Origin of the sequence: Bacillus sp. UNC69MF (genome assembly GCF_000746035.1) — a bacterium.
GTDB lineage: Bacteria > Bacillota > Bacilli > Bacillales > Bacillaceae > Bacillus > Bacillus velezensis.
The window spans coordinates 114352-158722 of record NZ_JQKM01000009.1; the positions used below are offsets into that span (position 1 = coordinate 114352).

45 protein-coding genes, 1 other RNA gene, 2 pseudogenes and 1 other annotated feature (1 of these 49 cut by a window edge) are annotated in these 44371 nt (G+C 48.0%); of the genes and pseudogenes, 10 read left to right on the forward strand and 38 right to left on the reverse strand.

Going from position 1 to position 44371, the window contains the following annotated elements; all coding sequences use genetic code 11:
• A protein-coding gene (locus BR62_RS0108775) for an AI-2E family transporter (RefSeq protein ID WP_007408210.1) crosses the window boundary here: on the reverse strand, positions 1–316 show its start. It extends 746 nt beyond the left edge of the window; the window shows 316 of its 1062 coding nt (coding positions 1–316); it begins with the start codon at positions 314–316; its stop codon lies beyond the left edge, outside the window.
• 219 nt (positions 317–535) lie between these two features.
• Here BR62_RS0108775 and BR62_RS0108780 point away from each other — a divergent pair, with 219 nt between their 5' ends.
• Genes BR62_RS0108780 through BR62_RS0108795 form a run of 4 tightly spaced genes read left to right on the forward strand, consistent with a single transcriptional unit; the run spans position 536 to position 3494 of the window.
• Positions 536–1264, forward strand: a complete 729-nt coding sequence (locus BR62_RS0108780; RefSeq protein ID WP_007408209.1) for an amino acid ABC transporter ATP-binding protein — start codon at positions 536–538, stop codon at positions 1262–1264.
• Between the two features lie 20 nt (positions 1265–1284).
• Positions 1285–2112: a transporter substrate-binding domain-containing protein gene (locus BR62_RS0108785; RefSeq protein WP_032870531.1), complete on the forward strand. Its 828-nt coding sequence runs from the start codon at positions 1285–1287 to the stop codon at positions 2110–2112.
• Between the two features lie 56 nt (positions 2113–2168).
• Positions 2169–2819 (forward strand): amino acid ABC transporter permease, encoded by a 651-nt coding sequence (locus BR62_RS0108790; RefSeq protein WP_032870534.1) that lies wholly within the window; start codon positions 2169–2171, stop codon positions 2817–2819.
• Positions 2820–2837: 18 nt separating this feature from the next.
• On the forward strand, positions 2838–3494 hold the full coding sequence (locus tag BR62_RS0108795) for an amino acid ABC transporter permease (RefSeq protein WP_012118075.1): 657 nt from the start codon (positions 2838–2840) through the stop codon (positions 3492–3494).
• Between the two features lie 35 nt (positions 3495–3529).
• On the opposite strand, the gene BR62_RS19150 is transcribed toward BR62_RS0108795, so the two are convergent.
• The 8 genes from BR62_RS19150 to cymR form a co-directional block, all read right to left on the reverse strand.
• Positions 3530–3661: a YrzQ family protein gene (locus tag BR62_RS19150; RefSeq protein ID WP_003152741.1), complete on the reverse strand. Its 132-nt coding sequence runs from the start codon at positions 3659–3661 to the stop codon at positions 3530–3532.
• A 21-nt stretch (positions 3662–3682) separates the two neighbouring features.
• Positions 3683–3874, reverse strand: coding sequence for a hypothetical protein (locus BR62_RS0108800; RefSeq protein ID WP_003152738.1), 192 nt, complete (start codon positions 3872–3874; stop codon positions 3683–3685).
• 12 nt (positions 3875–3886) lie between these two features.
• Positions 3887–4345, reverse strand: coding sequence for a PRC-barrel domain-containing protein (locus BR62_RS0108805; RefSeq protein WP_007408205.1), 459 nt, complete (start codon positions 4343–4345; stop codon positions 3887–3889).
• Between the two features lie 118 nt (positions 4346–4463).
• A complete protein-coding gene (gene recD2 / locus BR62_RS0108810; protein ID WP_007408204.1) occupies positions 4464–6842 on the reverse strand; it encodes an SF1B family DNA helicase RecD2 in 2379 nt (792 codons plus the stop codon).
• A gap of 18 nt (positions 6843–6860) precedes the next feature.
• Positions 6861–7481: a tetratricopeptide repeat protein gene (locus BR62_RS0108815; RefSeq protein ID WP_156097778.1), complete on the reverse strand. Its 621-nt coding sequence runs from the start codon at positions 7479–7481 to the stop codon at positions 6861–6863.
• An 87-nt stretch (positions 7482–7568) separates the two neighbouring features.
• Positions 7569–8684: a tRNA 2-thiouridine(34) synthase MnmA gene (gene mnmA / locus BR62_RS0108820; RefSeq protein WP_012118077.1), complete on the reverse strand. Its 1116-nt coding sequence runs from the start codon at positions 8682–8684 to the stop codon at positions 7569–7571.
• Positions 8685–8720: 36 nt separating this feature from the next.
• Positions 8721–9860 (reverse strand): cysteine desulfurase family protein, encoded by a 1140-nt coding sequence (locus BR62_RS0108825; protein WP_012118078.1) that lies wholly within the window; start codon positions 9858–9860, stop codon positions 8721–8723.
• An 18-nt stretch (positions 9861–9878) separates the two neighbouring features.
• Positions 9879–10295 carry a cysteine metabolism transcriptional regulator CymR gene (gene cymR / locus BR62_RS0108830; protein WP_003152730.1) on the reverse strand — a complete coding sequence of 139 codons (417 nt, stop codon included), beginning with the start codon at positions 10293–10295 and terminating at the stop codon, positions 9879–9881.
• Positions 10296–10489: 194 nt separating this feature from the next.
• On the opposite strand from cymR, the gene BR62_RS0108835 reads away from it, so the two are divergent.
• Entirely contained in the window at positions 10490–11758 is a 1269-nt protein-coding gene (locus tag BR62_RS0108835; RefSeq protein ID WP_032870540.1) for a replication-associated recombination protein A, read from the forward strand.
• A 116-nt stretch (positions 11759–11874) separates the two neighbouring features.
• On the opposite strand, the gene BR62_RS0108840 is transcribed toward BR62_RS0108835, so the two are convergent.
• From BR62_RS0108840 to BR62_RS19705, 5 genes are all read right to left on the reverse strand, one after another.
• The gene (locus tag BR62_RS0108840) at positions 11875–12639 is read right to left on the reverse strand and encodes a tRNA threonylcarbamoyladenosine dehydratase (RefSeq protein ID WP_015240289.1); all 765 of its coding nucleotides are present in this window, start codon (positions 12637–12639) and stop codon (positions 11875–11877) included.
• A 71-nt stretch (positions 12640–12710) separates the two neighbouring features.
• A non-coding RNA gene (gene ssrS, locus BR62_RS19155) (6S RNA) lies at positions 12711–12902 on the reverse strand.
• A gap of 62 nt (positions 12903–12964) precedes the next feature.
• The gene (gene aspS / locus BR62_RS0108845) at positions 12965–14743 is read right to left on the reverse strand and encodes an aspartate--tRNA ligase (protein WP_020956140.1); all 1779 of its coding nucleotides are present in this window, start codon (positions 14741–14743) and stop codon (positions 12965–12967) included.
• Positions 14744–14757: 14 nt separating this feature from the next.
• Positions 14758–16032: a histidine--tRNA ligase gene (gene hisS, locus BR62_RS0108850; protein ID WP_032870543.1), complete on the reverse strand. Its 1275-nt coding sequence runs from the start codon at positions 16030–16032 to the stop codon at positions 14758–14760.
• Positions 16033–16095: 63 nt separating this feature from the next.
• Positions 16096–16328, reverse strand: a binding site (T-box leader).
• A 60-nt stretch (positions 16329–16388) separates the two neighbouring features.
• The gene (locus BR62_RS19705) at positions 16389–16559 is read right to left on the reverse strand and encodes a YrzK family protein (RefSeq protein WP_020956141.1); all 171 of its coding nucleotides are present in this window, start codon (positions 16557–16559) and stop codon (positions 16389–16391) included.
• Positions 16560–16689: 130 nt separating this feature from the next.
• Between BR62_RS19705 and BR62_RS0108855 the strand changes: the two genes are divergently transcribed.
• Positions 16690–18252: an N-acetylmuramoyl-L-alanine amidase family protein gene (locus tag BR62_RS0108855; RefSeq protein ID WP_015240291.1), complete on the forward strand. Its 1563-nt coding sequence runs from the start codon at positions 16690–16692 to the stop codon at positions 18250–18252.
• 26 nt (positions 18253–18278) lie between these two features.
• Here the strand turns inward: BR62_RS0108855 and dtd are convergent, their stop codons facing one another.
• From dtd to BR62_RS0108895, 8 genes are all read right to left on the reverse strand, one after another.
• Complete coding sequence (gene dtd / locus BR62_RS0108860; protein ID WP_007408194.1) at positions 18279–18722, reverse strand: D-aminoacyl-tRNA deacylase; 444 nt, start codon at positions 18720–18722, stop codon at positions 18279–18281.
• 12 nt (positions 18723–18734) lie between these two features.
• Positions 18735–20939: a GTP diphosphokinase gene (gene relA / locus BR62_RS0108865; RefSeq protein ID WP_003152716.1), complete on the reverse strand. Its 2205-nt coding sequence runs from the start codon at positions 20937–20939 to the stop codon at positions 18735–18737.
• A 157-nt stretch (positions 20940–21096) separates the two neighbouring features.
• A complete protein-coding gene (locus BR62_RS0108870; protein WP_032870545.1) occupies positions 21097–21609 on the reverse strand; it encodes an adenine phosphoribosyltransferase in 513 nt (170 codons plus the stop codon).
• A gap of 5 nt (positions 21610–21614) precedes the next feature.
• Positions 21615–23975, reverse strand: coding sequence for a single-stranded-DNA-specific exonuclease RecJ (gene recJ, locus BR62_RS0108875; protein ID WP_015240292.1), 2361 nt, complete (start codon positions 23973–23975; stop codon positions 21615–21617).
• A 55-nt stretch (positions 23976–24030) separates the two neighbouring features.
• Complete coding sequence (locus BR62_RS0108880; protein WP_014418528.1) at positions 24031–24357, reverse strand: LapA family protein; 327 nt, start codon at positions 24355–24357, stop codon at positions 24031–24033.
• Positions 24358–24420: 63 nt separating this feature from the next.
• Positions 24421–24918, reverse strand: a complete 498-nt coding sequence (locus BR62_RS0108885) for a cation:proton antiporter regulatory subunit (protein ID WP_012118088.1) — start codon at positions 24916–24918, stop codon at positions 24421–24423.
• A gap of 131 nt (positions 24919–25049) precedes the next feature.
• Positions 25050–27269, reverse strand: a complete 2220-nt coding sequence (secDF, locus tag BR62_RS0108890; protein WP_032870547.1) for a protein translocase subunit SecDF — start codon at positions 27267–27269, stop codon at positions 25050–25052.
• Between the two features lie 36 nt (positions 27270–27305).
• Positions 27306–27602: a post-transcriptional regulator gene (locus BR62_RS0108895; RefSeq protein WP_007408189.1), complete on the reverse strand. Its 297-nt coding sequence runs from the start codon at positions 27600–27602 to the stop codon at positions 27306–27308.
• Positions 27603–27717: 115 nt separating this feature from the next.
• On the opposite strand from BR62_RS0108895, the gene spoVB reads away from it, so the two are divergent.
• Positions 27718–29274: a stage V sporulation protein B gene (gene spoVB / locus BR62_RS0108900; RefSeq protein WP_032870549.1), complete on the forward strand. Its 1557-nt coding sequence runs from the start codon at positions 27718–27720 to the stop codon at positions 29272–29274.
• 7 nt (positions 29275–29281) lie between these two features.
• On the opposite strand, the gene BR62_RS0108905 is transcribed toward spoVB, so the two are convergent.
• On the reverse strand, positions 29282–29938 hold the full coding sequence (locus tag BR62_RS0108905) for a DUF421 domain-containing protein (protein ID WP_003152699.1): 657 nt from the start codon (positions 29936–29938) through the stop codon (positions 29282–29284).
• Between the two features lie 166 nt (positions 29939–30104).
• Here BR62_RS0108905 and BR62_RS0108910 point away from each other — a divergent pair, with 166 nt between their 5' ends.
• On the forward strand, positions 30105–30491 hold the full coding sequence (locus BR62_RS0108910; protein WP_003152697.1) for a TIGR04086 family membrane protein: 387 nt from the start codon (positions 30105–30107) through the stop codon (positions 30489–30491).
• Between the two features lie 51 nt (positions 30492–30542).
• Here the strand turns inward: BR62_RS0108910 and yajC are convergent, their stop codons facing one another.
• The 13 genes from yajC to nadB form a co-directional block, all read right to left on the reverse strand.
• Positions 30543–30803, reverse strand: a complete 261-nt coding sequence (yajC, locus tag BR62_RS0108915; RefSeq protein ID WP_012118091.1) for a preprotein translocase subunit YajC — start codon at positions 30801–30803, stop codon at positions 30543–30545.
• Between the two features lie 30 nt (positions 30804–30833).
• Positions 30834–31979: a tRNA guanosine(34) transglycosylase Tgt gene (gene tgt / locus BR62_RS0108920; RefSeq protein WP_025285051.1), complete on the reverse strand. Its 1146-nt coding sequence runs from the start codon at positions 31977–31979 to the stop codon at positions 30834–30836.
• A gap of 27 nt (positions 31980–32006) precedes the next feature.
• Positions 32007–33035 (reverse strand): tRNA preQ1(34) S-adenosylmethionine ribosyltransferase-isomerase QueA, encoded by a 1029-nt coding sequence (queA, locus tag BR62_RS0108925; RefSeq protein WP_032870552.1) that lies wholly within the window; start codon positions 33033–33035, stop codon positions 32007–32009.
• A 25-nt stretch (positions 33036–33060) separates the two neighbouring features.
• Positions 33061–33261: a DUF2905 domain-containing protein gene (locus BR62_RS0108930; RefSeq protein WP_003152687.1), complete on the reverse strand. Its 201-nt coding sequence runs from the start codon at positions 33259–33261 to the stop codon at positions 33061–33063.
• A complete protein-coding gene (gene ruvB, locus BR62_RS0108935; RefSeq protein WP_007408185.1) occupies positions 33254–34258 on the reverse strand; it encodes a Holliday junction branch migration DNA helicase RuvB in 1005 nt (334 codons plus the stop codon). Before ruvB ends, BR62_RS0108930 begins: the two co-directional genes overlap by 8 nt.
• A 10-nt stretch (positions 34259–34268) precedes the next feature.
• Complete coding sequence (gene ruvA / locus BR62_RS0108940; RefSeq protein WP_032870554.1) at positions 34269–34874, reverse strand: Holliday junction branch migration protein RuvA; 606 nt, start codon at positions 34872–34874, stop codon at positions 34269–34271.
• A gap of 134 nt (positions 34875–35008) precedes the next feature.
• Entirely contained in the window at positions 35009–35518 is a 510-nt protein-coding gene (locus tag BR62_RS0108945; protein ID WP_007408184.1) for an intercompartmental signaling factor BofC, read from the reverse strand.
• A 132-nt stretch (positions 35519–35650) separates the two neighbouring features.
• The gene (locus BR62_RS20055; protein WP_007612850.1) at positions 35651–35770 is read right to left on the reverse strand and encodes a hypothetical protein; all 120 of its coding nucleotides are present in this window, start codon (positions 35768–35770) and stop codon (positions 35651–35653) included.
• Positions 35771–35903: 133 nt separating this feature from the next.
• Positions 35904–36497: a YhcN/YlaJ family sporulation lipoprotein gene (locus BR62_RS0108955; protein ID WP_020954253.1), complete on the reverse strand. Its 594-nt coding sequence runs from the start codon at positions 36495–36497 to the stop codon at positions 35904–35906.
• Positions 36498–36644: 147 nt separating this feature from the next.
• Entirely contained in the window at positions 36645–37835 is a 1191-nt protein-coding gene (gene safA / locus BR62_RS0108960; protein ID WP_032866612.1) for a SafA/ExsA family spore coat assembly protein, read from the reverse strand.
• A gap of 126 nt (positions 37836–37961) precedes the next feature.
• A complete protein-coding gene (gene nadA, locus BR62_RS0108965) occupies positions 37962–39065 on the reverse strand; it encodes a quinolinate synthase NadA (protein WP_032870555.1) in 1104 nt (367 codons plus the stop codon).
• A gap of 1 nt (position 39066) precedes the next feature.
• Positions 39067–39915, reverse strand: coding sequence for a carboxylating nicotinate-nucleotide diphosphorylase (gene nadC, locus BR62_RS0108970; protein ID WP_032870558.1), 849 nt, complete (start codon positions 39913–39915; stop codon positions 39067–39069).
• Positions 39897–41462, reverse strand: coding sequence for an L-aspartate oxidase (nadB, locus tag BR62_RS0108975; RefSeq protein WP_032870561.1), 1566 nt, complete (start codon positions 41460–41462; stop codon positions 39897–39899). Before nadB ends, nadC begins: the two co-directional genes overlap by 19 nt.
• 103 nt (positions 41463–41565) lie before the next feature.
• On the opposite strand from nadB, the gene BR62_RS0108980 reads away from it, so the two are divergent.
• Both BR62_RS0108980 and BR62_RS0108985 read left to right on the forward strand, forming a co-directional pair.
• A complete protein-coding gene (locus BR62_RS0108980) occupies positions 41566–42717 on the forward strand; it encodes an IscS subfamily cysteine desulfurase (RefSeq protein ID WP_032870563.1) in 1152 nt (383 codons plus the stop codon).
• Positions 42714–43256, forward strand: a complete 543-nt coding sequence (locus tag BR62_RS0108985; RefSeq protein ID WP_012118101.1) for a transcription repressor NadR — start codon at positions 42714–42716, stop codon at positions 43254–43256. Before BR62_RS0108980 ends, BR62_RS0108985 begins: the two co-directional genes overlap by 4 nt.
• Before the next feature lie 25 nt (positions 43257–43281).
• Here BR62_RS0108985 and pheA read toward each other — a convergent pair.
• Together pheA and thrR are read right to left on the reverse strand one after the other, a co-directional pair.
• A pseudogene (pheA, locus tag BR62_RS0108990) lies at positions 43282–44137 on the reverse strand (prephenate dehydratase).
• A 13-nt stretch (positions 44138–44150) separates the two neighbouring features.
• A pseudogene (thrR, locus tag BR62_RS0108995) lies at positions 44151–44371 on the reverse strand (transcriptional regulator ThrR); the annotation flags it as partial.

A 44371-nucleotide genomic window follows, 5' to 3' on the forward strand; every position in this document is an offset into this window, starting at 1 on the left:
TCTCAGACAGATCCTGCAGCTGTTCAATTAAAACAGGAACCCCTTTATAAACCCCCCAGCCGATTCCGCCGAAAAACAGGCAATAAATCAGAAGCAGGCTTAAAGTTCTAGGCATCCCTTTTCTATGAAGCCATTCAGTAATCGGAAGTAAAAGATAAGCAATAAATACTGCGATAAATATAGGAATAAAGAGAGATTTTATAACAAGCCAAATGGGAGACCATAACATATCGAGCATGCAAAAGACATACACTGTTAACAAAACGAGCAGACATACAGCCGTCCACATTAAGAGCTGCAGCGGTTTTTGAAGCATGACGTTTCACCTCTTGCTTTATCTTTTGACAGAAAGCCGGAATTATTCCCGTTTCATAAACTCCGCCTTATGACGCAGACCTCTTGACGGAAATAATTATCAGAAATTACGAAATAATCTAAATAATATTCATAAAAATCTGTATAACCATCGTAATGTGTTAAAGGATTTCAAAAACTGTCCAGTCAATATGACTCATGTTTTTTAAGGAGGATGGCCATGATTTCATTTCAGGATGTAAATAAGCACTACGGACATTTCCACGTGCTGAAAAACATTAATCTGCACATTAAAAAAGGGGAAGTCGTCGTTATCATCGGACCTTCAGGATCGGGAAAAAGCACGCTTCTCCGCTGCATTAATCAGCTGGAAACAGTTGATGGAGGCGCCTTAACGGTAAACGGCGTCTCCATCCATGACAAGAAAACGGATATAAATAAAGTCCGCCGCAATATCGGCATGGTGTTCCAGCATTTTCATCTGTACCCGCACAAAACCGTTCTGCAAAACATCATGCTCGCACCGATCAAAGTGCTTAAGCAATCAAAAGAAGAAGCAAAAGAAACGGCCTTATACTATTTGAAAAAAGTCGGTATACCGGAAAAAGCGGACGCTTATCCTTCACAGCTTTCCGGCGGCCAGCAGCAGCGTGTCGCCATCGCCAGGGGGCTTGCGATGAAGCCCGAAATTATGCTGTTTGATGAACCCACATCCGCGCTTGATCCGGAAATGATCGGGGAAGTGCTGGATGTCATGAAAACACTCGCAAAGGAAGGCATGACCATGGCAGTCGTCACACATGAAATGGGATTCGCAAAAGAAGTGGCGGACCGCATCGTGTTTATCGACGGCGGAGCCATCTTAGAAGAAGCTGCACCGGCTGAATTTTACGAAAGCCCCCGTGAAGAGAGGGCGCGTTTATTCTTAAGCCGTATTTTAAATCACTGAAAAGAAACGGAGGAGCGCTTATGTCACGCGTAACAAAATGGTTGTCATTCGGATTGATATCACTGCTGGCCGTCTTTATGCTGGCCGCCTGCGGAGGGAAAGAAACGTCCGGAGATTCAAAAGGAACGAGAAAAGACACGTTAGCCTCTATTAAAGACAGAGACAAAATCATCTTCGGCGTCAAAACCGACACGAGGTTATTCGGGCTGAAAAACCCAAGCTCCGGTGATATTGAAGGCTTCGATATTGATATCTCAAAACAGCTCGCAAAAGATATTCTGGGGGATGAGAAGAAAGCGGAATTTAAAGAAGTGACGTCAAAAACGAGAATTCCGATGCTGCAAAACGGCGATATCGATGCCATCACCGCCACGATGACGATAACGGATGAGCGGAAAAAAGAAGTTGATTTCTCAGATGTTTATTTTGAAGCCGGGCAATCCCTGCTCGTCAAAAAAGGAAGCAGCATCAAAAGCACCGAAGACCTGGGAAAAGGCTCAAAAGTATTGGCGGTAAAAGGCTCTACTTCCTCACAAAACATCAGAGAAAAAGCGCCTGACGCCTCAGTGCTGGAATTTGAAAATTACGCCGAAGCGTTCACTGCGCTTAAAGCGGGACAGGGAGATGCGCTCACAACCGATAATGCAATTTTATACGGCATGGCAGATGAAAATAAACAATATCAGCTGACAGGCGAAACCTTCACCGATGAACCTTACGGAATCGCCGTCAAAAAAGGCCAATCCGGACTCATCAAGGAAATCAACGCCTCTTTGAAAAAAATGAAAGCCGACGGCAGGTACGAAAAAATCTATAAAAAATGGATTAAAGAAGAACCGGCAAAATAGAAAGGACCGCGGGATGAGCAGGCATGCTCATCCCCGTTTTATAAGGAGTGACATAGATGAACTTTTCAATTTTAACGGAAAACTTCGATATGTATATGGACGGTTTCCTGCACACATTGCTTGCGAGCTTCATCGCGCTGGCAGGTAGCTTTGCGCTGGGCATTCTGATCGCAGTCATGAGAATCACGGCTTTCAAACCCCTTCAATGGATCGGCACTGCGTATGTGGAATTTATCCGCAACATCCCGCTTCTCCTCATCACATTCGTTTTTTATTTCGGACTTCCGAACGCTGGGCTGAGACTGGACGGCTTTCAGGCGGGAACGATTGCGCTGACGATTTACACGTCTGCCTTTATCGCAGAAGCCATCAGAGCCGGAATTCAGACTGTCTCAAAAGGGCAGATGGAAGCGGCCAGATCGTCAGGCTTCACCTACAGTCAGGCGATGAGATACGTCATTCTTCCTCAGGCCGTAAAAATCGTGATTCCCCCGCTCGGAAACCAATTTCTCAACCTTGTCAAAAACTCATCAATACTCGGAGTGGTGGCGGGACTCGATTTGATGTATCAGGCGGATCTCGTTTCCTCAAGCACTCTTGTCGTGTTTGATGTCTATATTTTCGTCGCGCTTTTTTATTTGATAGTAACGATCCCGCTCAGCATCGGGGTTCACTATTTGGAAAGACGTCTCGGAAAGAGTTATTAGAGAAGGAGAGTGAAAAACATGGATTTTAGCGGCGCCTATACACCTGACCATCTGCTGTTTTTATGGGACGGCTTTTTGGTCACACTTTATGTTGCGCTGATCTCCATTGTCCTGAGTTTTATTTTCGGGCTTGCCGCCGGCACTTTGCGCTATGCGAAAATTCCTATCGTCTCGGGCATTATAGCGGCCATTGTGGAAACCATCCGCAACCTGCCGCTGTTATTAATCATTTTCTTTACGTTTTTTGCCCTTCCGGAAATCGGGATCAAACTGGAAATTACCGCGGCTGCCATCACGGCGCTTACGATTTTTGAATCGGCCATGCTGTCAGAAATCATCAGAAGCGGTTTGCAATCCGTTGACAAAGGACAGATTGAAGCGGCACGTTCTTCAGGACTGACGTACACGCAGACTCTTTTTCTCGTCGTCATGCCGCAGGCGCTCAGGCGTATGGTTCCTCCGATTGTGAGCCAGTTTATCTCCTTATTAAAGGATACGTCACTTGCGGTCGTCATCGCTCTGCCCGAACTGATTCATAACGCGCAGATTTTAAACGGACAAAGCGCTGACGGGGGATATTTTTTCCCGATCTTTCTGCTGGCGGCCCTGATGTATTTCGCGGTTAATTACTGCCTGTCTCTCGCAGCCAGACGGCTGGAAGCGAGACAAACGTAAAAAGGATACTTCCGGAGAAGTATCCTTTTTTCTGCTTAAAACATTTTCATGACTCGTCTTCTCATCCGTTTCATACCTTTTTTATTCAGCATATCGGACTGAGAAGCCATACGATACATAACGGCTCCAGCTCCTAAAGCCAACAGAGAGGTCATTGTTCTGCCCATCGCGCGTATCTCCTTTCAACTTTAAAAATTGATACTGCGTTCGTCTTCAGAAAACAAATCATCAAGACTGCTTAACGTGCCGTCTTCCTCTACTTGATGTGTCGCAATTTTGCCTTTGGCCACCGTCAGCTCAATGAAGCAGCCCCAGCAATAGTATTGGTTTACGCCGATTTTGCCGATATCTTTACTTTTGCAGTTCGGACATACAAGCACAGACTACACCTCTTATCCGTTCAGGACGATGCCTTCTTTCCCCGCTTCAATAAGCGTATCGGCGGCGCGGCGCACTTGGCGTCTGCCAGCCAGATCTGAAAAGAAGCCGTCCGAGAGTTCATATGCTACGATTATGCCCCTGTCCAAACAAAAGTATACATCTTCCAGCAAACCGAACATTTCACCATCAGGCGATTTCACCGGCTGCATCTTAATCTGTTCAAAGGTGAAACAGCTCTTCGGCAAAGGCTGCAAATGAGCATGACCGGCAGCTACGGCTTCTTGATCCATCTCTTTTATATCACTTGCCTCTAAAAAAAGATGGCGGTTATGAAACAGGCGTTTCTGCTCCAGCACGAAACCGAGAAACCGGCCGTCCAGAGAGAAACATACATCCGATATCATCCCGAGACTGCGCCCGGTGTTTTCGTCATATACTGTTCGTCCTTCAGCTGCATGGCATGTTCTCAAAGTGTGATCAACCACCTTTTGTTGAACACGTATAGGTTTTGCCAAGAAGCCGGGCAGCATACTTTGAAATGACTTCCACAGGCGAAAACCCGGCGCATGTTTATGCTCCGGGTTTTATTTACGCTTTTTCTTCCATAAAGTCAAACGGCGTGATGCCTTCCATTCCGATGTTCGCATCATATACACTGAACGGCAGCTCTTTTTGCAGGGCGGCCAGTTCTGCATCCATCTCTTCAGTCTGCTCTGTGAGCCTGTTTTTAAGCGACGTCTGTCTGACGGTGGCATCATTGTTTTTGACGCCCCATTCAAGCGCTTCTTCTTCTCCGCAAAGAATCAGAAATTTTTTCGCTCTTGTTATGGCGGTATAAAGCAGATTTCTCCTGAGCATTCGATAGTAGCCTTTGACGACAGGCAGGACGACAATAGGGAATTCACTTCCCTGCGACTTATGAATGGAACAGCAGTAAGCGTGGGTAAACTGGCTGAAATCCTTTTTCGTAAAGGTGATTTCGTTGCCGTCAAACGAGACGACGACCATGTCTTCTTTTTCCGTATTTTCTTTGGCATAAAAAATGGACACGATTTCGCCAATATCGCCGTTAAACACATTGTTTTCCGGCTGGTTGACAAGCTGCAATATTTTATCGCCCGTCCTGTAGACGACATCGCCGAATTTCAGCTCCCGCCTTTTTTCTTTCGGCGGATTCATGATGTCTTGAAGAAGCATATTCAGCTCGTTAATTCCCGCTTTTCCCCTGTACATCGGGGCCAGCACTTGAATATCCCTGGAGGTATACCCCTTTTTTAACGCGTTCGAGACGACCTGATCCACGACTTCTTTAATCTGTGAAGAATTACAGCGGATAAATGAGCGGTCCTTTGTCGGCGCGGTCAGCCCCTTTGGAAGCAGTCCTTTTTTCATATCATGCGCAAGTTCCACAATGGATGATCCTTCAGCCTGACGGTAAATATCTGTCAGGCGCACGGTCGGCAGCACCTCAGAAGCCAAAAGGTCTCTGAGCACCTGCCCCGGTCCTACTGAAGGAAGCTGGTCTTCATCACCGACGACAATGAGCTGAATGTGCTTAGGAAGCGCCTTAAACAAATGGCTGGCGAGCCAGATATCGAGCATACTCGCTTCGTCTATAATGATCAGTTTCCCTTCTATCGGCTGATCTTCATTGTAGGTAAAGCCTTCAGCGCCATTCCAGCCGAGCAGCCTGTGTATCGTAACAGCCGGCAGACCCGTAGATTCGCTCATCCGTTTTGCGGCTCTTCCCGTCGGCGCGGCAAGCAGCACCGGGAACGCCTCGTCTTTTTTATAATCACCGGGGTCAAGCGATACTCCGTGCAGTTCACTGTATAATTCCACGATTCCTTTAATAACGGTCGTTTTCCCCGTCCCAGGTCCTCCGGTCAGTAAAAGCATCGGTGAAGACAGCGCTTTTTGAATGGCATCCTTTTGGCTTGGTGCGTATTGAACATTCATCCGTTCTTCCAGTTCACCGAGTGCAAGCAGAAATTCCGATTCAGGAAATTGATCGGCATACTCCGTCTGAGCCGCAATGTCGAGCACGCGTTTTGCGACATTTTGTTCGGCGTAAAACAAGGACGGAAAATAGCAGCGTTCTCCTTCTATGACGATATCCTTACTCTCCCCGAGGGCGATGATGCCGTCAGCCGCATCCATTTCCGTGACCCGGCCGCCTTCAGCTGACTGATTCAGGAGCGTTTGCGTATTGATTATCAGCTGCTTTGTTTCTATGTACGTGTGGCCCTCTGAAAGACAGGTCGATTCAATCGTATATAAGATTGCCGCTTTGATCCGCTCCGGGTGGTTTCCTGACAGACCCATTTTTCCGCCCAGCTCGTCAGCTTTCACAAAGCCGATGCCTTCAACGTCTTTTACAAGCTGATAAGGATTTTCCTGAATTTTCTCCAGTGTTTCCGTTTCGTAGGCCTGATATATTTTCATGGATAGCTGAGGCCCGAAACCGTATTGGTTCAGAGAGATCATAATCTGCTCAAGCCCCTGATGCCGCTGCAGCTCTCCGGCAAGCTTATCCGCTTTCTTTTTCGACATTTTCGGCACATCGTAAAGCACCGACGCATCCGTCAGAATTTTATTGAGCGCGCCATCTCCGAGCTTTTTGACGATTTCTTCCGCCGTTTTTTTTCCGATTCCTTCAAACAGATCACTTGATAAATAGTGAATGATCCCTTCTTTTGTGGTCGGAATTTCTTTTTTAAAGTGTTCAGCCTGAAATTGCAGGCCGAACTTAGGATGCGTGGCGGTTTTTCCGTAAAATGTGTAGGTCTCATCTTCTTGCAGCAGAGGGAAGTAGCCCGTTACGGATACGACCTTGTCTTCGATCGCCTCAGACGTTTCTGCAACCTTGACTTTCAGCACTGTATACAGGTTGGTGTCATTGTGATAAATGACCGTATGAATGACGCCTTTTACATACGGCTGTTCCTCGATGTTCAGCTGATCCACGAGCCTTCCCTCCTTTTGTTATGACTGGGTGATAAGCTGTTTCGCATGAAGCGCAAGCATATGATCAGGCTGTATGCCGATTGCGCCTTCCAGCATCTCAAGCGCCTTTTCACGATTTTCTTTGTACGCGTAAGCGACCCCGGCATTATAAAATGCGTCCGCGTGGCTTGGGTCCTGCTCGATCACCGTCTCAAACTGCGCCAGAGCTTCATCCAGCATTTCTTCGTTTGCGAGGCACATTCCGAACTGGAAGCGTGCTTCCGTGTCATTTTCATTTAATTCAACGGCACGCTGCAAATATGGCAGTGCAAGCTTCGGCCGCTCTAATTTAACGAGAACGGTCCCCAGCATATAAAACAAATCTCCGTTTTCCATTCCGTAGCGAAGCGCTTTTTCAAACATATCCTTCGCTTCGGAAAACGATTCTTTCATCACATATACGTTTCCCGCACCGTAATAAGCGGCTGCCGCCGAATTGTCCAATTCGAGCGCTCTGTTATAGAATGCAAGCGCCCGTTCGAGTTCGTTCACAGAAGAAAGCAGATTTGCGAAGTTGATATACGGCACCGGATCTTGCCCGTTTTCCTCAATCGCTTTCGTAAATGCCTCCGCCGCTTTTTCAAAATCGCCCTCCTGCATGGCGTCAATCCCGATTTTATTATAATCCATTTTTAACTTCCTTTCGCTAAAAAACCCCAACATGCGAGTTGAGGTTTTTTACATGTGTTATACGTACCACAGTTTTGTTCCGTCTTTATAAACGTCATCTATCGTTCCGCCGCCGAGGCACTCTTCTCCGTCATAAAAAACGACGGCTTGTCCCGGCGTAACGGCGCGTACCTGCCCGTCAAAAATGACTTCCGCTTCATCATCACCCGTCATTTTCACCGTTACTTTGTGATCTTCCTGACGGTAGCGGAATTTCGCCGTGCATGTCATTTCGCCGCCGTCCATCAGACCGGGACGCGTCCAGCTGACATTTGTCGCCGTGATCTTATCAGAATACAGAAGCGGATTATGGAATCCTTGATCAACATACAGAATGTTTTTTTCAAGATCTTTACCGACGGCGAACCACGGCTCGCCGCTTCCGCCGATTCCAAGACCGTGGCGCTGTCCGATTGTATAATACATCAGACCGTCATGACGCCCTTTTACTTCTCCGTCCATTGTCATCATATCGCCCGGCTGAGCGGGGAGATATTGGCTGAGAAACGTTTTGAAGTTGCGTTCGCCGATAAAGCAGATTCCCGTGCTGTCTTTTTTCGCAGCTGTCGCAAGTTCCGCTTCTTTGGCGATTTCCCGCACGCGGCTTTTTTGCAGATCACCGATCGGGAACATGACTTTGCTGAGCTGTTCCTGATTGAGCTGATTCAGAAAATAAGTCTGGTCCTTGTTTTCATCCAGACCGCGGAGCATGCGCACTGTACCTGCGCTTCTGTCCACGCGGGCGTAATGGCCCGTCGCAAGATAATCCGCGCCGAGTGACAGAGCATGATCCAAGAAAGCCTTAAACTTAATTTCTTTATTGCACATGACATCCGGATTGGGGGTTCTTCCGGCTTTATATTCATCAAGGAAATATTGAAATACCTTTTCCCAATATTGCTTCTCAAAATTGACGGCATAATACGGAATTCCGATCTGGTTGCAGACCCGGATGACGTCTTCATAATCTTCCGTCGCCGTGCAAAAACCATTTTCGTCCGTATCATCCCAGTTTTTCATAAAGATTCCGATTACATCGTAGCCCTGCTCCTTCAGCAGAAGGGCCGCCACGGAAGAGTCCACGCCGCCGGACATGCCGACTACGACTCTTGTATCCTCCGGCCGTTTTTCCATTTGCATTCACTCCATTAAAAACGTAAGTCCGCCGTTTTAAGCAAGCCGTTTAACGACGGCGGCAAGCTTTTCGGCGGCTGTTTCGATTTGTTCCGCCGTATTGCCGAGGCCGAAGCTGAGGCGGATTGACGAAGTCAGCCTGCCGCTCTCACTTCCGAACATGGCCGTAAGCACATGGGACGGAAGAACGGATCCTGCCGTACAAGCAGATCCGCTGGAGACGGCAACGCCTTCCATGTCAAGATTGACCAGCAGCGCTTCCACCGGCACACCGGGAAAGTAAAGGTTTAAAATATGAGGCAGGCATTTCTCGGCATCTCCGTTCACCTCCGCTGTGACGCCGGATTTTTCCAGCGTGCTCATGATAATGTTCTTAAACTCCTTATACTTCGCTGTTTTCTCTTCCCTCTCACGGTTTGAAAGGACGACCGCTTCTTTTAAGCCGGCGATGCCCGGTACATTTTCCGTCCCCGCGCGGCGCTTTCGTTCCTGCTCTCCCCCGAGAAGAATCGGTGACAGCTTCACCTCTTGATTTACATATAAAAAGCCTGTCCCTTTAGGCCCGTTAAGCTTGTGACCGGAAACAGACAGCATGTCAATTCTGCTTTTTTTCACGTCAATCGGCATATAACCGAATGCCTGGACGGCATCTGTGTGAAAATAGGCCTGATGCCCGCTTAACAGCTCTCCGATTTCGTCAATCGGCTGAATGGTACCGACTTCGTTATTGCCATACATGACGGTAACAAGGATTGTATCATCACGGAGCGCTTCTTTCACCTGATTTGCACTGATCCGTCCTGAAGGGCCGGGGATGAGGTATGTCACCTCAAAGCCGTCTTCTTCCAGCTTTTCGCAGGCGTGCAATACAGCATGATGCTCAATAGCGGTCGTAATGATATGCTTACCTTCATTCTTCCGGGCGGCAGCCGTTCCGAAAATCGCTAAATTATCAGCCTCCGTGCCGCCGCTTGTGAAAATAATTTCCTGTTCTTTCGCACTGATTTCGCGCGCGATGTCCGCTCTCGCTTCATCGACCCATTTCCGGGATTCTCTCCCGAATGAATGAATGCTTGACGGGTTGCCGAAACTGCCGAAGAAATGGGGCTTCATCTCTTCGAGCACACGCTCATCCATCGGGGAAGTCGCGGCATGATCTAAATAAATCCGTTCCATTGTCTGTACACCTCTGGTTTAAATATAGAACATATAAGCTTCCTGCTCGCCGTCCGTGTAGCTCGCAAGGTCTTCTAACGTCGTGCTGTCCAGCACGTCTTTTACAGCGTCGCGGATGCGGATCCATAACTCCCGCTTGGCAGGCTCTTCATCCTCAAGCACTTCTACCGGGCTGATCGGCCCTTCCAGCACTCTGATAATATCTCCGGCCGTTATCTCTTCAGGCTGGCCCCCGAGCACGTAACCCCCGTAAGCGCCTCTGATGCTTTTTACGAGTCCGGCGTTTCTGAGCGGTGATACAAGCTGTTCCAAGTAATGCTCAGAAAGGCTGTTTGTTTGGGCGATGCTTTTGAGCGACGTCGGACCGTCTCCGTGCTTTTTCGCCAATTCAATCATAATGGTGAGCCCGTATCTTCCCTTTGTCGATATTTTCAATATGAACACCCCAGTCAATTCTAATTGTTAATTTATACAAGTAAATGGATATGAATAATCTGTTTAGTATCTTATAGACCAACTGTTATTATAACATAACTTATCCTAATTTTCATTGAAACACGGGGCCCGCCGCAATTCGCTTTTCTAATCGTCCGTTTTCCGTTACCCTGTATATGTAAGGAGAGATGTTCATGAAACCATTGGCGTATCGGATGCGGCCTGCCAATATCGAAGACATTATCGGCCAGGAACATTTGGTCAAAGAGGATAAAATCATCGGCAGAATGGTGCGTGCAAAGCACTTATCATCCATGATCCTGTACGGACCGCCGGGCATCGGAAAAACGTCCATCGCCACAGCGATCGCAGGATCGACAAGCATCGCATTCAGGAAATTGAATGCCGTCATTCATAATAAAAAAGACATGGAGATTGTCGTACAGGAAGCGAAAATGTCAGGCCAGGTCATTTTAATCCTTGACGAAGTGCACAGGCTTGATAAGGGAAAGCAGGATTTTCTGCTGCCCTATTTAGAAAACGGCATGATTATTTTAATCGGCGCGACGACCGCCAACCCTTATCATGCCATTAACCCGGCCATCAGAAGCCGGACCCAGATATTTGAGCTTGAACCGTTAACACCCGATCTGATCAAGCAGGCATTGGAAAGAGCGCTCACAGATGAACACCGGGGGCTCGGTTCCTACAGCGTTTCGGTGGACGACGACGCGATGGATCATTTCGCACAAGGGTGCGGAGGAGACGTCCGCTCCGCTTTGAACGCACTTGAGCTTGCCGTGCTCTCCACAAAGGAATCAAGCGACGGCACGATCCGGATTACACGGGAGACGGCGGAAGAATGTCTGCAGAAAAAAAGCTATACTCATGATAAAAACGGCGATGCGCATTATGACGTCTTATCCGCCTTCCAAAAATCGATCCGAGGCTCGGACGCAAACGCCGCCCTTCATTATCTGGCCCGTCTGATCGAAGCCGGCGACCTTGAAAGCATATCAAGAAGACTTCTCGTGATCGCCTATGAAGATATCGGCCTCGCAAGCCCGCAGGCAGGCCCCCGGGTGCTGAGCGCGATTCAGACCGCAGAACGGATCGGCTTTCCGGAAGCGAGAATTCCGCTGGCCAATGCGGTAATCGAATTATGCCTCTCGCCAAAATCAAACTCCGCCATCTCAGCCGTTGATGAGGCGCTCAAAGACATCAGGACGGGTAAAATCGGCAATGTGCCGAAACATTTAAAAGACGCCCACTATAAAGGGGCCCAAGAGCTCGGACGCGGGATCGGCTATCAATATCCTCACGATTTCGAGAACGGATGGGTCGAACAGCAATATTTGCCTGATCCGTTAAAAAACAAGCAATACTATAAACCGAAACAAACGGGGAAATTTGAAGCCGCCATAAAGCAAGTGTATGAAAAACTGATGAAGCAGAAAAAATAACCGGACAAGGACACCCTATGTGTTCTTGTCTTTTTTGATACCGGCCAAAATCTTTCGTGTAAACGGCGGATTCAAATAAAAAAAACAGCCTTTCCTGAAGAAGGCTGTTTTTCTTTTTATTTATCTTTAACCCGTTTAATGTCGATGTCCTTTAAGAGCTCCATGACAACATGTCCGCCCATAATCAGACCGGCCACTGACGGAACCCAGGCGTTGGAAGACGGCGGCATTTGCGCTTTGCGGATTTTCGCTTCATCATTCCCGACTTCTTTTCTGACGTCCTCACGGATGACGATCGGGCTTTCATCAGAAAAAATGACCTGTACGCCTTTTTTAATGCCCTCTTTGCGAAGCCTTGTGCGGACGACTTTGGCAATCGGATCGGTATGGGTTTTTGAAATATCAGCAATCTGAAAGCGTGTCGGGTCTGTTTTATTCGCCGCTCCCATGCTTGAAATCAGCGGAACATTCCGTTTCAGACATTCTTTCATCAGATGAATTTTATAATGAATCGTATCCGACGCGTCAATGACGTAATCAAGCGGATGCTCAAAGAACTGCTCATATGTCTCTTCCGTATAAAACATTTTTAAGGCGACGACATCGCAATCCGGATTAATATCCGCGATCCGCGCTTTCATCAAGTCTGTTTTCGGCTGTCCCACCGTCGACAAGAGCGCATGCAGCTGGCGGTTTACGTTTGTAATGTCAACATCATCTTTATCGACAAGCACGATCCGCCCCACTCCGGACCTCGCCAATGCTTCGGCTGCGAATGAACCGACTCCGCCGACGCCGAGAACGGCCACCGTGCTGTTTTTTAACGTGTCCAGCCCTTCTTTTCCAATCGCTAGCTCATTTCTGGAAAACTGATGTAACAAGAACCTCACTCCACATTCTGGTTTTATAAACTCGGCTTGTCAAAAAGCCGCTGGTTTTAGCGCACAAAAAATAAAGTCCCAATTGTGCCGTTGCAGCTTTCCTTCGTTTTGAACCCGCTCTCAGCAGGTGGGTGCCCTTTTTTAAATCTTGTAAGTCCTCTTAACGAATGAAAAGAGGCATGTACGCCATTTAAAAATGCGGGCTCCCAAATCAAAAAAATGTTCGGTCAAAACTAGGTGTACAACTAACACATCAGGACTTTATTTAACTTGTCAAAATCATATCACAGCAGATTTTGATTTTCAAGAAACAAACTGCTGATCTTTACTGTTTCACTTTTCTTTTGACAGAAAGGTGAAGTTCTTCAAGCTGGGCGTCGCTCACTTCGCCGGGCGCTTCCGTAAGAAGGCAGCTTGCGCTTGCCGTTTTCGGGAAAGCGATCGTATCTCTTAAGTTTGTGCGGCCTGCAAGAAGCATAACCAAACGGTCTAAGCCGAGCGCGATTCCGCCGTGCGGAGGGGCGCCGTATTCAAAGGCTTCAAGAAGGTATCCGAACTCCTCCTCCGCTTCTTCTTTTGTAAAGCCGAGAAGCCCGAACATTTTTTCCTGAACGTCTTTTTCAAAAATACGGATTGAGCCTCCGCCGAGTTCATAGCCGTTTAAGACAAGGTCGTAAGCCTGCGCTTTCATATCTTCAGGCGCCGTTTCAATCAGGTCAAGATCTTCACGGACAGGCATTGTAAACGGATGGTGAGCCGCATAGAAACGGCCTTCCTCCTCGTCATGCTCCAGTAACGGCCAGTCCACAACCCACAGGAAGTTGAAGAGGCTTTCGTCAATCAGGCCGCGTTCTTTGCCGAGCTTTAAGCGAAGCGCGCCGAGGGATTGGGCCACAACCTCAAACTTATCAGCGCCGAACAGGAGCAGATCGCCTTCAGAAGCATCAAGCGCTTCAGCCAGTTTTGCCTGCTTCTCTTCATCAAAGAATTTCGCAATCGGGCCTTTTACGCCGTCGGCTTCAACTTTCACCCAGGCGAGACCTTTCGCGCCGTAATTTCCGGCAAAAACGCCGAGCGCATCGATATCTTTTCTGGAATAGTCGCCGGCAGCGCCTTTGACATTGATCGCTTTTACAACGCCGCCGTTTGCCACGGCTGATGAGAACACCTTAAATTCAGTATCTTTCACTATGTCTGACACGTCCGTCAGCAGCATGCCGAAGCGGGTGTCAGGCTTGTCGGAACCGTAGCTGTTCATCGCTTCTTCATATGTCATTCGCGGAAGCGGAAGCGGTACTTCAACACCTTTTGTTTCAAGCATGACTTTCGCCATCATCTCTTCCGCCAGAGCCATGATGTCCTCTTGACTCATAAAGGACATTTCGATATCAATCTGCGTAAATTCCGGCTGGCGGTCGGCACGCAAGTCTTCATCGCGGAAGCAGCGGGCCACTTGATAATACCGTTCAAAGCCCGACACCATCAGAAGCTGTTTAAAAATCTGCGGCGATTGCGGAAGGGCGTAAAATTCTCCTTCATGCACCCGGCTCGGCACTAAGTAATCACGGGCGCCTTCGGGAGAGCTTTTTGTTAAAATCGGTGTTTCAATATCAAGAAATCCGTTTTCATCCAAGAAATGGCGGATGGATTTTGTGACTTGGTGGCGCATTTGCAATGTTTGAAACATCGCCGGGCGGCGCAAATCCAAATAGCGGTGTTTTAACCGGACGTCTTCAGAAACCTCAGCCGCCTGGTCACTGATCGGAAACGGAGGCGTTTTCGCCGTACTGAGCACCGTCACCGCTTCAGCTTTGATTTCAATTTTACCGGTTTTCAGGTTGGGATTCACCGTGCCTTCTTCACGGGCAGAAACCGTGCCTTCGATATCAAGCACATATTCGTTTCTGATTGCTTCCGCTGCGGCAAGGGCTTCCTTCGATACGTCAGGGTTGAACACAACTTGCACAATACCCGAGCGGTCGCGCAAATCAATGAAAATCAAGCCGCCGAGATCGCGCCGCTTCTGCACCCACCCTTTCAGTTTGACGGTTTCGCCAATCGCTTTTTCAGTTATCTCGCCACAATAATATGTTCTTCCAAACATAGCGTTCCTCTCCTTCACTGCTTTTGATCTGCCTTTAACACTTGTATCAGCTCGTCTAACACCACTTCACGCTGCTCTCCTGTTTCCGCATCTTTTACATTGATTTTATTTTGGGCAAGCTCATCTTCCCCTAAAATCGCAATAAAACGTGCGCCGAGACGGTCAGCTGTTTTAAATTGGCCCTTCATCTTTTTATTTTCATAATCGATTTCACTTGAGATGCCCGCTTCTCTCAGTTTGTACACGAGGGAAACGGAATAATCCTTCGCTTTTTCTCCGAGCGTCACGATGTAGCAGTCAATCCCCTGATTGACGGGAAGCTCTGTTTTCTCAGCGTCAATGGCTGCCAGCAGACGTTCGATGCTCATCGCAAATCCGATACCCGGCGCTTCAGGTCCGCCGATCTGTTCAACAAGCCCGTCATAGCGGCCCCCGCCGGCAAGGGTTGTAATCGCTCCGAATCCTTCGGCATTGCTCATAATTTCAAAAGCGGTATGGTTATAATAATCAAGCCCTCTGACAAGGTTCGGATCTATTTCGAACGGGATGCCGAGATCGTTTAAGTATTGTTTTACTTTCTCAAAATAAGCGGCTGATTCTTCATTTAAGTAATCAAGAATGGACGGAGCCGTTTTCATCAGTTCATGCTCTCTGTCTTTCTTGCAGTCAAGAATTCTGAGCGGGTTTGTGTGCAGGCGCGACTGGCAGTCTGAGCAAAACTCTCCGATGCGCGATTCAAAATGTTTGACGAGCGCTTCCCGGTAGGATTTGCGGCTCTCCTGGTCACCAAGGCTGTTCAGCACAAGCTTGACATGTTTCAAACCGGCTTTACGGTAAATACTCATCGCAAGCGCAATGACTTCTGCATCCACGGCCGGATCTTTGGAGCCGATCGCTTCAATTCCGAATTGATAGAATTGGCGGAAACGCCCCGTCTGCGGACGTTCGTAACGGAACATCGGTCCGACATAATAAAGCTTCGTCGGCTGCACCGGGTTCGCAAATAATTTATTTTCATTGAACGCGCGGACTGCGGCGGCCGTTCCTTCCGGCCGAAGCGTCAGGCTTCTCCCTTTACGGTCTTCAAACGTGTACATTTCTTTCTGCACGATATCTGTAGACTCACCGACGCCTCTTGCGAACAATTCCGTATGCTCGAAAATCGGCGTGCGGATTTCTTTATATTGATAAGTGCGGCACGTCTCCCTCATAATTTGTTCGACGAACTGCCATCTGTCTGATTCACCCGGCAGTATGTCCTGTGTGCCTCTTGGAATGTGATATGCCATGTTACAGGCCTCCTTAATGTCTTTCTTCAAATAAAAAAACTCCCGCTCCTACTATACATGTATAGTAGGGACGAGAGTTATACCCGTGGTGCCACCCTAGTTGGAATGCCGAAGCATCCCCGCTCTGACCTTTAACGCAGGTTCACGTCCGCTGCCTAATGACTTGCAAAAGCGTTCAGCAGGGAACCTCCGGAGTGTTGTTTCGAGAAAGATGCAGTGCGGATCCGCTTTCAGCCCGGGACGGTTCCTCTCTTCTCCATGCATTCTGACCTACTCTTCTCCATTATCGGTTCAAAATCGTTATCATGACTTATGTACATCAATTTCTATTATAATAATGGGATTGCACTCCCCTGTCAAGTTTTATTCCGTCTGTTTTTCCTTGCGACCGCATCTTTCGATAAAAGACCGAACTCCGTCGCCGTCTCTTCAAGAAAACCCGCCTTTTCTCTATCGCTCTGATCACTGAAGTGCAGATTTCCTTCCGCATCGTGCAGCGCGCGTCCCATTTTTGGTTGATATTTCATGATTTGCACACCTTTTCGCTGTATTTATGACTAGTATAAACAAACCATTTTATTTTTATTTAACATTCAGCAAGGAAAATACGATATTATACAAGAATGTATTTTAGTTAGTTCAGAAAGGAGGACAGCCATGAAGAAGAGAACTCTTGCTCTTATTTTATGCGGCGTCATCATCACAGCGCTTCTTCCGTCATTCCACACCGCAATCGCCGCCGAGGGAGAAGCGGTCATCGCGACAGACAAGATCAATGTCAGAGGCGGTCCCGGCCTGAGCTATGGAATTAAGGCTGAAGTAAAAAAAGGGGAAAGATACCCGATCGCTAAAGAAGAGGGAGACTGGGTGCAGCTTCAGCTGAGCCCCGGTAAAACCGGATGGGTCGTTTCCTGGCTGATATCAAAAACAGCCGGAGGAGCAGACCATTCATCCGCAACAAGCGGAACGGTCACTTCCACCGATCCTGACCTCCGCATCAGAAAAGGCCCGGGGACATCATATGAAGTCATCGGCAAACTTCCGCAAGGCGCACATGCATCCGTGCTGGACAAGAACAGCGGATGGGTGAACATTTCTTATCAAGGCACAACCGGATGGGTTTCTTCCGAATACGTCACCGCGGACAGCGGCGGATCGGATACGAAAGCAACTTCGGCCCGAAGCGGGTCAAAAAACGGGACGGTCGGCGTTTCTTCATTGAATGTCAGAAGTGCAGCGTCACATGATTCAGCGATTATGACTAAATTATCACGCGGAACAAAGGTTTCCATCTTAAGTGAAGACCACGGCTGGCTGAAAATTGAAGCAAACGGGCAAAAAGGCTGGGCAGCAAGCCACTACATCATAAAGGATTCTGACTCATCGGACAGCGCATCCGGCTCGGGAGACGGTTCTGCGGGCTCAGGCTCCTCGAAAAAAGCGTATATTGTTTACGGCGGCACCAACTTAAGGAGCTCGGCCTCAACTTCCGCTTCTATCGTAAAAAGAGCAGATAAAGGCGCAGCCTACCCGATTGTCGGCTCAAGCGGCAAATGGTATGAAGTCCGGCTTGAAAACGGACAAACCGCATATGTGGCAAACTGGGTCGTACAAACGTCAAAAAGCGGTGAGGAAACAGGTGAAGCACCTTCTCCCGACACGTCAGGCGGCAGCGGCTCACTTAAAAACAAAACGATCGTCGTTGATCCCGGACACGGAGGAAAAGACAGCGGAACGATCGGCTACTCCGGAAAGTTTGAGAAAAACGTAACCATTAAAACCGCTAAGCTGCTGGCCCAAAAATTGCGGGCGGCCGGTGCAAACGTGTATATCACCAGACAGGATGATACTTTTATCAGCCTGCAGGCTAGGGTTTCAACCTCTCATTACCGGAATGCGGATGCCTTTATCAGCATTCACTATGACAGCTATGCCGATACGTCAACACGGGGAAGCACGGCTTATTATTACAGTCCGTCTAAGGATCGCCAGCTTGCCTCAGACGTCCATTCTGAAGTAGTGAAGCGTTCCCCTATCCCGGATCGCGGCGTTCTGTTTGGCGATTATTACGTCCTGAGGGAAAATAAACGGCCTGCCATGCTGTATGAGCTCGGCTATCTCAGTCAACCGCAAGAAGAAACAATCATACATAGCGGCTCTTATCAGGAAAAAGTGACAGACGGAATTGAAAGCGGATTGGAACATTATTTTCAATCATAAAAAAAAGCTGCCGAACGGCAGCTTTTTTATTGTTTAGAATCCATAATCAATGTAATCGGCCCGGAATTCGTCAGCTGAACATCCATCATGGCTCCGAATATTCCGGTTTCCACTTTGACTCCTTTTTCCCGAAGGAGTTCGTTCCACTTTTCATAAAGGAGCACAGCCTGATCCGGTTTAGCCGCATTCATAAAATTCGGGCGTCTCCCTTTCTTCGTTTCGCCGTAAAGCGTAAACTGTGAAACGGATAAAATCTCCCCGCCCGTATCCAAAAGCGATAAATTCATCTTGCCGCTTTCATCATCAAAAATCCGAAGATTCACGATTTTATCCGCCAAGTAAGCGGCATCTTCTTCTGTATCTTCATGAGTGATGCCGACAAGCGCCATAATGCCGGGTCCGATCCGGCCGGCAACAGCGCCGTCAACCGTCACACTCGCTTCTGTTACACGCTGAACAACTAATTTCATAGCAAGCTCCTTTTAGTTCATTACCCGGCGGACTGAATAGATGTCTCTGATCTGCTTAATCCGCTCGACCACTTTATGCAGATGATTGATGTTTTGAATAAAAATCGCCATATGAATCGTAGCGACTTTATTGCGGTCGGATTTGCCGGAGACAGAGGAGATGTTGGTTTTCGTTTCATTTACGGCTTGGAGCACCTCATTTAAAAGCCCGAGACGGTCATACCCCAAAATCTCAATCTCAACGTTATATTCTTTGCGTCTTTGAACCTGTGATTCATGCTCCCATTCAACGGGGATCAGACGTTCCTGCGCTTCATTCGTTTTGACGTTCGGACAGTCATCCCGGTGAACGGATACACCGCGCCCTTTTGTAATAAAACCGACGATATGGTCGCCCGGCACCGGGTTGCAGCATTTCGACAAGCGGACGAGAAGGTTGTCAATGCCTTTTACGCGCACACCCGCTTCCCGTTTTCTCCCTTGCGGATAATGTTTCGGCTCGGAAGTGACTTCCTGAACGATTTTTTCCTGCTCTTCCTGGTCACGGAGCTTCCGTTCTTTTTCGGTGAGCCTGTTGGCCACCTGAAGAGCGGTAATGCCGTTATATCCGACCGCCGCGTACATATCCTCTTCATTTGAGAAATTGAACTTGTCGGCAACTTTTTGAAGATTTTCGAGTGTTAAAACATCTTTCACTTCAAAATCAAGATTTTTAATTTCTTTCTCGACAAGCTCACGGCCTTTTTCGACGTTTTCTTCACGGCGCTGTTTCTTAAAGAATTGGCGGATTTTGTGTTTCGCCTGGGACGTCTGCGCCAGTTTGACCCAGTCTTGACTCGGACCGTATGAATGCTTGGACGTCAGAATCTCGACGATGTCGCCCGTCCGGAGCTTATGGTCAAGCGTCACCATTTTTCCGTTCACTTTCGCCCCGATTGTTTTGTTGCCGATCTCCGAGTGGATCCTGTAGGAAAAATCAATCGGCACAGAGCCTGACGGCAGTTCAATGACATCGCCTTTTGGCGTAAATACGTATACCATGTCAGAAAACAGATCGATTTTCAGCGATTCCATAAATTCTTCCGCATCGGTAGACTCGTTTTGGAATTCCAGAATTTCACGGAACCAGGACAGTTTTTTCTCAAATGTCGCTTCTTCGTTTGCAGCCTTGCCTTCTTTATATGCCCAGTGTGCGGCCACCCCGTATTCAGCGATCTCATGCATCTCAAACGTTCTGATCTGCACTTCCAGCGGATCGCCTTTAGGCCCGATTACGGTCGTATGCAGCGACTGATACATATTCGGCTTAGGCATCGCAATATAATCTTTGAATCTGCCCGGCATCGGCTTCCAGCACGTATGAATAATGCCGAGGACGGCGTAGCAGTCTTTAATGCTTCCGACAAGAATACGGACGGCGAGCAGATCATATATTTCATTGAACTGTTTATTTTGCAGCGCCATCTTGCGGTAAATGCTGTAGATGTGCTTCGGACGTCCTGAAAAGTCCGCTTTGATATTTACTTCTTCGACCCGTTTTTTTACTTCATTGACAACCTCTTCGACATAAAGTTCGCGTTCCGCGCGCTTTTTCTTCATGAGGTTGACGATTCTGTAATATTGCTGAGGATTCAAATAACGGAGAGCGGTGTCTTCCAGCTCCCATTTGATTTTAGAAATCCCGAGCCGATGGGCCAGCGGAGCGAAAATTTCCAGCGTCTCATTTGAAATTCTCCGCTGCTTTTCCTGCGGAAGATGCTTTAACGTCCGCATATTGTGAAGGCGATCCGCCAGCTTGATCAATATGACTCTGATATCCTGAGCCATAGCGACAAACATTTTTCGATGGTTTTCCGCCTGCTGCTCCTCTTGAGATTTATACTTAATTTTACCGAGCTTCGTCACGCCGTCGACAAGCATCGCCACTTCTTCAGAAAATGCTTCCTTCAGGTCGTCGAGGGTGACATCCGTGTCCTCTACCACGTCATGGAGAAATCCGCCCGCAATTGTGGAAGGGTCCATTTCCAGATCGACGAGGATCCCCGCCACCTGAATCGGATGAATGATGTACGGCTCACCTGATTTGCGGTACTGTTCGCGATGCGCGTTTTGCGCATACAGGTAAGCTTTCTCAACAAACGCAATCTGCTCCTCCGGCAGATAAGTGCGCGCTTTATCTATTACTTGCTCGGCAGTCAATACTTGTTCGTTCGCCATGGAATCACCTTTTTTAAATGTAAACTGTATTAGTTTATTATCAAGAAAAAAACGAGAGATGTAAAGGGCAGAAGTTCAAAACACCTAAAGAATCTGTCAGGATGATGAAATAATAGGAAAAAAGCACCCTGACACGAGTGCTTTTTTCCATATGCGGTTAATATTTCATTAATGTTAAAATATCGTAATCGTCAAGCTTGTCTCTGCCGTCAAGGTAAGAAAGCTCGATTAAGAACGCAATACCGGCTACAACGCCGCCCAGTTCTTCGACCAGCTTAATTGTTGCTTCGATCGTGCCGCCTGTTGCAAGCAAGTCATCAGTAATCAGCACGCGCTGTCCCTGCAGAATTGCATCTTTATGAATCGTCAGTACGTCTTTTCCGTACTCCAAACCGTAATCGACTTTAATGACCTCACGCGGAAGTTTTCCTTCTTTCCGAACCGGCGCAAAGCCCACTCCGAGAGCGTATGCAACCGGACAGCCGATAATAAAGCCGCGCGCTTCAGGCCCGACAACTAAATCAATTTCTTTTTCTTTTGCATATTCAACAATTTGGTCAGTGGCGTAACGGTATACGTCGCCTTTGTCCATCAATGTCGTAATATCTTTAAATTGTACGCCTTCTTTCGGGTAATCGGGCACAATTGTTACGTATTTTTTAAGATCCATCTGTTCTATGTCCTCCTCGTACTTTCATAAGCTTCTGAACCTTGGTTCATCAGCTTATTCAGCCATTCCTTCAGCTCATGGGCTGCGGAATAATTGAGCTTCTGGTCTAATTCCATCAGCTGCTGTTTTACCTGATAGGTTTGCGAATCTGCCAGGTCGCGTTTTTTCGCGCCGCTCACGACAGACAGCACACCATCTTCTATTTTAACAAAACCGAGATCAAAAAACACCTTTGTCATGAAATTGATTGTGTCAATTGACCATCCTCTGTGTCTCGCAAGCTCTGAACCATGCTTGCCGAAGTCAAAAGCGCCCCTTTTCAAGAGAAATGCGTAAAACCACTTGAAATCATTCCGCGATGGAAATGAGGACAGGAAATGTTCTTCATGATTGATAAAAACAAAATAAATCCGTTCCGGCTTCTTTCCGTCAAGCAAATGCTGCAGGCGATCCGCTGACGGCGGCACATCCAGAAAAACGGCATATTTTCCGTCAAGCTGGAGAGCTTCCGCCTCGGATTCCGATGTGATCCCGGCCAGCTCGCCTGACAGCTCTTTTGCACGGAGCTTCTGAGCGGTTTTTTCGTTAAAGCTGATGAGCACCCGTTTTTCCTTCGGCAGCGCGGTGACCGTGTCTTCCCACGTCCGCTTGCCCCTGATATCAAAAAGCTGCCATTCCGGCACCGCAGCGTCTTTAATCATCAGCTGGGGCTTCTTTCTGTTGTTCCATTCATTAATGGACATCTCGCCGACAATCGAAATCGTTGATCCGGGGACAATTCCGGCTTCAAGCTCTCCTTTGTTAAAGCCGACGCAGTCAAGGACGGCGGAATCACTTTTCACCGTCATTTTCACGTGGTTTTTATTCGCTCCGATCAGGCGCACATCATCAAGTACCGCATTTTTCACCATCACATGCGGTTTAGGGTTAAGCATGCCGAACGGCGACAGCATATTCAATTCTGTAATGCTTTCAACGGTTATGTCTTCAACGCCGCAGACAAGATCAACCTCCTGAACGGGAATAAAATCCTCTTCCGTAAGGGTTTCTTCAGCCATTTGATTCAGCCTGTCCCTTAATTCCGCCACATCTTCAGCCTTCAACGTCATTCCTGCCGCCATCGGATGCCCGCCGAAATGAGGAAGAATGTCTCTGCACTGTGAAAGGCTCGTAAACAGGTTGAAGCCTCTGATGCTTCGCGCCGACCCTTTAGCGATTCCCTGCTCCTCATCTATCCCAAGCACAACAGCGGGCCGGTAAAAACGTTCAGCCAGCTTCGATGCGACAATACCGACGACTCCCGGGTTCCAGCCGGCTTTTGCCACTACAATGGCAGACGGGTTTCCGCCTTGCTGCTGAACCATTTCAACAGCCTCTTCGGTCATGGTTTTCACCATTTTCTGCCGCTCTTTATTCAGCCGGTCAATATCCGAAGCCAGTTCCTCCGCTTCAAACTGATCTTCGGTCATCAGCAGATGGACGGCGGGATCGGCCTGTTCTATTCTTCCGACGGCATTGAGCCTTGGCGCGACCTGAAATCCGATCGTTTCCTCATCAGCTTGTCCGATATCTCCGCCGGAAAGCTTAATCAGGGCTTTGAGGCCCGGCCGATTTGTCGTCCGAAGCCTTTCGATTCCGAGTGACGCAATTAATCTGTTTTCATCATGAAGAGGCACCAGATCTGCAACCGTACCGATTGCCGCCAAGTCCAGCATAGCTTCCGGCAAAGAACCCGTAAGCGCGTGGGCAAGCTTAAACGCCACACCGACGCCGGCCAATTCTTTAAACGGATAGCCGCAGCCCGGCTGCTTCGGGTGGATGATCGCAAATACGTCAGGAAGCTCGGGTCCCGGCTCATGGTGGTCGGTAATAATGACGTCTAAGCCCAGCTCTTTTGCGACTTCAGCTTCATGGACGGCGGCGATTCCCGTATCCACTGTAATGATCAGCGAAAATCCCCGCTCTTTTATGGAGCGGAAAGCTTGTTCATTCGGGCCGTAGCCTTCTGTGAAACGGTCGGGAATATAAAAGTCAACGTCCGCAGACAGCTGTCTGAGTGCCGTCAGCATCACCGACGTGCTTGTAACGCCGTCTGCATCGTAATCTCCGTAAATCATAATCGGTTCCCCTTGAGAAACCGCCAGTTTTATCCGATCAACTGCTTCCCGCATTCCCTTTAATTCATACGGGTCATAAAAGTCTGCATCCTTTGTATGTAAAAACAGCCTTGCGCTTTCGGCAGTATCAAAACCTCTTTTTACAAGCAGTGATGCCACAAGAGGTGTTATGTCCAATTGTTCTGTGAGTGATTTGACTTTTTCCTGATCCGGCTGCTGGATTTCCCAGCGCATTTTTGACGCTAACATAAATTCACCCCTCAACCACCCTATTATACTAGAGCGGACTGAGGGGTTTCAAATGTTATTCTGATCCTTTTTTCTCTTCAAGCATTTCTTCCGGCGGCGCGGCTGTTTTTTGGCCGTCCGAATCAGCCGTCAATTCACCTGCGGATCTGTTTTCTTTCCGCAGCATTTTAATTTCGCGCTTCAGCTTCATCACTTGAAAGATACCGGCCGAAAACACGATCAGCGCTCCCATTAACACAGAGCCTAAAATGACTAAAATCAGCGGCCATTCAGCGGTTCCGAACAGATAATCAACCTCAACCGCCCGCACGTTAATGACAGCAAAGATGGCGACAATCAAAGTAAATAGTAAAGCGAATATAATAGTCCATTGTTTATTCATGCGTCTGCCCCCAATTGTTCATTCTTATCTTTTCCCCCATTTTCCCGGGAGTAAACCCCGGTCTCAGGAAATCCGGGCCGTTAACTGCTCGCGGACCAGCTTTTTCAGTCCGCTCCTTTCTCCCGATATGACGAGGGTGTCCCCTTCTTCAATTACGGTATCAATGCCGGGGCTCAGCTGTTTTTGCCGGTTTTTCTTTACGATCGCAATAATCTGGACGTTGTAATGTTTCTTGATCTCCAAATCTCCGATTGTACGGCTGACAGCCGGTGCATGAGATTCGGCTTTAAACCACTCAATGACGAGGTCATCAAGCGCGACTTCCACAGATTCCAGCGCTTTCGGCTTATACGTCATACCGCCTAAAATAGCGGAAATCTGCCTCGCCTCTTCGTCGTTAAATTCAACGGATGCCAAGCATTCGTCATGATCATTCTCATCGAAGTAATAGAGCTCTTTTCTGCCGTCATCATGAAGAATAATACTGATTTTATCGTGATTTTTCGTAATGACTTCTACTTTCTGGCCGATGCCCGGAAGCTCCGACTCACGAACGTTCATAAGAACCCTCCTACATGTTTTTACAATGATGATTGATTATGTAAGCGTATGTCATTATAGCAAATGCAGGTTTTAAGTTCAATGCGGCCTGAAAAAACAGGCTGCCTTCCGGAAGACAGCCTGTTCCCATTTTACTCTTCGATTGATTTTTTCCCTTTAAATTCTTTACCTTTCCATACAAGCCACAGCTGCGCGGCGATGTAAAGAGAGGAATAAACGCCCGTCAATAAACCGACCAATAAAGCGACGGAGAAGTTTGTAATTGACGATGAGCCCAAAATGAGCAGCACGACGACAACAATCACAACGGTCAAGACCGTATTGATCGAACGTGTAAAGGTTTGCTGCAAGCTCAGATTCACGATATGTTCCAGATCGGCAAATGACTTCGGCTTACGTTTTTTCATCTGCTCGCGTATCCGGTCAAATGTAACGATCGTATCATTTATCGAGTAACCGATTATGGTGAGAATAGCGGCGATAAAGGTGACATCGACCTCCAGCCTTGTAATGCTGAAAAACGCGACGATAAAGAAAGCGTCATACAGCAGGGATACAATCGCGGCGATAGCCATTCTGTACTCGAAACGTATTGATACGTAAATAATGATGCCGATTGATGCAATGGCGACAGCATATAAAGCATTACGGGCCAGTTCTTTTCCGACTGTCGGCGATACCGTGCTGACGTTCGGTTCAGATCCGTATTTGTCCTTAAAGTACGTTTTGATTTCAGCGATTTTTTCTTTAGATGGCTCTCCGACAAACCGGGCCGCGGCAACATGGTTCTCTTTACCAGAAAGCACGATGTTTTCCGGCTCCATGCCGAGAGAATCAAAATCTTTTTCAACCTGATGCGCCGTCAAAGAATGATTGCTCTGCACGTCAATCCGCGCGCCGCTTGCAAAATCGATTCCCAGGTTGAGTTTAAAGACCATTAAGATGATAATTCCCGCAATGGTTACAGCGCTTGAGAAAATAAAGAAGTATTTTCGCTTGCTCGTGAAATCCCATTTTTGGAATGCCGTATGCGGTTCAGTATTTTCATCCGTTTTTTGAATGTCCATAATATGTTTTTTCTTGACGCCGAACCAGCCTTTTTTCCGGTCAAGCCATCTGCTTTCCACGAGAAGGGAGAGCAGGAATCTTGAAAGGAAGACAGCTGTAATAAAGCTTGTCAGAATTGACAAAATCAGCATCGTCGCAAACCCTTTTACAGAGCTTGTCCCGAAAATAAAGAGCACGACCGCTGCGATGATCGTTGTAATGTTCGCATCAAAGATCGTCGCGAATGACCGTCTGTTCCCTGAACGGAAAGCTGAGCGGACGGATTTGCCGAGTTTCAGTTCTTCTTTTATCCGTTCATAGGTGATGATGTTGGCGTCAACCGCCATCCCGACACCCAAAATGAGCGCCGCAATACCCGGAAGCGTCAGCACCGCCTGCATCCAGTCAAACACTTGAAGCGTAATATACACGTATACAGAAAGCGTAATTACCGCTATGAGTCCAGGCAGTCTGTAATAAAGCAGCATAAATAAGAAAACAATTGCAATACCGATAATGCCGGCCTCTACCGTATCATGCAAAGCCTGCTGTCCGAATTGCGCCCCTACTGAAGTAGAGTATTTTTCGGTCAGTTTCACAGGCAGCGCGCCCGCGTTTAAAATATTGGCCAAATCCTTCGCTTTTTGAACGGTAAACTGGCCTTCAATTGTGACATCCTTCGTGTTTAATTCCTGGCTCACATTCGGAGCGGATACATATTTCGGATGTTTTTTGCCGACTTCTTTTTTAAATGAATCGCCTTTTTGGTAATCAAGCCAGATCACAAGCTGATTATTAGGCGCCATTTTCTTGACTTTTTTCGTCACTTCGCCGAACTTATCCGCATCCTTCAGCTTAACGCTGACAATCGGTTCGTTCGTCGTCGGATCAAAGGTTTGCTTCGCGCCGTTTTCCACGAGATCAGAGCCGTTTAACAGCTCTTTATCATTCGTATCCCTGAACGAGAGCTGCGCTTCCGTTGACAGAATTTCGCGCGCCCTGTTCTGATTCGTGACGCCCGCCAGCTGTACGCGGATGCGGTTATTTCCTTCAATCTGAATGTTCGGCTCGCTTACGCCGAGAACGTTAGCCCGGCGGTTCAGCGCCTGCACCGTGCTGACGAGCACGTCTTTTGTGATTTTATCGCCTTTTTTGACGGGCTGCACATCGTACAGAACTTCAAACCCGCCGCGTAAATCCAATCCTAACGTAATATTATTGGCAGCCGGGATTGTAAAATACCCCAGCCCTGTGCCGATCAATAATACGATCAGGAAAAACGCAATCAAGCGTCCTTTTTTCATTATGTATTTCCTCCTTAAACCTATGCCGTCAAATCATTATCTCAGCAGTTCATCTAAAGCTTCCTGACCCTCATCGCTTTCCAGCCAATTAGACGACTTAAAAGCTTCAACGGTTGCATAGTTCATAAAATCGCCAATTTTAACTGATAAAATATGACCGGCCAATTCATGCAGCGGCAGTTCCTTTTTCTGTTTCCACTTTTTATGTATTAAGTATGACCATAAACTCTCGTGCTCAACATCATCGTATCCGAGGATTTTGAACTCTTCAAGTTTACTGTACAAGAAAGGCCGCAAATGATCTTTGTACATTTCGGCGGGATGTTTCTCCACTGGGCGCTCGCTCCTTTTTCCATTTTTCTCGAAGACTTGTCATGCTCGGACGACATCGGCGCATATCTTTATTGTATATGATTCCAGGTAGTTTGAGAAGGCAGGGGTTTATAAAATGGCAAAACAGACTTTTTTAAGGGGCACTCTTATTCTCATCGCAGCCGGGATGATTACGAGAATGCTCGGCTTTGTCAACCGGGTGGTTATCGCCCGGTTTATCGGTGAAGAAGGGGTCGGTTTATACATGATGGCTGCCCCGACATTTTTCTTGGCCACCACTTTGACTCAATTCGGCCTCCCCGTTGCCATCAGCAAACTTGTCGCTGAAGCGAGCGCGCGGGGGGACCGGCAGAAAATGAAACATATTTTAGTGATGTCGCTTACCGTCACCGGGATATTAAGTCTCATCTTCACGCCGCTGTTTTTATGCTTTGCGCCGATTATGTCCGAAACGATGCTGACGGATCAGCGCACGGTTTACCCGCTTCTGGCGATTACGCCCGTCGTGCCGATTATCGCGATCTCCAGCGTGCTGCGCGGTTACTTTCAGGGCAGGCAGAATATGAACCCGCTGGCGTTTTCCCAAGTACTTGAGCAGATCGTGCGGATTTCACTTGTCGCGGTCTGCACGACGGTGTTTCTGCCGTACGGGATTGAATATGCCGCAGCCGGAGCCATGATTTCGTCTGTCATCGGGGAGCTTGCCTCTCTTATTTATTTATTCATTTGTTTTAAAGCAAATAAAACAATCAGAATCAGAAAACAATTTTTCAAGTCGATCACAAATGGAAAAGAAACATTCCGCCAGCTGATGAGCGTGTCGCTCCCGACAACCGGAAGCCGCTTCATCGGAAATTTATCTTGGTTTTTTGAACCTATTGTCGTCGCGCAAAGCCTTGCGATTGCAGGAGTGGCCACCGCTGCCGCCACCAGCCAGTACGGGGAGCTGACCGGATTTGCCATGACGGTTTTGACGCTGCCCAGCTTTATAACCTATTCTCTGTCAACGGCGCTTGTTCCTGCGATCAGTGAAGGAATGGAGCAAAAAAAGCTGCAAGTTGTCGAATACCGTCTGGAACAGGCGATGAGGCTGTGTCTTTTAAGCGGAGGCATTTCGGTGGTTATTTTATTCTCTTTCGCTGATGAACTGATGTCCGTCATGTACGGATCAACTAATGCGGCGGTATTTGTTAAAGTGATGGCGCCGTTTTTTCTGCTTTACTATTTTCAGGGGCCCCTTCAGGCGGTGCTGCAGGCTCTCAATTTAGCCGGGGCCGCCATGATGAACAGTTTTATCGGCGCCGCTGTCAAAACTGGCCTAATTTTTGTTTTGGCGACCAGGCCTTCCTTGGGCATCATGGGCGCCGCACTTGCGATTGTAACGGGGATGGTCCTTGTCACCCTGCTGCATGCGGCCACCGTAAGCAAGGTGCTTCCGATCAGCATTAAAATAAAAGAATACGCGCTCTGTTTTGCCGTCATATTCATTTGCGGTTATGTCAGCCGCATCATCAAGCACACCGTTCATTTTTCAGGGTCAGAGGCTGTTAATCTCACAGGCTGGATTGCAATGACCGCGATTTTGTATATAGCGCTTCTTCTGTTATTCAGGCTGATTAAAAGGGAAGAGCTGATCCGGATTCCGGTCATCGGCAAGTTCGTGACGCGGTGAAACCGATTCACGGCTCCCCTTTTTCATCTTTAAGATCAATAAAAAAAGCGCCGTCCGTAAACGTGCAGAATGATATAACCGAAAGATCGCGATATCCTCTTTTTGCTAAATTTTTTTCGAGCCAGTGTTTATCTTTCCCGATTCTGTCCAGATGCTCGTTCTGAATGACCCCGTCAACGATAAGCGATGTTTCCATCTGCTTATCCTTATTGTTTTTCTTTTTGACGATCGACAGTTTGCCTGAAGACTCCAAAATGGCATATGACACGTCAGAGATTCTATCGATGTTATTCTCCCTCAGCTGCATAAGAAGATCGTCAAAATTGTAGCGCTGCGATCTCATCGCCCGTTCATCAATTTTCCCCTGTTTTATAATAATGGTGGGCTTTCCGTCAAGCAGCTGCCGTATTTTTTGGCTTTTGAGCGAAATAAAAGCAAGGCTTACTTGAATAATCATTAAAACGACAATCGGCACAATCGTATGCAAAAGCTTATCTTTTACATTTTCAATTGCCAATACGGCAATCTCGGCAATCATAATGGAGACGACAAGGTCTAAAATGCTCAGTTCTCCGATTTCCCGTTTTCCCATCAGTCTGAAAATCACAAGAATGATAAAATAAAGCACAATCGTACGAAACGTAATAATGAAAATATCTTCCATATCGCACCTCCAACGGTCATAGCATTTGCCATCGGCTCTGAATTATGTAAGAAACGGGCTGAACATCATGCATTTACGTCTAATTCGAACATTCAGAGAATACATTTAGAAAAAGACGGGCTCCGGCTTGTCATATATCAGGCCGCAGAGCGGAGAGGAGATAAAAATGGAAGAAACGAAACAAGTGGGAAGAGGCGTCTTGTACGGCTTAGTGGCTATCTTTGCGGTGATGCTTCTTACGAGTTTGGCGATTTCGCTTTTACTGACGGTTACCTCAATGGAAGAATCATCTTTCAGCTGGCTGATCACCGCGCTTTCCTTTCTTTCTTTATTTGCGGGCGGTTTTATATCGGGCGGCAAAGCGAAGGAAAAAGGCTGGATGATCGGAGCGTTAACCGCCGTCTGTTTTTCATTAATCATCTTGCTGTTTCAATATTTAGGGTTCGGAAAAACGTTTACATCCGGTCAGCTTTTGTTTCATCTCGGCTTTTTGGGAGTCAGTATGCTGGGCGGCATTTTCGGAGTGAATTTGAAAGGAAGCAGATCAGCGTAATAAAAAAAGAGCGGATTCTCCGCTCTTTTTTTGTATGTATGAGCTTCGCTGTTATTCAGCGGAAGCTTCTCTGATTGCGCGGCGGTCAAATGTTAAACGGGTGTTATCACCTGTTTTAATGACGACCTTGCTTTCATCAATTGACTCAACAGTGCCGTGCAATCCTCCGATTGTCACCACTGAATCCCCTTTTTTCAGCTCTTCCTGCATCTGGCGTACGGCCTTCTGCTGCTTTTGCTGCGGACGGATGAGCAGGAAATAAAGCACTGCAAACATTAAAATAATAGGAACGATTGTACCTAAAGTACCCATCTGTTTCCCTCCCTTCAAGAATGGTTTTATTTAGAAGCTTTTCGCATTTGGCTTATTATAGCCGTAACGCTCAAAGAACTCTTCTCGGAAATCACCAAGACGATCCTCCCGGATGGCTTGTCTGACCTGCTCCATTAAGTGTAACAGAAAATGAAGGTTATGGTAAGTTGTTAATCGAATTCCAAACGTTTCATTACAGCGGATCAAATGTCTGATGTAAGCGCGGGAGTAATTTTTGCATGTATGGCAGCTGCACTCTTCATCAATCGGACGGAAATCACGCTCATATTTGGCGTTTTTCATATTCAGACGCCCTTCATTCGTAAACACCGTGCCGTTTCGGGCAATCCGGGTCGGCAGTACGCAGTCAAACATATCCACGCCGCGAATGGCGCCGTCAATTAAGGCATCCGGTGAACCCACACCCATTAAATATCTCGGCTTGTCCTTCGGTAAAAGCGGAGTTGTAAACTCAAGCACTCGGTTCATGACGTGCTTCGGCTCGCCGACAGATAACCCGCCTATGGCATAACCCGGAAAATCAAGCGAAACCAAGTCTTTTGCACTTTGTGTCCGCAGGTCTTCGTATTCTCCGCCCTGTACGATTCCGAACAGCCCCTGCTCACCTGAGCGCCCGTGCGCCTCCAGGCAGCGTTCCGCCCAGCGGCTGGTCCGTTCCACAGAGCGTTTCATGTAATCATACTCTGCCGGATACGGCGGACACTCATCAAACGCCATCATGATATCAGAGCCGAGGGCGTTTTGAATTTCCATCGCTTTTTCCGGAGATAAAAACAGCTTGTCTCCGTTTAAGTGATTGCGGAAATGAACGCCTTCTTCTTCTATATTACGAAACTTGCTCAATGAAAAGACCTGAAAACCGCCGGAATCCGTTAAAATCGCGCGGTCCCAGTTCATAAACTTATGAAGCCCGCCCGCTTCTTTTACAATGTCGTGTCCCGGGCGGAGCCATAAATGGTACGTATTGCTTAAAATAATGCCCGCATCCATAGATTTCAGCTCGTCCGGAGACATCGTCTTTACCGTAGCAAGCGTGCCGACCGGCATAAATACAGGCGTCTCAAAGGAGCCGTGGGGCGTATGGACTCTGCCCAGGCGCGCTCCCGTTTGTTTGCATTCCTTTATAAATTCATAACGTATCGGTTGTTCAGCCACTTTGTATGAGGCCTCCTGTCATTCAAATTAGATAATCAGCATGGCGTCGCCAAAGCTGAAGAAACGATATTCCTCTTCTACCGCATGACGGTAGGCGGATAGAACATGCTCTCTGCCTGCAAGCGCAGAAACGAGCATGATAAGGGAAGATTTCGGCAGATGAAAATTGGTGATCATGCCGTCAATCGCTTTAAATTCATATCCCGGATAAATGAAGATGGACGTCCAGCCGCTTGAAGCGGTAAATACGCCGGCATGCTCGCCGGCAATGGTTTCCAGGGTGCGCGTTGATGTCGTCCCGACCGACACGATACGCCCTCCCGCCTTTCTGACCTCGTTTAAAGAGGCGGCGGTTTCTTCCGTCATTTCATAAAATTCCGCGTGCATGTTATGCTCTTCCACATCATCCGCACTGACCGGGCGGAATGTGCCGAGTCCCACATGAAGTGTGATAAATTCAATCCGCACACCTTTTTGCTTCAGCTCGTCCAGAATCTCTTCCGTAAAATGAAGTCCGGCCGTCGGAGCTGCGGCAGATCCGATTTCTTTTGAAAAGACGGTCTGATACCGTTCTTTATCATCAAGCTGCTCTTTAATATAAGGAGGCAGCGGCATTTCACCGAGTGATTCAAGCACTTCGTAAAAAATCCCGTCATACCGGAATTCTATTTTTCTGCCTCCGTGATCAAGCTCCTCCGTGCAGACCGCTGTCAGCCGGCCGTCGCCAAATGTCAGGACCGTTCCTTTTTTTACGCGTTTCGCCGGCTTTACGAGCGTTTCCCATGTATCATTTTCTTCCTGTTTTAATAACAGAAGCTCCACTTTCGCTCCCGTATCTTCTTTTGTGCCGAATAATCTTGCAGGCAGCACACGGGTATTGTTCAAGACGAGGCAATCCCCTTCATTAAAAAAGCTTACAATCTCTTTAAATGAACTGTCCGTCAGCCCGCCCGTCTGTTTGTCGAGCACCATCAGCCGCGATGCGTCACGCTCTTTAAGCGGCACTTGGGCAATGAGGCGTTCAGGCAGTTCAAAATCAAATAAATCGACTTTCATCATTTCACCTTAATTCTGTCTATTGTTATTTCATTCTGCCGAAAAAATTAAGCAGAATGGATAGTATCACACTGATCACAATACAAGTGACAACGGGAAAGAAAAATGTAACATTTCCCTTCTTAACGAAAATATCTCCGGGCAGCCTTCCGACAAAGTGCCAGACTGCGCCGGCAATAAGCAAAACGGCACCGAGAACCATGAGAACCTTCGGAAAGTCAGTCACGGGCGGGCGCCTCCAATCGAAAATGTTCATACACAGCCGGAGTCACGACCCGTCCCCTTGGCGTCCTCTGAAGAAATCCGATCTGCAGCAGATACGGTTCGTACACATCCTCTATTGTATGCGGTTCTTCGCCGATTGTCGCGGAAATCGTATCAAGACCGACGGGACCGCCGCTGAATTTTTCGATCATGCCCATCAGCAGCTTATGGTCGATATGGTCAAGGCCGAGCGCATCGACTTGAAGACGTTCGAGCGCGTCGTGAGCGATTTCTTCCGTGATGCGGCTGTCGCCGAGCACCTGGGCAAAATCTCTCACCCTTCTGAGCAGACGGTTTGCAACCCGCGGCGTTCCTCTTGACCGTCTGGCGATTTCCAAGGCCGGGGCTTTTTCGATATCCACTTCAAAAACGTCAGCCGTTCTTGACACGATATCTGTCAGCTCTTCCTGCGTATAGTATTCAAGGCGCGACAGCACCCCGAACCGGTCTCTGAGCGGTGCGGTCAATAATCCGACCCTTGTCGTCGCTCCTACAAGCGTAAAAGGGGGAAGGTCGAGACGGACGGAGCGGGCGGACGGGCCTTTTCCAATGACAATATCAAGGCAGAAATCCTCCATCGCCGGGTACAGCACTTCCTCAATTGAGCGGTTCAGCCTGTGAATTTCGTCTATAAACAGCACATCCCCTGGTTCGAGCGCCGTCAAAATGGCTGCCAAATCCCCCGGTCTTTCGATGGCGGGACCTGACGTCGTCCGCATCTCCACACCCATCTCATTGGCCACGATAGACGCAAGCGTTGTTTTCCCGAGACCCGGAGGCCCGTATAAAAGAACGTGGTCCAGCGTTTCCTGCCTCATTTTCGCCGCATCGATAAACACGCGCAGATTTTCTTTCACCTTCTTTTGGCCGATATACTGGGCGAGATTCTGCGGCCTGAGGCTTTGCTCGATTATTGATTCATGGCTGTCTGCTTCACTTGAAACGAGCCGTTCATCCATGAACATCACCTTACTTTAATAATTTTTGCAATGCTTTTTTTACATATTGATCTGTTGAAAGCGCCGTTTCCTCTTTTAAGTGAGGAAGCACTTTTTTAATTTCTTTTTCGGCGTAGCCGAGAACCCGGAGCGCTTCAAGCGCCTCGTCAAGCGCCGTTTCAGCCTCTTGTTTTTCAATGCGCGCTTCATGATTGAACAGGTTGTCAATCATTTCAGGCACGACGTCGGCCAGTTTGCCTTTCAAATCAAGAATAATCTGCTGCGCCGTTTTTTTGCCCACACCCGGAAATTTCACCAAAAAGGCTTCATCTTCCTGTTCGATCGCTTCGATGACGGCTCCGGGGTCACCGGAACCGAGGATGGCGAGCGCCCCTTTCGGCCCGATGCCGGTGACGTTCAGCAGCTTTGTGAAAAGCGCTTTTTCTTCCCGGGTTGAAAAACCGTACAAAGAAAAGGCATCTTCTTTTATATGATGATACGTAAAAATGGTCTCTTGATTGCTTACCTTATAAATAAACGGATTCGGAGTGAAGACCTGATAGCCGATTCCGCCGTTTTCAATCACGATGTATTGGGGAGATACATAATCAATCGTCCCCTTCACGAATTCAATCACACCTATTCACCTCTTTGACTGCTTATCATTGTAACACAAAAACAGCCAAAGTCTTATAGAAAAGTTAACGTATGTTCGCTTTGACACCTTCCATTCAGAAAAAAAAGACATGTGTCACATGTCTTGCGTCAAAGTCAGCCGCTGTAAGTCTTAATATGATCGATCACGCTCTCAAACTCCGCTTTTGTCCTGTACGGTATGCCGTGTTCCAAGTGCTTTTGCAATCGGCTTTCCAGTCTTTCTATATCAATCTGGAAGAAAGATTGAATCGGCTCGGCCAGCGATCCGGGACGGCCGTGAAAAGTGGAGATGACGCCCCCGTCCGTGACCCCGATATAACCGTTAACCTTACTGAGCGGAGAAATGTCATCAACATGCTTACGGAAAAGGACGAAGCCTTTTTTCTGCTCAACGAGCGTCCAGCCCGCATATGCGGCCCAAAAATCCTCCATCGCCAAAACGGTTTCATCCGTATGTTCGATGCCGACATCACCGTCCAGATAGACCTTTTCCAGCTGGACGTGCACCCGAAGCGGCCCGTAATGCTCGACCTCCGCCCCGTATGCGCCTTTTCCTCCGCAAATCAGGGCTGCAGCCGATAAGATAAGCATAAACAATAGACGAGCACCGCAAATTCGTTTCACCAATAACACCTCTTTATTCAATCAAACTCTTGATGCTAGTTTGACCAAAGATGCCGGTGCTTAACCGTTTTCTTTCATTTGTCTGTTTCAGCCGAAAAAAAGCAGCTCTCTAAATGAGGGCTGCTGCGATGATTATGCCCGGCCGGCTGAAATCAGTTTCATTTGTCCGGGCGTCAGTTTGAGCCGGTATCCCCTTACGGTCAGATACACAGTTTTTGCTCCGCGGCTTTTGTCATGCTCCGTTTTTTTCATTCCGGCCCCTCCGTTACGTTTTATTACTTTTATGTTAACACCGCAATATAAAGAGCGTTTTAAGAATATGTAAAGAAATGATGAAGCTTTATCCATAAAAATACTGCCGGATGAAATCATCCGGCAGTCCCGTTTAACGGCTGTTTCTGTTCATGTCTTGCAGCTTTGTAAAAGTAGCGTTGTCGGTAAACACTTGAATTGTACGGCCGTCCGCGAATTTTTTGGCCGCATGTTTGACATGTTTATCATCATTTTTCGTAAAAGGATGATTTGTTCTGACGGCAATGACGACTCTCGTGTCAGTCACGATGACCTGACTATCCTGTACGCCGTTTACTTTTTTCACGCGGTTTGCAACTTTTGCCGCCAACCTGATGTTTTCGGCGTTGTCATACCCATTATAAGACATTGCTGCCGGCGGCGTATTGACATTTCGGCCGTTATATGTGCCGTCCGTCGTTAACGGAACCCCGTCATTAGGCGCATACTGGTCGGACACGTTTGTCGTATTATGACGGCCGTTTCGGTTTTCCATCATTTCAGAAACGGGTCCTTGATGATCCATTCCGTACTGGCCTCTGCCGTTACCATTATCATTCGAATAATATCCGACCGGACGTGTTGACTGATTGTAGCGTCCGTCATTCATGGCATTATTTGCTCCGCATGCCGTTAAGCTTGCCGTCACGGCTAAAACGCCCGCGATCGTCATCAGTTTTTTACCCAATGGAAAAACCCCCCGTGGATTCATCGCTGTTTGAGCGTTTTCCGCTCATGTTTAGGATGTGCGGCGGGCGGCGGGTTTAAGCTTGTCAGTTATGTCCATTCCTCAGTTGGACATAAAAAAAGGAACGACATACATCGTCCCGAAACATTAATCTTCTTCTTCCTCCGGCCGTCCGAATACTTGATTTGGACTCGGCTGATTCGGCGCGGTATTGGGATTTGCTCCGCCGTAAGGCATAAAATATCCGGCGTTTGCACCCATATTCGGATACGGCTGCACAGGCATATTTGCGTGATGGTGATGTGAAGCGTGGTGATGGTGGTGGTGATGATGTGAATCATGGCAGCCGCAATCATCATCCTTATATTTTCCATCATGATGAGGCGCGTTTGCGTAATGTGACGAATATCCGCCGTAATACGGCATTTGGCCGTACGGAGCACCGCCGAAACCAGATGCAGAACCATCATAATGCTCTGCATTTTCATGGGCCTGGTTTTCAAATTCACCGTAACCCGCTTGCGGCCCAAATCCCGGATGATGGAATCCGTACGGTAACGGCATCGGCATTACCGGAAAGCCTCCAAAACCTCCTCCAAAACCGCCGAAACCTCCGCCTACCGGGAAGCACGGATGGCATAGTCCCGAACCCGGCAGCATCGGTGTCACCGGAACCGGACAAGGACAAGGCATGCACGGCATCGGGTAATGCATAAAAGACGGTTCAACGGCCGGCATATTCGGAAACGGGACATTCGGAATGTTTGGCATGTTCGGCAGATGATAAGCGGCGTTTTCTTCTTCCATCTTTCCGGCTTCAGGCGCCTTTGGCATATTCGGGTAATTCGCGTTTTCCATGTTGATCATTTCCTCCTGTTGTGGAATGTTATTGTCATGCTCTTTTTCTTTCGGCTCGACAAAATGTGTCACCGGTTCCTCCGGCTTAGGAGGCGACCACGGCTGAAACAGCTGATTGGACGGGTAATATTGGTTCATATCAGCTTCCGGCAGCACATTTTCATGCTTTTCAGGGATTGGCGGCACATACGGAATTGACGGCTTTGGTTCTTCCGGTATGGTGTCTTCAATGTCCACAACTGATTTCGGTTTTTCTTTGGCATATGGATGCTCATGCTTATGCGCAGACGTTCCGAAGCCGGCCTTAGGTTCTTTTCTGACCGGAACGGCTTCTGAAGGCACCTTTATCTTCATTCCAGGCATAATTAAGTCTGGATTGCTAAGCTGATGATTCAGTTTTTTTAACTCTTCAAGATCAACTCCGTATTTTTCAGCTATTTTCCAGAGCGAATCGCCTTTTTGAACGATATGAATTTTCAACGTTTTCCCCTCCTATGCACAAAACGTGAACGGTACATTTGTCATTACAATACGTTTCTTCACACTATATGCCGATGGACTGGGCATGATGATAAAAAATTTGGGAAGGAGGGGAAATTTTTATGATTACGTATGACTCAGCATTCTGTTCAAAGCACGAAGCGCTTCTGTCCGAACCGCTTCCGGAACTTTAATGACACCTTTCGGCTCGCCTTTTTCAAGCTGCTCAAGCGACCACAATAAATGCGGCAGGTCGATTCTGTTCATTGTCAGACACGGACACATATCGGGATTCAATGATTCAATCTGTTTATCCGGATGCGAGTGAATGAGGCGCTGGACAAGATTCATTTCCGTGCCGATCGCCCACTTGCTTCCCGGTTCAGCCTGTTCGATCGTATCAATAATGTATTTGGTAGACCCGCTGTCGTCACTGAGCGAGACCACTTCCCGCGAACATTCCGGATGAACGATAATGCGGATGCCGGAATCCCGCTGCCGCAGCTGAGAAATATTTTCCGCTGTAAACTTTTCGTGTACGGAGCAATGCCCTTTCCAAAGGATAACCTTAATGTTTTCCGGATGGTCAGTAAGCAATCGGTTCTGCACCGGGTCCCATACAGCCATTTCTGTCAGCGGAATGCCGAGGTCATAGGCCGTATTTCTGCCTAAATGCTGATCCGGCAAAAATAAAATTCTCTCTTTTTGTTTAAAAGCCCATTTCAGCACACTCCGGGCATTCGAAGAGGTGACGGTCGCTCCTCCGTGCCGTCCGACGAATGCTTTAATTTCCGCCGTCGAGTTAACATATGTTAACGGAATGATGGTGTTACCGTACAGTTCTTGAAGCTCTTGCCATGCTTTGTCCGTCTGCTGAATATCTGCCATATCAGCCATCGAGCATCCGGCGCGCATGTCGGGCAAAATGACGGTTTGGTTATCATCAGTCAGCATATCAGCGGTTTCTGCCATAAAATGCACGCCGCAAAACACAATATATTCCGCCTCTTTATTTTTTTCTGCCACTTGAGCAAGCTGCAGAGAGTCACCTGCCGTATCGGCGAATTGTATTACTTCGTCTTTTTGATAGTGATGCCCCGGAATGAACAGACGCTTTCCGAAAACCCGTTTAATGGCGGCGACCCGCTTTTCCATTTCTCCGGTGCCCATGTCTTTATAATGGCTCGGCATCATTTCGGCTGATGCAGTTAGCACGTCAAAAATAGACATCTTAAAAATCCCCCTGTTCCGCAGCCTCAACATCCATGCTGATGTCGGCGCTTTTTACTGAATGAGTCAGAAATCCGAGTGAAATATATTGGACCCCCGTTCCTTTATAAGCGGGCAACGTGTCGAGCGTTATGCCTCCGGATGCTTCCGTTTTGATATGGCCCGGTGTCATACCTGCAAAACGCCGGACGGACTCAGGCGGACAGTTGTCAAACATAATAACGTCTGCACCCGCTTCTATTGCCTCGAGCAGCTGCTGTTCGGATTCGATTTCGACTTCCACCGCAAGCATCTGCCCCGCCGTTTTTCTTGCCCGCTCCATGGCCGCCCTTATCGATCCGCAGGCGGCAATATGATTATCTTTTATCATGATGCCGTCATATAAGCCGAAGCGATGATTAAAGCCGCCTCCGACCCGAACGGCGTATTTTTCCAGCATTCTGAGCCCGGGTGTCGTTTTTCTCGTATCACAAAGCTTGATGGACGGATCATCAAGACGCCTTTTGGCCTCATCCGTCATTGTCGCAATGCCTGACATTCTTTGTATGAGATTCAGAATGACCCGCTCCCCCGTAAGAAGAGCCGCCGCCTGGCCTTCTATTTCAGCGAGCACGTCTCCTTTTTTCATCCGTTCTCCGTCTTTTTTCAGGGAGCGGATGCGGATATCATCGTGTAAAAGCTTCCATCCTTCACGGATAACGGCTTCTCCGGCAAACACGCCGTCTGTTTTTGCGATGATTCGCGCTTTACATGGCTGATCAGAAAAAATCGCTTGTGACGTCGCATCACCCGTTCCGATATCTTCCTGAAAAAAATGAGTCAGCATTTGTTTCAGCTGCAGAATGTCCATAGTTCCCCAATCCTTTCGTTTTTTCTGATAACTGTTCCAGATGTTGAATGAATGATTTGTTTTCCGTGCCACTCTTTCTCCGTCCCGGGAAAATCAGCGCGAAAATGAGCCCCCCTGCTTTCTTCCCGAATACGGGCAGAGGTCACAACAAGTTGCGCAGTCTTCCATAGGCAGGATAGCTCGGCTTGTTCTATTGTGATTTCCTTCACATTTATATGACGCACAGATACGTTGTTAAGCCAGGATGCCAGCGCCTGCATGTTTTCTTTTTCCCTGACAATGCCCGCTCCGGTTGTCATTTTGGCTTGGAGCACATGAAGCGCTGTGTCCGGCACTTCTAAGATGACGTCAGATTTCTTCGGGGTTTTTTTATATCTTCCGTTTAACGGCGTTTGAATGATATGTTCAGCACATCGTTTCCCGCTTGCCAGCGCTTCCAGCAGTGAGTTGCTCGCAAGGCGGTTCGCCCCGTGCAATCCTGTGCAGGCGGTCTCGCCTATGGCGTACAAATCAGGCACGGACGTTTTCCCCCAGGTATCGGCTTTTACTCCGCCCATTAAAAAATGCATTCCGGGTGCTACAGGAATCCCGCTTTCAAGATCAACACCGGCTGTTTGACAAATTTCTGTTATGGTCGGAAAACGTTTCTTAAAATCGGCTATTCGGCTGCAATTTATAAAAACAGGATTTTCTTTCATCATTTCTTCATAAATCGCCCGTGAAACCACATCCCGGGGCGCCAAATCTTCAAGCGCGTGTCTGCCAGCCATGATCCTGCGCCCGAAGCGATCCGCTAAATATCCGCCTTCTCCCCTCACTGCTTCAGAAACCAGGCCGTACACAGTCCCGTTTTTCACAAGGAGGGTCGGGTGGAACTGGGTGAACTCCATATCCGTGATCTCAGCTCCCGCGCGGAAGGCAAGAGTGATGCCGTCTCCCGTTATGGCGGAATCATTTGTGTGATATTGGTACAGACTGCCGCAGCCGCCTGATGCAAGCACTACACAATCCGCTCTTCTGTAAGAAACAGCGCCTGAAGCATCCTTTACGGCAACGCCTGCGCATCGTCCGTGTTCAATCAGCAGATCAACAACCGTCTCGTGTTCAATGATCCGTATGCCGTCCCTCAGCTGCTGAACCAGAAACTCAACTAACATCCGTCCGGTCGCATCTCCCCCGGCGTGCAGAATTCTCCTTTTGGAATGAGCGCCTTCCCTGCCGAGACAAAACGTCCCGTCCGACTTCGTATCAAAAGGGAAATGGCCTTCTATCAGCCTGTTTATCATGGTTTGTCCGCTTTTCAGCAAATGCCGCACGGCTGTCACGTCATTGTGTCCGCATCCCGCATACAGTGTATCGTTCACATGGGATTCTATAGAGTCATCTTTTGCATATGAAACAGCAATCCCGCCTTGAGCATAATGCGAATTGCTGTTCGTTACGTTTCTTTTTGTGAGGACGGTCACTTGGTATGACGGAGGAAATGAGGAAGCACAGGCAAGGGCCGCCGTCCCCGAACCAATGACGATAATTGTTTTTTCAGACATACATCACCCTCCTGTTATTTACACCTGTCTTGACACCTATATTTACACAACGATAAAATAAACTCAAGCTTTTTTTAACATAAACGGATAGGAGACGGGCTGTATGATTTATCTTGATTACGCGGCGGGAGCGCCTTTAAGCAAAGAAGCCGCGAAAGTCTTTCAGCATCTCAGCACAGAGGTATACGGCAATGCAAGCAGCCTTCATGACGCCGGAGGAAGAGCGGCGGACGTGCTGGAATATTGCAGACATTCTGCAGGCAAATTGATCGGCGGAGCGGCAGACGGCATTTACTTTACAAGCGGCGGAACGGAAGCGAACATCCTGGCCGTCCAATCATTGCTGCACGGCCTGCCCGATCACAAAAAACATTTTATTACGACCGCAATGGAACACCATTCGATCCATAATGCCGCTGCGTTTTTAGCTGACCGTGGAATTGATGTCACCATCATATATCCTGACGAAAACGGCCTTATAACCGAGGACATACTGGCGGCTCATGTCCGTCCTGACACGGGGCTCGTTTCCATACAGCACGCCAATTCAGAAACCGGCCTCATCCAGCCTGTGAATCGTCTGGCCGCTTTTCTTCACCAGAGAAACATTTTGCTGCATTGCGATTGTGTTCAAAGTTTCGGCAAACTGCCGATTGATGCGGATCAGGCGGGAATCGACGCCCTTTCCGTCTCCGGTCATAAAGTATACGGCCCGAAAGGCACCGGGGCTGTTTACATTCGGCCCGGTGTCAGCTGGAACCCGGTTTATCCGCATACCGTGCATGAAAACGGGTTCAGGCCCGGTACGGTGAATGTGCCGGCCATCGGCGCTTTTACCGCTGCTGCGGAGTATGCAGTGAAACATATGGAGGAACACCGTGAGCATGCTGACAGGCTGAGGAATTATTTGTATGACCAAATTCGGCGTCAAGGCCTCCCCATTTCATTTTCAGAGGAAGAAACCGGCGGTGAATGCCTGCCCCACATTGTCGGGTGTTTTTTTCACTCCTTTGAAGGACAATATATTATGTTAGAATGTAATCGTAACGATATTTGCATCTCAACCGGGAGCGCATGTTCCGCCGGCAGCCACGGCCCTTCTTCAGCTATGAAGGCGCTGAGAAAAACCGAACGGGAAGCGCGGCAGTTTTTCCGGATCTCATTCGGAAACGAAACAACATGTGAACAGCTCGATATGCTGATACATACATTTACGGCGCTATGGGAGCAAAAGAAAGGAGAATCAGCAATTTGACAGAAGGAACGAAGCTTACTGGGGAGAAAAGACGCGACATGCTGCTTCATTGGCTGAAAGAAGCCGGCTCGCCATTAACAGGAGGCGAATTGGCCAAAAAAGCAAATGTCTCAAGACAGGTGATCGTGCAGGACATATCGCTTTTGAAAGCAAAAAACGAGCCGATTATCGCGACGAGCCAAGGCTACTTATACATCAGCATGAATGCCGGCGGCGAAAAAAATGCCGAACGGATTGTCGCCTGTCTGCACGGCCCGGAGCGGACGGAAGAAGAGCTTGCACTTATTGTCGATGAAGGCGTCACCATAAAGGACGTCATAATTGAACACCCCGTATACGGCGATTTAACCGCCGCCATAAGAGTCAGTACACGGAAAGAAGTCAAACAATTCATGGATCACATTAACTCGACAAATGCCGCTTACCTTTCACAGCTGACCGGAGGCGTGCACCTCCATACGTTAAGCGCCCCGACAAAAGAGCGGATTGACCAAGCCTGCCAAGCGCTGGACGACGCGGGTATTTTAATAAAAGATTAAAAAAAAGCCCCCTGAAGGGCTTTTTTTATATCGAATAGGATTGATATGTTCCCAGAAGCTTGACCCGGCAGCCGAGGGCTTCCATCTCTTGAACGGCACCGGGAATGAGAACCTGATCCATCGCCTGTTCAATATCAAAAAAAGAAATAGTTGCCGAGACCCGTTTTTGTCGGCCGCGATTCGATCTTTGATAAATTCAGGTTTCTCCATGAAAAAGCGGACAGCACCCTGTGCAGCGCACCTGATTGGTCATCTTGGGGAAGCGTTACCATCATCGTCGTTTTCGGCCGTGAAGACAGTTTCGCATTCACTTCGAATGAGACGTCTTTTTCAGGCGAAAGAATGACAAATCTCGTGTGGTTGTCCTGATAATCCTGAATATCCCGCTTCACGATGCTCAATCCGTATGTAGCGGCGGCCATTTCATTTGCAATCACGCCGATCGGAAGGTCCGAATGCTCACTGACATACTTAGCAGCCGCACCTGTTGACTTCGCATACTCATAAGGAACGGACGAAAAATGCCGGTGAAGAAATTTGTGGCATTGCGCAATCGCATGGGAATGAGAATAAATTTTCTCAAGTTTTTTCCACTCATTTTCTCTCGAAGGGTGAACGAGCAGATGCTGGTGAATCGGCAGCGTCATTTCCCCCACGATCGCAAGAGGCTGCTCATGAATCAAATAGTCAATCGTTAAGTTAACCGAGCCTTCCAGCGCGTTTTCCAAAGGAACAAATGCAAGATCAACTTCTCCCGCAACCGCCGCATCCATGCATGCCGGTATTGTTTGATAAGGTGCTTGTGTCACGCTGTTTTGAAAGCAGGAACTGACTGCTAGATGTGTAAATGTGGCTTCTGGCCCTAAATAACCGACTTTCATGTCTCTTCTCTCCTTACGCGCCTGACCCTAAGATCTCAACTTTTTCTATAAAATCAAATTTTCTCAGTTTATTCATTAACGTATGAATGTTTTCTTCCATTGCGGACGTACTGATTGAGAGCGTGACATTCGCCCTGCCCTGAAGCGGAATCGTCTGGTGAATGGAAAGCACGTTGCTTCCTGAGTCAGCCACCGCCTGCAATAGCTGGGATAACGCGCCTGACCGATCCTCCA

What these genes read in the sequence shown, in the direction of transcription:
- BR62_RS0108780 (WP_007408209.1), top strand. Translation starts at nt 536, where the DNA reads ATGATTTCATTTCAGGATGTAAATAAGCACTACGGACATTTCCACGTG.
- BR62_RS0108785 (WP_032870531.1), top strand. Translation starts at nt 1,285, where the DNA reads ATGTCACGCGTAACAAAATGGTTGTCATTCGGATTGATATCACTGCTG.
- BR62_RS0108790 (WP_032870534.1), top strand. Translation starts at nt 2,169, where the DNA reads ATGAACTTTTCAATTTTAACGGAAAACTTCGATATGTATATGGACGGT.
- BR62_RS0108795 (WP_012118075.1), top strand. Translation starts at nt 2,838, where the DNA reads ATGGATTTTAGCGGCGCCTATACACCTGACCATCTGCTGTTTTTATGG.
- BR62_RS19150 (WP_003152741.1), bottom strand. Translation starts at nt 3,661, where the DNA reads ATGGGCAGAACAATGACCTCTCTGTTGGCTTTAGGAGCTGGAGCCGTT.
- BR62_RS0108815 (WP_156097778.1), bottom strand. Translation starts at nt 7,481, where the DNA reads ATGCAGGAGGGCGATTTTGAAAAAGCGGCGGAGGCATTTACGAAAGCG.
- mnmA (WP_012118077.1), bottom strand. Translation starts at nt 8,684, where the DNA reads ATGGAAAAACGGCCGGAGGATACAAGAGTCGTAGTCGGCATGTCCGGC.
- BR62_RS0108825 (WP_012118078.1), bottom strand. Translation starts at nt 9,860, where the DNA reads ATGGAACGGATTTATTTAGATCATGCCGCGACTTCCCCGATGGATGAG.
- BR62_RS0108835 (WP_032870540.1), top strand. Translation starts at nt 10,490, where the DNA reads ATGAAACCATTGGCGTATCGGATGCGGCCTGCCAATATCGAAGACATT.
- aspS (WP_020956140.1), bottom strand. Translation starts at nt 14,743, where the DNA reads ATGTTTGGAAGAACATATTATTGTGGCGAGATAACTGAAAAAGCGATT.
- hisS (WP_032870543.1), bottom strand. Translation starts at nt 16,032, where the DNA reads ATGGCATATCACATTCCAAGAGGCACACAGGACATACTGCCGGGTGAA.
- BR62_RS19705 (WP_020956141.1), bottom strand. Translation starts at nt 16,559, where the DNA reads ATGAAATATCAACCAAAAATGGGACGCGCGCTGCACGATGCGGAAGGA.
- BR62_RS0108855 (WP_015240291.1), top strand. Translation starts at nt 16,690, where the DNA reads ATGAAGAAGAGAACTCTTGCTCTTATTTTATGCGGCGTCATCATCACA.
- dtd (WP_007408194.1), bottom strand. Translation starts at nt 18,722, where the DNA reads ATGAAATTAGTTGTTCAGCGTGTAACAGAAGCGAGTGTGACGGTTGAC.
- relA (WP_003152716.1), bottom strand. Translation starts at nt 20,939, where the DNA reads ATGGCGAACGAACAAGTATTGACTGCCGAGCAAGTAATAGATAAAGCG.
- BR62_RS0108870 (WP_032870545.1), bottom strand. Translation starts at nt 21,609, where the DNA reads ATGGATCTTAAAAAATACGTAACAATTGTGCCCGATTACCCGAAAGAA.
- recJ (WP_015240292.1), bottom strand. Translation starts at nt 23,975, where the DNA reads ATGTTAGCGTCAAAAATGCGCTGGGAAATCCAGCAGCCGGATCAGGAA.
- BR62_RS0108880 (WP_014418528.1), bottom strand. Translation starts at nt 24,357, where the DNA reads ATGAATAAACAATGGACTATTATATTCGCTTTACTATTTACTTTGATT.
- BR62_RS0108885 (WP_012118088.1), bottom strand. Translation starts at nt 24,918, where the DNA reads ATGAACGTTCGTGAGTCGGAGCTTCCGGGCATCGGCCAGAAAGTAGAA.
- secDF (WP_032870547.1), bottom strand. Translation starts at nt 27,269, where the DNA reads ATGAAAAAAGGACGCTTGATTGCGTTTTTCCTGATCGTATTATTGATC.
- spoVB (WP_032870549.1), top strand. Translation starts at nt 27,718, where the DNA reads ATGGCAAAACAGACTTTTTTAAGGGGCACTCTTATTCTCATCGCAGCC.
- BR62_RS0108905 (WP_003152699.1), bottom strand. Translation starts at nt 29,938, where the DNA reads ATGGAAGATATTTTCATTATTACGTTTCGTACGATTGTGCTTTATTTT.
- BR62_RS0108910 (WP_003152697.1), top strand. Translation starts at nt 30,105, where the DNA reads ATGGAAGAAACGAAACAAGTGGGAAGAGGCGTCTTGTACGGCTTAGTG.
- yajC (WP_012118091.1), bottom strand. Translation starts at nt 30,803, where the DNA reads ATGGGTACTTTAGGTACAATCGTTCCTATTATTTTAATGTTTGCAGTG.
- queA (WP_032870552.1), bottom strand. Translation starts at nt 33,035, where the DNA reads ATGAAAGTCGATTTATTTGATTTTGAACTGCCTGAACGCCTCATTGCC.
- ruvB (WP_007408185.1), bottom strand. Translation starts at nt 34,258, where the DNA reads ATGGATGAACGGCTCGTTTCAAGTGAAGCAGACAGCCATGAATCAATA.
- BR62_RS20055 (WP_007612850.1), bottom strand. Translation starts at nt 35,770, where the DNA reads ATGAAAAAAACGGAGCATGACAAAAGCCGCGGAGCAAAAACTGTGTAT.
- nadA (WP_032870555.1), bottom strand. Translation starts at nt 39,065, where the DNA reads ATGTCTATTTTTGACGTGCTAACTGCATCAGCCGAAATGATGCCGAGC.
- nadC (WP_032870558.1), bottom strand. Translation starts at nt 39,915, where the DNA reads ATGGACATTCTGCAGCTGAAACAAATGCTGACTCATTTTTTTCAGGAA.
- nadB (WP_032870561.1), bottom strand. Translation starts at nt 41,462, where the DNA reads ATGTCTGAAAAAACAATTATCGTCATTGGTTCGGGGACGGCGGCCCTT.
- BR62_RS0108980 (WP_032870563.1), top strand. Translation starts at nt 41,566, where the DNA reads ATGATTTATCTTGATTACGCGGCGGGAGCGCCTTTAAGCAAAGAAGCC.